The 57,671-nt window shown below is 31.0% G+C and carries 62 protein-coding genes, 2 pseudogenes and 1 riboswitch (1 of these 65 only partly in view); of the genes and pseudogenes, 56 read left to right on the top strand and 8 right to left on the bottom strand.

Going from position 1 to position 57,671, the window contains the following annotated elements:
- From dnaG to gcvPB, 28 genes and pseudogenes are all read left to right on the top strand, one after another.
- Positions 1–432, top strand: the end of a protein-coding gene (gene dnaG / locus HMPREF2737_RS05055; protein ID WP_037550652.1) for a DNA primase. Its footprint begins 1,374 nt before the window's first position; only the last 432 of its 1,806 coding nucleotides appear in the window; its start codon lies off the left edge, out of view; the stop codon is at positions 430–432.
- Between the two features lie 301 nt (positions 433–733).
- Positions 734–1,840: an RNA polymerase sigma factor RpoD gene (gene rpoD, locus HMPREF2737_RS05060; RefSeq protein WP_011275651.1), complete on the top strand. Its 1,107-nt coding sequence runs from the start codon at positions 734–736 to the stop codon at positions 1,838–1,840.
- Between the two features lie 241 nt (positions 1,841–2,081).
- On the top strand, positions 2,082–2,771 hold the full coding sequence (locus HMPREF2737_RS05065) for a tRNA (adenine(22)-N(1))-methyltransferase (RefSeq protein ID WP_037550650.1): 690 nt from the start codon (positions 2,082–2,084) through the stop codon (positions 2,769–2,771).
- Positions 2,761–3,861 carry a Nif3-like dinuclear metal center hexameric protein gene (locus tag HMPREF2737_RS05070; RefSeq protein WP_037550648.1) on the top strand — a complete coding sequence of 367 codons (1,101 nt, stop codon included), beginning with the start codon at positions 2,761–2,763 and terminating at the stop codon, positions 3,859–3,861. Before HMPREF2737_RS05065 ends, HMPREF2737_RS05070 begins: the two co-directional genes overlap by 11 nt.
- A gap of 46 nt (positions 3,862–3,907) precedes the next feature.
- A complete protein-coding gene (locus HMPREF2737_RS05075) occupies positions 3,908–5,254 on the top strand; it encodes a DEAD/DEAH box helicase (RefSeq protein ID WP_037550646.1) in 1,347 nt (448 codons plus the stop codon).
- Between the two features lie 9 nt (positions 5,255–5,263).
- Complete coding sequence (locus HMPREF2737_RS05080) at positions 5,264–6,154, top strand: deoxyribonuclease IV (protein WP_037550644.1); 891 nt, start codon at positions 5,264–5,266, stop codon at positions 6,152–6,154.
- A 248-nt stretch (positions 6,155–6,402) separates the two neighbouring features.
- The gene (locus tag HMPREF2737_RS05085) at positions 6,403–7,179 is read left to right on the top strand and encodes a metal ABC transporter ATP-binding protein (RefSeq protein ID WP_037536591.1); all 777 of its coding nucleotides are present in this window, start codon (positions 6,403–6,405) and stop codon (positions 7,177–7,179) included.
- 62 nt (positions 7,180–7,241) lie between these two features.
- Positions 7,242–8,104, top strand: a pseudogene (locus HMPREF2737_RS05090) (metal ABC transporter permease).
- Complete coding sequence (locus tag HMPREF2737_RS05095; protein WP_011275658.1) at positions 8,091–8,513, top strand: Fur family transcriptional regulator; 423 nt, start codon at positions 8,091–8,093, stop codon at positions 8,511–8,513. Before HMPREF2737_RS05090 ends, HMPREF2737_RS05095 begins: the two are co-directional and overlap by 14 nt.
- 456 nt (positions 8,514–8,969) lie before the next feature.
- Complete coding sequence (locus HMPREF2737_RS05100) at positions 8,970–9,569, top strand: superoxide dismutase (protein ID WP_037550640.1); 600 nt, start codon at positions 8,970–8,972, stop codon at positions 9,567–9,569.
- A 127-nt stretch (positions 9,570–9,696) separates the two neighbouring features.
- Positions 9,697–11,742: a peptidoglycan D,D-transpeptidase FtsI family protein gene (locus HMPREF2737_RS05105; protein WP_037550638.1), complete on the top strand. Its 2,046-nt coding sequence runs from the start codon at positions 9,697–9,699 to the stop codon at positions 11,740–11,742.
- Positions 11,743–11,859: 117 nt separating this feature from the next.
- Positions 11,860–12,009, top strand: a complete 150-nt coding sequence (gene rpmG / locus HMPREF2737_RS05110; RefSeq protein WP_011275661.1) for a 50S ribosomal protein L33 — start codon at positions 11,860–11,862, stop codon at positions 12,007–12,009.
- Between the two features lie 237 nt (positions 12,010–12,246).
- Entirely contained in the window at positions 12,247–12,783 is a 537-nt protein-coding gene (locus HMPREF2737_RS05115) for a 5-formyltetrahydrofolate cyclo-ligase (protein ID WP_037550637.1), read from the top strand.
- Between the two features lie 15 nt (positions 12,784–12,798).
- On the top strand, positions 12,799–14,256 hold the full coding sequence (locus tag HMPREF2737_RS05120) for a rhomboid family protein (protein WP_037550635.1): 1,458 nt from the start codon (positions 12,799–12,801) through the stop codon (positions 14,254–14,256).
- Complete coding sequence (locus tag HMPREF2737_RS05125) at positions 14,240–14,443, top strand: YqgQ family protein (protein ID WP_037550632.1); 204 nt, start codon at positions 14,240–14,242, stop codon at positions 14,441–14,443. The genes HMPREF2737_RS05120 and HMPREF2737_RS05125 overlap by 17 nt, the downstream gene beginning before the upstream one ends.
- Entirely contained in the window at positions 14,440–15,426 is a 987-nt protein-coding gene (locus HMPREF2737_RS05130; protein ID WP_037550630.1) for an ROK family glucokinase, read from the top strand. The genes HMPREF2737_RS05125 and HMPREF2737_RS05130 overlap by 4 nt, the downstream gene beginning before the upstream one ends.
- Entirely contained in the window at positions 15,426–15,749 is a 324-nt protein-coding gene (locus HMPREF2737_RS05135; RefSeq protein ID WP_011275666.1) for an MTH1187 family thiamine-binding protein, read from the top strand. The genes HMPREF2737_RS05130 and HMPREF2737_RS05135 overlap by 1 nt, the downstream gene beginning before the upstream one ends.
- Position 15,750: 1 nt before the next feature.
- Positions 15,751–16,377 carry an MBL fold metallo-hydrolase gene (locus HMPREF2737_RS05140; protein WP_037550628.1) on the top strand — a complete coding sequence of 209 codons (627 nt, stop codon included), beginning with the start codon at positions 15,751–15,753 and terminating at the stop codon, positions 16,375–16,377.
- A 51-nt stretch (positions 16,378–16,428) separates the two neighbouring features.
- Positions 16,429–17,403: a competence type IV pilus ATPase ComGA gene (gene comGA / locus HMPREF2737_RS05145; protein WP_037550626.1), complete on the top strand. Its 975-nt coding sequence runs from the start codon at positions 16,429–16,431 to the stop codon at positions 17,401–17,403.
- Positions 17,375–18,439, top strand: a complete 1,065-nt coding sequence (comGB, locus tag HMPREF2737_RS05150) for a competence type IV pilus assembly protein ComGB (RefSeq protein ID WP_070650047.1) — start codon at positions 17,375–17,377, stop codon at positions 18,437–18,439. Before comGA ends, comGB begins: the two co-directional genes overlap by 29 nt.
- Before the next feature lie 13 nt (positions 18,440–18,452).
- Positions 18,453–18,773, top strand: a complete 321-nt coding sequence (gene comGC, locus HMPREF2737_RS05155) for a competence type IV pilus major pilin ComGC (protein ID WP_011275670.1) — start codon at positions 18,453–18,455, stop codon at positions 18,771–18,773.
- Positions 18,754–19,206, top strand: coding sequence for a competence type IV pilus minor pilin ComGD (comGD, locus tag HMPREF2737_RS05160; RefSeq protein ID WP_226956186.1), 453 nt, complete (start codon positions 18,754–18,756; stop codon positions 19,204–19,206). Before comGC ends, comGD begins: the two co-directional genes overlap by 20 nt.
- The gene (locus HMPREF2737_RS05165; RefSeq protein ID WP_037550618.1) at positions 19,187–19,486 is read left to right on the top strand and encodes a hypothetical protein; all 300 of its coding nucleotides are present in this window, start codon (positions 19,187–19,189) and stop codon (positions 19,484–19,486) included. Before comGD ends, HMPREF2737_RS05165 begins: the two co-directional genes overlap by 20 nt.
- Positions 19,404–19,895, top strand: coding sequence for a prepilin-type N-terminal cleavage/methylation domain-containing protein (locus HMPREF2737_RS12000; protein ID WP_037550614.1), 492 nt, complete (start codon positions 19,404–19,406; stop codon positions 19,893–19,895). Before HMPREF2737_RS05165 ends, HMPREF2737_RS12000 begins: the two co-directional genes overlap by 83 nt.
- 159 nt (positions 19,896–20,054) lie before the next feature.
- Positions 20,055–20,573 (top strand): shikimate kinase, encoded by a 519-nt coding sequence (locus HMPREF2737_RS05175; protein ID WP_037550611.1) that lies wholly within the window; start codon positions 20,055–20,057, stop codon positions 20,571–20,573.
- Positions 20,570–20,685, top strand: a riboswitch (glycine riboswitch). Its footprint overlaps the gene before it by 4 nt.
- A gap of 76 nt (positions 20,686–20,761) precedes the next feature.
- A complete protein-coding gene (gene gcvT, locus HMPREF2737_RS05180) occupies positions 20,762–21,853 on the top strand; it encodes a glycine cleavage system aminomethyltransferase GcvT (RefSeq protein WP_037550608.1) in 1,092 nt (363 codons plus the stop codon).
- Positions 21,854–21,869: 16 nt separating this feature from the next.
- On the top strand, positions 21,870–23,222 hold the full coding sequence (gene gcvPA, locus HMPREF2737_RS05185; protein WP_037550606.1) for an aminomethyl-transferring glycine dehydrogenase subunit GcvPA: 1,353 nt from the start codon (positions 21,870–21,872) through the stop codon (positions 23,220–23,222).
- Positions 23,209–24,687 carry an aminomethyl-transferring glycine dehydrogenase subunit GcvPB gene (gene gcvPB / locus HMPREF2737_RS05190; RefSeq protein ID WP_037550603.1) on the top strand — a complete coding sequence of 493 codons (1,479 nt, stop codon included), beginning with the start codon at positions 23,209–23,211 and terminating at the stop codon, positions 24,685–24,687. Before gcvPA ends, gcvPB begins: the two co-directional genes overlap by 14 nt.
- A gap of 178 nt (positions 24,688–24,865) precedes the next feature.
- On the opposite strand, the gene HMPREF2737_RS05195 is transcribed toward gcvPB, so the two are convergent.
- Positions 24,866–25,252, bottom strand: coding sequence for a rhodanese-like domain-containing protein (locus tag HMPREF2737_RS05195; RefSeq protein WP_011275678.1), 387 nt, complete (start codon positions 25,250–25,252; stop codon positions 24,866–24,868).
- A gap of 151 nt (positions 25,253–25,403) precedes the next feature.
- Here HMPREF2737_RS05195 and HMPREF2737_RS05200 point away from each other — a divergent pair, with 151 nt between their 5' ends.
- Positions 25,404–26,234: a lipoate--protein ligase family protein gene (locus tag HMPREF2737_RS05200; RefSeq protein WP_037550600.1), complete on the top strand. Its 831-nt coding sequence runs from the start codon at positions 25,404–25,406 to the stop codon at positions 26,232–26,234.
- A 43-nt stretch (positions 26,235–26,277) separates the two neighbouring features.
- Here the strand turns inward: HMPREF2737_RS05200 and HMPREF2737_RS05205 are convergent, their stop codons facing one another.
- Both HMPREF2737_RS05205 and HMPREF2737_RS05210 read right to left on the bottom strand, forming a co-directional pair.
- On the bottom strand, positions 26,278–26,493 hold the full coding sequence (locus tag HMPREF2737_RS05205) for an SA1362 family protein (protein ID WP_011275680.1): 216 nt from the start codon (positions 26,491–26,493) through the stop codon (positions 26,278–26,280).
- A gap of 14 nt (positions 26,494–26,507) precedes the next feature.
- A complete protein-coding gene (locus HMPREF2737_RS05210; RefSeq protein ID WP_037550597.1) occupies positions 26,508–27,089 on the bottom strand; it encodes a putative periplasmic lipoprotein in 582 nt (193 codons plus the stop codon).
- Positions 27,090–27,192: 103 nt separating this feature from the next.
- On the opposite strand from HMPREF2737_RS05210, the gene HMPREF2737_RS05215 reads away from it, so the two are divergent.
- The 18 genes and pseudogenes from HMPREF2737_RS05215 to HMPREF2737_RS11255 form a co-directional block, all read left to right on the top strand.
- Complete coding sequence (locus HMPREF2737_RS05215) at positions 27,193–28,251, top strand: M24 family metallopeptidase (RefSeq protein WP_037550593.1); 1,059 nt, start codon at positions 27,193–27,195, stop codon at positions 28,249–28,251.
- Between the two features lie 27 nt (positions 28,252–28,278).
- Positions 28,279–28,836 carry an elongation factor P gene (efp, locus tag HMPREF2737_RS05220; protein WP_011275683.1) on the top strand — a complete coding sequence of 186 codons (558 nt, stop codon included), beginning with the start codon at positions 28,279–28,281 and terminating at the stop codon, positions 28,834–28,836.
- 216 nt (positions 28,837–29,052) lie between these two features.
- A complete protein-coding gene (accB, locus tag HMPREF2737_RS05225; protein WP_037550590.1) occupies positions 29,053–29,538 on the top strand; it encodes an acetyl-CoA carboxylase biotin carboxyl carrier protein in 486 nt (161 codons plus the stop codon).
- Positions 29,538–30,893 carry an acetyl-CoA carboxylase biotin carboxylase subunit gene (gene accC / locus HMPREF2737_RS05230; RefSeq protein WP_037550587.1) on the top strand — a complete coding sequence of 452 codons (1,356 nt, stop codon included), beginning with the start codon at positions 29,538–29,540 and terminating at the stop codon, positions 30,891–30,893. Before accB ends, accC begins: the two co-directional genes overlap by 1 nt.
- 13 nt (positions 30,894–30,906) lie before the next feature.
- Positions 30,907–31,266, top strand: a complete 360-nt coding sequence (locus HMPREF2737_RS05235) for an Asp23/Gls24 family envelope stress response protein (protein WP_011275686.1) — start codon at positions 30,907–30,909, stop codon at positions 31,264–31,266.
- Between the two features lie 31 nt (positions 31,267–31,297).
- Positions 31,298–31,684 (top strand): transcription antitermination factor NusB, encoded by a 387-nt coding sequence (gene nusB / locus HMPREF2737_RS05240; protein ID WP_011275687.1) that lies wholly within the window; start codon positions 31,298–31,300, stop codon positions 31,682–31,684.
- 18 nt (positions 31,685–31,702) lie between these two features.
- A complete protein-coding gene (gene xseA, locus HMPREF2737_RS05245; RefSeq protein ID WP_037550583.1) occupies positions 31,703–33,040 on the top strand; it encodes an exodeoxyribonuclease VII large subunit in 1,338 nt (445 codons plus the stop codon).
- On the top strand, positions 33,033–33,263 hold the full coding sequence (locus tag HMPREF2737_RS05250) for an exodeoxyribonuclease VII small subunit (RefSeq protein ID WP_037550580.1): 231 nt from the start codon (positions 33,033–33,035) through the stop codon (positions 33,261–33,263). The genes xseA and HMPREF2737_RS05250 overlap by 8 nt, the downstream gene beginning before the upstream one ends.
- Positions 33,241–34,122: a polyprenyl synthetase family protein gene (locus HMPREF2737_RS05255; protein ID WP_037550577.1), complete on the top strand. Its 882-nt coding sequence runs from the start codon at positions 33,241–33,243 to the stop codon at positions 34,120–34,122. Before HMPREF2737_RS05250 ends, HMPREF2737_RS05255 begins: the two co-directional genes overlap by 23 nt.
- Before the next feature lie 296 nt (positions 34,123–34,418).
- Positions 34,419–34,871 carry a transcriptional regulator AhrC/ArgR gene (gene ahrC, locus HMPREF2737_RS05260; protein WP_037550574.1) on the top strand — a complete coding sequence of 151 codons (453 nt, stop codon included), beginning with the start codon at positions 34,419–34,421 and terminating at the stop codon, positions 34,869–34,871.
- 15 nt (positions 34,872–34,886) lie between these two features.
- Positions 34,887–36,572 (top strand): DNA repair protein RecN, encoded by a 1,686-nt coding sequence (gene recN / locus HMPREF2737_RS05265; RefSeq protein ID WP_037550572.1) that lies wholly within the window; start codon positions 34,887–34,889, stop codon positions 36,570–36,572.
- Between the two features lie 176 nt (positions 36,573–36,748).
- A complete protein-coding gene (lpdA, locus tag HMPREF2737_RS05270; RefSeq protein ID WP_037550569.1) occupies positions 36,749–38,173 on the top strand; it encodes a dihydrolipoyl dehydrogenase in 1,425 nt (474 codons plus the stop codon).
- Positions 38,174–38,190: 17 nt separating this feature from the next.
- Positions 38,191–39,192 carry a thiamine pyrophosphate-dependent dehydrogenase E1 component subunit alpha gene (locus HMPREF2737_RS05275; RefSeq protein ID WP_037550566.1) on the top strand — a complete coding sequence of 334 codons (1,002 nt, stop codon included), beginning with the start codon at positions 38,191–38,193 and terminating at the stop codon, positions 39,190–39,192.
- Positions 39,185–40,168, top strand: coding sequence for an alpha-ketoacid dehydrogenase subunit beta (locus HMPREF2737_RS05280; RefSeq protein WP_037550563.1), 984 nt, complete (start codon positions 39,185–39,187; stop codon positions 40,166–40,168). The genes HMPREF2737_RS05275 and HMPREF2737_RS05280 overlap by 8 nt, the downstream gene beginning before the upstream one ends.
- A gap of 12 nt (positions 40,169–40,180) precedes the next feature.
- A complete protein-coding gene (locus HMPREF2737_RS05285) occupies positions 40,181–41,509 on the top strand; it encodes a dihydrolipoamide acetyltransferase family protein (RefSeq protein ID WP_037550560.1) in 1,329 nt (442 codons plus the stop codon).
- Between the two features lie 102 nt (positions 41,510–41,611).
- Entirely contained in the window at positions 41,612–42,049 is a 438-nt protein-coding gene (gene brxB, locus HMPREF2737_RS05290) for a bacilliredoxin BrxB (RefSeq protein WP_011275697.1), read from the top strand.
- A gap of 12 nt (positions 42,050–42,061) precedes the next feature.
- Complete coding sequence (locus HMPREF2737_RS05295; RefSeq protein WP_037550558.1) at positions 42,062–43,039, top strand: aromatic acid exporter family protein; 978 nt, start codon at positions 42,062–42,064, stop codon at positions 43,037–43,039.
- Between the two features lie 410 nt (positions 43,040–43,449).
- A pseudogene (locus HMPREF2737_RS11255) lies at positions 43,450–43,970 on the top strand (transposase); the annotation flags it as partial.
- Here HMPREF2737_RS11255 and prli42 read toward each other — a convergent pair.
- The gene (gene prli42 / locus HMPREF2737_RS11590; RefSeq protein ID WP_011275700.1) at positions 43,967–44,062 is read right to left on the bottom strand and encodes a stressosome-associated protein Prli42; all 96 of its coding nucleotides are present in this window, start codon (positions 44,060–44,062) and stop codon (positions 43,967–43,969) included. The pseudogene HMPREF2737_RS11255 and the gene prli42 overlap by 4 nt on opposite strands.
- A gap of 158 nt (positions 44,063–44,220) precedes the next feature.
- Here prli42 and HMPREF2737_RS05310 point away from each other — a divergent pair, with 158 nt between their 5' ends.
- The 5 genes from HMPREF2737_RS05310 (at position 44,221) to HMPREF2737_RS11460 (ending at position 49,926) form a co-directional block, all read left to right on the top strand.
- A complete protein-coding gene (locus tag HMPREF2737_RS05310; RefSeq protein ID WP_037550549.1) occupies positions 44,221–45,348 on the top strand; it encodes a M20/M25/M40 family metallo-hydrolase in 1,128 nt (375 codons plus the stop codon).
- A 73-nt stretch (positions 45,349–45,421) separates the two neighbouring features.
- Entirely contained in the window at positions 45,422–46,828 is a 1,407-nt protein-coding gene (gene gndA / locus HMPREF2737_RS05315) for an NADP-dependent phosphogluconate dehydrogenase (RefSeq protein WP_037550546.1), read from the top strand.
- 175 nt (positions 46,829–47,003) lie between these two features.
- Positions 47,004–47,999, top strand: a complete 996-nt coding sequence (locus HMPREF2737_RS05320; RefSeq protein ID WP_037550543.1) for a LacI family DNA-binding transcriptional regulator — start codon at positions 47,004–47,006, stop codon at positions 47,997–47,999.
- Positions 48,000–48,011: 12 nt separating this feature from the next.
- Positions 48,012–49,658 (top strand): glycoside hydrolase family 13 protein, encoded by a 1,647-nt coding sequence (locus HMPREF2737_RS05325; RefSeq protein WP_037550541.1) that lies wholly within the window; start codon positions 48,012–48,014, stop codon positions 49,656–49,658.
- Positions 49,659–49,830: 172 nt separating this feature from the next.
- Entirely contained in the window at positions 49,831–49,926 is a 96-nt protein-coding gene (locus HMPREF2737_RS11460) for a type I toxin-antitoxin system Fst family toxin (protein ID WP_107609979.1), read from the top strand.
- A 161-nt stretch (positions 49,927–50,087) separates the two neighbouring features.
- Here HMPREF2737_RS11460 and HMPREF2737_RS05330 read toward each other — a convergent pair whose 3' ends face one another.
- Together HMPREF2737_RS05330 and zwf are read right to left on the bottom strand one after the other, a co-directional pair.
- The gene (locus HMPREF2737_RS05330; protein WP_037550538.1) at positions 50,088–50,951 is read right to left on the bottom strand and encodes an AraC family transcriptional regulator; all 864 of its coding nucleotides are present in this window, start codon (positions 50,949–50,951) and stop codon (positions 50,088–50,090) included.
- A 283-nt stretch (positions 50,952–51,234) separates the two neighbouring features.
- Complete coding sequence (zwf, locus tag HMPREF2737_RS05335; protein ID WP_037550537.1) at positions 51,235–52,719, bottom strand: glucose-6-phosphate dehydrogenase; 1,485 nt, start codon at positions 52,717–52,719, stop codon at positions 51,235–51,237.
- A 235-nt stretch (positions 52,720–52,954) separates the two neighbouring features.
- On the opposite strand from zwf, the gene rnz reads away from it, so the two are divergent.
- Complete coding sequence (gene rnz / locus HMPREF2737_RS05340; protein WP_037550534.1) at positions 52,955–53,875, top strand: ribonuclease Z; 921 nt, start codon at positions 52,955–52,957, stop codon at positions 53,873–53,875.
- 105 nt (positions 53,876–53,980) lie between these two features.
- On the opposite strand, the gene proC is transcribed toward rnz, so the two are convergent.
- Entirely contained in the window at positions 53,981–54,796 is an 816-nt protein-coding gene (proC, locus tag HMPREF2737_RS05345) for a pyrroline-5-carboxylate reductase (protein ID WP_037550529.1), read from the bottom strand.
- Positions 54,797–54,997: 201 nt separating this feature from the next.
- Between proC and HMPREF2737_RS05350 the strand changes: the two genes are divergently transcribed.
- Positions 54,998–55,753 (top strand): SDR family NAD(P)-dependent oxidoreductase, encoded by a 756-nt coding sequence (locus HMPREF2737_RS05350; protein WP_037550526.1) that lies wholly within the window; start codon positions 54,998–55,000, stop codon positions 55,751–55,753.
- 14 nt (positions 55,754–55,767) lie between these two features.
- A complete protein-coding gene (locus HMPREF2737_RS05355; RefSeq protein WP_037537033.1) occupies positions 55,768–56,010 on the top strand; it encodes a hypothetical protein in 243 nt (80 codons plus the stop codon).
- 102 nt (positions 56,011–56,112) lie between these two features.
- Here HMPREF2737_RS05355 and HMPREF2737_RS05360 read toward each other — a convergent pair whose 3' ends face one another.
- Positions 56,113–57,021: an aldo/keto reductase gene (locus tag HMPREF2737_RS05360; protein ID WP_037550524.1), complete on the bottom strand. Its 909-nt coding sequence runs from the start codon at positions 57,019–57,021 to the stop codon at positions 56,113–56,115.
- An 81-nt stretch (positions 57,022–57,102) separates the two neighbouring features.
- Here HMPREF2737_RS05360 and HMPREF2737_RS05365 point away from each other — a divergent pair, with 81 nt between their 5' ends.
- Complete coding sequence (locus HMPREF2737_RS05365) at positions 57,103–57,645, top strand: NUDIX hydrolase (RefSeq protein ID WP_037550521.1); 543 nt, start codon at positions 57,103–57,105, stop codon at positions 57,643–57,645.
- The last annotated feature ends 26 nt before the right edge of the window (positions 57,646–57,671 follow it).

The following is a 57,671-nucleotide window of genomic DNA, read 5'->3' on the forward strand; positions in this document are numbered from 1 at the left end:
AGTCATTTATCAAAACATGAAAGTGCTGAAAGAGCCTTACTTAAACATTTTATGAATGATAAAGACTTATTCTTAAATTATCATAAGCAACTTGAAAGTGATGACTTTGATAATCAATTTTTCAAACGTATATATAGTGTTTTAGAAGATTTTTACGCTGAAAATGACAGTTATACAATTAGCGATATGATACTTTACACAGATAATGATAATTTGAGAGATGCAATAATCGCTTTGGATAATTATGATTTAAATCAAGAGCCTTATGATAGTGAAATAGAAGATTACATGAATGTCATCAATGAATCAAAGTATGGAGATACACTTGAAGAATTAAATCATAAATTACGTGAAGCGTCACGGATAGGCGACGTAGAATTGCAAAAATATTATTTGGAACAAATCGTTAATAAAAATAAAGCTCGTATGTAACTATTATTATAAAAACTGCTATAAAATTGCATACTTTAATAAATCATATAAATAGTATTTCTATTTAATAACCATTATTGTATAATGATTATTATGCGTTTTTAACGGGTAGATATGGAACATAAGTAACATTTAATTAATGTGATGCCGTTTAAATATAATTGATATTAAACATTCAAATATTGAATATGAAATGTTACCATTATTATGAATTTTTATTAATACTTTTCTTATTATATTGAAATATTATATAATTAAATATCTTGTTTCAAAGCATATATTACTATTGGGAGGCCTTTTCATGTCTGATAACCAAGTTAAAATTAAAAAACAAACAATAGATCCGACATTAACATTAGAAGATGTTAAGAAACAATTAATCGATAAAGGTAAAAAGGAAGGTCACCTTAGTCATGAGGAAATAGCCGAAAAATTGCAAAATTTCGATATGGATTCTGATCAAATGGATGATTTCTTTGACCAATTAAATGATAATGATATTAGTTTAGTAAATGAGAAAGATAGCTCAGATACTGATGAAAAATTAAACCCAAATGATTTAAGTGCTCCTCCAGGTGTCAAAATTAATGATCCTGTAAGAATGTACTTAAAAGAAATTGGCCGAGTTAATCTACTAAGTGCTCAAGAAGAAATTGAATTAGCTAAACGAATTGAGCAAGGTGATGAGATTGCTAAGTCTAGATTAGCTGAAGCTAATTTACGACTAGTTGTAAGTATCGCAAAAAGATATGTTGGACGTGGCATGTTATTCCTTGATTTAATTCAAGAGGGCAACATGGGATTAATAAAAGCTGTTGAGAAATTTGATTTTAGTAAAGGTTTTAAATTCTCCACTTATGCAACTTGGTGGATTCGACAAGCAATTACAAGAGCGATTGCCGACCAAGCACGTACAATTAGAATTCCAGTTCACATGGTTGAAACAATTAATAAGTTAATACGTGTTCAAAGACAATTATTACAAGATTTAGGTCGTGATCCTGCACCTGAAGAAATCGGGGAAGAGATGGATTTACCTCCAGAAAAAGTACGTGAAATTCTTAAAATTGCTCAAGAACCAGTATCATTAGAAACGCCAATAGGTGAGGAAGATGATAGTCATTTAGGTGACTTCATTGAAGACCAAGAGGCACAAAGTCCATCTGACCATGCAGCTTACGAACTTTTAAAAGAACAATTAGAAGATGTTTTAGATACGCTTACTGACCGTGAAGAAAATGTTTTACGCTTAAGATTTGGTTTAGACGATGGTCGAACAAGAACACTTGAAGAAGTTGGCAAAGTCTTTGGTGTTACACGTGAAAGAATTCGTCAAATTGAAGCAAAAGCACTAAGAAAACTTAGACACCCAAGTCGAAGTAAGAGATTAAAAGACTTTATGGATTAATTTTAATAATTCGAGTTACAACTTTATTTATTTTCAATGCTCATAGAGTACTTAACGTTTAAAATTTTGAAATATTCATTTCAATTAATTAGTTAATTTGTAGCATTTACTAATTAATGATTCTATTATCTACCATGATAATTCAATTCTATTTTAAACGGTACTATATTGAGCTAAAGAGAATTTTAGGCTGAGACACTTAACTTTGTCCCAGTCTCTTTTTATAGTAAAGGAGATACCTATGATAACTTTAAATCAAAGATTAACTTCTGTTTGCAATTACCTTGTTCCTGGAAAATTGGCTGACATTGGTTCTGACCATGCATATCTTCCAATTTATGCAATTCAAAATAATTTAATCTCTAGTGCTATTGCTGGAGAAGTTATTAAAGGTCCATATGAAGCAGCACGAAAAAATGTATTAGTAAATCAACTTAATGATGTAATTGATGTTCGATTAGGGGATGGATTGAGTGTTATAAGCAAAAGCGAATCAATACAGAATATAACTATTTGTGGTATGGGCGGTCCGTTAATTGCTAAAATATTAAAAGAAGGAAAAGAGCATCTAGTTCAAGGTCCTAGACTAGTTCTACAAAGTAACATTCAGACTGAAGCATTAAGATATACTTTAATGTCTATCAACTATCACATTATTGATGAGATTATTATGGAAGAAAAAGGACATATTTACGAAATAGTTGTAGCTGAATACAATACTACTAGTGAAAATTTGAATAATAAAGAATTAAAATTTGGACCTAAGCTATTACAAAAGAAAAATGAAATATTTTATAAGAAATGGAATCATGAATTAGAAACACTTAAACATATTCGCAATCAATTGAATTCAGAATCACATCATGAGAGACTTAAAGAAATAGAGAATGATATATCATTAATTACTGAGGTGTTAAATTATGAAGATTAAAGAGTTAATGTCTATTGTTGATAATCACGTTCCTCTCAAAACAGCAGAAAGTTGGGACAACGTTGGATTACTTATAGGTAATAATGAATCTGAAATCAATGGTATTTTAACTACTCTGGATTGTACCGACTCAATTGTTAACCAAGCAATAGATAATGGTTACAACACGATTATCGCTCATCATCCACTCATTTTTAAGGGTGTAAAATCAATTATTGATGATGGTTATGGACAATTAATTCAAAAAATTATTCGTCATGATATTAACCTCATTGCTCTACACACGAACCTTGATAACCACGTTAATGGTGTAAACCAAATGCTAGCTAATAAATTAAAGTTAAACAATATACAATTTTTAACACAAGAAAATGAAACCTATTTTAAAGTTCAGACTTATATACCTAAGGAAGATATAGAAACCTTTAAAAATAGCCTTGATCAAGTAGGACTTGCAAAAGAAGGTAATTATGAATATTGTTTTTATGAAACTGAGGGTCGCGGTCAGTTCAAACCTGTGGGTGAAGCTAAACCATATTTAGGTCAAATAAACAATATTGAATACGTGAACGAAGTTAAAATTGAATTTATGATTAAAGATAGTCAATATGAATTAGCTGAAAAAGCAATTATTAGCAACCATCCTTATGAAACGCCAGTTTATGATTTTATTAAAATGACTAAAACTGCTAATTATGGACTTGGTAAAATCGGGAATATGGAAGAAGCAATGCCATTAGCTGAATTTGTGAAATTTGTGAAAAAGCAGCTTGATATACCTAGTGTTAGATATACTGGTGATTCTGATAAACTCATTCGAAATGTAGCAATCATTGGTGGCTCTGGAATTGGATTTGAATCACTTGCCTTTAATAAGGGTGCTGATATCTTTATAACAGGGGACGTTAAACACCATGATGCACTTGATGCACAGACTAACGGCATAACCATTTTAGATATTAATCATTATAGTGAATATGTAATGAGAGAGGGACTGAAAGATTTATTGAAGCATTGGTTAAATACTGAAAATGTAAACTTCCCAATTGAAGCTTCTAATATTAATACAGACCCATTCAAATATAGCTAAAAAAATTTAATCAACATCAATTGAATATTTTAAGGAGGCCTAATCGATGGCAACTCATCCATTTGAGTTATTTAATTTAGACTCAAAACTTATAGAAGCAATTAAAGATTTAAAATTTGAAAAACCAACTGAAATTCAAAATAGAATAATTCCTAGAATTAAAAAAGGAGTTAATTTAATAGGTCAATCTCAAACAGGTACAGGGAAATCGCATGCATTTTTATTACCGTTAATGGATAAAATAGACGTTGAAAATAAAGAACCTCAATCTATCGTGGTGGCACCTACAAGAGAATTAGCACAACAGTTATATCATGCAGCAAGCCATCTAGCTACTTTTAAACAGGGCGTTAAAGTTAGTTTGTTTATTGGTGGTACAGATATTGAAAAAGATAGACAGCGTACAAGTAATCAACCACAATTAGTAATAGGAACACCAACTAGAATTAATGATTTAGCTCAAAGTGGTCATTTACATGCGCACTTAGCATCTTATCTTATAGTGGATGAAGCTGATTTAATGATTGATTTAGGATTAATTGAAGATGTAGATTTAATTGCATCACGCCTTGATGAAAATGCACATATAGCTGTCTTCAGTGCTACTATACCTAAATCCTTACAACCATTTTTAAATAAATATCTTAGTAATCCTGAGTATGTAGAAGTTGATTCTAAATCTCAAAATAAAAAAAATATCGAATTTTATCTAATTCCAACTAAAGGTACTGAAAAAGTAGATAAAACACTTCAATTAATTAATATTTTAAATCCGTACTTATGTATTGTATTTTGTAATAGTAGAGATAATGCGGATGAATTAGCTAATTCATTAAATGCAGCCGGTATTAAAGTTGGCATGATACACGGTGGTTTAACACCTAGAGAACGTAAGCAACAAATGAAACGTATACGTAATTTAGAATTTCAATTTGTTATCGCAAGTGATTTAGCTTCTCGAGGTATAGACATTGAAGGCGTTAGTCATGTTATTAATTTTGACGTACCTAAAGATATTGACTTCTTTACACACCGTGTGGGTAGAACAGGTAGAGGTAATTATAGAGGTGTGGCAATAACACTTTATAGTCCGGATGAAGAACATTTAATCACACTAATTGAAGATAAAGGCTACCATTTTGAAAATGTTGATGTGAAAAATAATGAATTAACACCAATTAAAGCACATAATACTCGACGTAAGCGTGTAAGAAAAGACGATCACTTAACGAACGAAGTAAAACATAAAGTGCGAAGTAAGACTAAAAATAAAGTCAAACCAGGTTATAAAAAGAAATTCAAACAAGAAGTCGAAAGAATGAAGAGACAAGAAAGAAAACAATTTAGTAAAAGACAAAATAGACAACAACGAAAAAATAATAAAAAGGGTTAGGTGAAAGCAATGTTACTTGGGTCACATGTTTCTATGAGTGGTAAAAAGATGTTAGAAGGTTCTGCAGAAGAAGCACACAAATTTGGTGAGTCTACATTTATGATTTATACTGGCGCACCTCAAAATACAAGAAGAAAGAGCATAGAGGATTTAAATATCGAAAAAGGACATGAAGCCATGGATAAATATGGTTTATCTAATTTAGTCGTCCATGCTCCATATATTATAAACATCGCTAACACTACTAAACCGGAAGTCTTTCAATTAGGGGTAGATTTCCTTCAAAATGAAATTGAACGAACACAAGCTTTAGGTGCTAAAGATATTGTTCTACATCCTGGTTCACATGTTGGCGCTGGTGCTGATAAAGGTATTCAACAGATTATTAAAGGATTGAATGAAGTTTTAACTCATGATAATGATGTGCGCATCGCTCTAGAAACTATGGCTGGAAAAGGATCTGAAGTTGGACGAAGTTTTGAGGAAATCGCACAAATTATTGACGGGGTTACTCATAATGATCGACTATCAATTTGTTTCGATACATGTCACACTCATGATGCTGGATATAACATTAAAGAGGATTTCGATGGTGTATTAAATGAATTTGATAAAATTATTGGCTTAGATCGAATAAAAGTGGTTCATGTTAATGATAGTAAAAATGAGCAAGGTGCTCATAAAGATAGACACGAAAATATTGGATTCGGTCACATTGGATTTGACGCATTAAATTATGTAGTACACCATGATGTTTTCAAGGATATACCTAAAATTTTAGAAACACCCTATGTTGGTGAAGATAAAAAAAATAAGAAACCACCTTATAAATTTGAAATAGAGATGTTAAAAGCACAACAATTTGATTCAGAATTAAAATATAAAATTCTTCAGCAATAATTATTATTAATTGGAAGTTGAATCAAATATTAATATTTAAGGCTATGATGTAATAAAACAATAGCGGTATAACCTTAAAAGGCGTTAAACCATAACTCTTCACAGACTTAATAATTTTCTCAGGAGTGATACAATTAATTTTACAATAATTCAGTATCGCTCCATTTTATTATCTATTAAATCAAGTCGTAAACATTACTATTTACAACTTCTAAACTTAACTGTATAGTATTAAACGAGGTGAAATAATGAATCAACCTGTTTTTGAATTAAAAAATATCGATTATCAATTTGATAATAAACAAGTTTTAGAAAATATTAATATACACATAAATAAAGGTGAATTTTTAGCAATTGTGGGTCCCAATGGAGCAGGTAAGTCTACTTTACTAAAAATCATATTAGGGTTGCTTCCGTTGCAAAAGGGCGAAATATATATAGATGGTAAATCATATAAAAAGCAAAATCAATCTGCTTTAAAGATAAGTTACGTATCACAAAAAGCTACAGCTTTTAATGCTGGATTTCCAGCAAGTGTTAAAGAAGTGGTACTTAGTGGTCTTACTAAAACAAAAAAGTTATTTCAAAAGTTTAATAAAAAAGATGAAGCACTTGTCGATGACGTTTTAACTAGATTAAATATCAATCATCTTATCAACAAGAATATTGCAGAACTTTCCGGCGGACAACAACAGCGTGTATTAATTGCGAGAGCTTTAATCTCCAATCCTTCTGTCTTAGTTTTAGATGAACCTACAAATGGTATTGATGCAAAACATGTAAGTGAATTTTATGAAACGCTTGAAAGATTAAAAGATGAAGGTATAACGATTATATTAGTAACACATGACATTGGCGTTGTAGCTGATACAGCAACAAAAGTAGCATGCTTAAATAAACATTTACATTTCCATGGATCAACCGAGGACTTCAAAAAACTAGACGAAGTTGAAATTTCTAAAATTTATGGTCACCCCATTAAATTTGTAGATCATCAACATAATAGAGAATGTTGTGAAGTTTAAAATTTAATATATTAGGAGTAACAAAATGAATGTATTAATTAAACAAGTGAGTGGTGATATCTATGATTGAAGCGTTATTAAATTTCGACTTCATGAGATATTCATTACTTAGTGGTATTTTAATTGGATTTATTGCACCTTTAATTGGTGCTTTTATAGTTGTAAGAAGATTATCTTTGATTGCAGATGCGCTTAGCCATGTTACACTAGGCGGTATCTCATTTGGCATGTTTATACTAACTTTGTCACCCGCACTAACTATTATTAATCCGATGTGGTTTGGTATATTATATGCTATTGTAGGTGCGCTTTTAATTGAAAAGTTAAGAACATCATATTCTAACTATCAAGAGATTGCCATACCAATTATTATGAGCGCAGGGATTGCACTAAGTGCCATTTTTATTTCTCTTGCAGATGGATTTAACCAAGAAATTGTAGGTTTACTATTTGGTTCCATAAGTGCGGTCAGTCTTAGTGATTTATTAACGGTTGTAGTTATAGCAATTGTCGTTGTTTTATTTATTACTTTATTTTATAAAGAATTATTTATACTTTCATTTGACGAAGAATATAGTAGAGTTGTAAATATTCCTAAATGGATTCAATTTTTATTTATAGTTATCGTGGCTATGGTAATTTCTGCTTCAATGAGAGTGGTTGGCATACTTTTAGTCAGTGCATTAATAACATTACCCATTGCTATAGCAATGAGAATAACTAAGGGTTTCAAACAATTAATCATTTTAAGTGTCATAATTGGCGAATTTTCAGTTATAATGGGCCTTGTTTTAGCATTTTATATGAATATTTCACCGGGTGGTGTTATTGTAGTACTATTAGTTTTATTATTAGGACTTACAATGTTATTCCAAAAATCAATTGTAAGACTTAAAAAGGGGCAATAACTTATGAATACAAATGATGCAATTAAAATTTTAAAAGATAATGGTTTGAAATATACTAAGAAACGTGAAGATATGATTAATATTTTTGTTAAAGAAGATAAATACATTAATGCAAAACATATTCAACAACAATTAGACAAAGATTATCCAGGTATTTCTTTCGATACAATTTATCGTAATTTACATTTATTTAAAGACTTAAAAATTATTGAGAGTACTGAATTAGATGGTGAAATGAAATTTAGAATTGCTTGTATGAATCATCACCATCATCACTTTATTTGTGAAAATTGTGGTGATACTAAAGTTATTGATTTTTGTCCAATTGATCAAATAAAGGTGTATCTACCTAATGTAGATATTCACACCCATAAACTAGAAGTTTATGGCGTATGTGAAGAGTGTCAAAAACAAAACTCAAAATAAAATTTTTTGAAATATAAATATCAATTGTTTTTACTAATACACTTAAATAATTTAATAATGAATTATTGTAAGACAAAATTGCAAATATATATTAGCAATCTAAACTGAGAAAGTGTTAATTGTAGCTTTCTCAGTTTTTTTGAGTCAGTCGACTGAAAATTCCATTAAAGAATTAATAGATTAACAAAATAGAAAACAAATCATATTTTAATTCAATTTAACAATCTTAAAATTAAATGTAATTAAAAAATTTTGATATACATAGGTCAAAAGTAGGAATTATTTAAAAATAACCAATTATAGTTTGTAATTATGTTTAAAAGTTATCATTTTGAGTTATATTATAAAAGTAAGTTAATAATAAGCGTATTAATATGAGTTGCAAGCAAATATTTTGTTGCTTAGTTAATAACTTGTTATTATAAATGTAACGAATTTTTAGGAGGATGATTAATTATGGCTTTTGAATTACCAAATTTACCATATGCAGCAGATGCATTAGAACCACACATTGACAAACAAACTATGGAAATCCATCATGACAAACATCACAACACTTATGTTACCAAATTAAATTCTGCAGTTGAGGGAACAGATCTTGAATCTAAATCAATTGAAGAAATTGTTGCTAACTTAGATAGTGTACCTGAAGATATTCAAACAGCTGTTCGTAATAATGGTGGCGGACACTTAAATCACTCATTATTCTGGGAATTATTAACTCCTAATTCTGAAGAAAAAGGTGCTGTTGTTGATAAAATCAAAGAACAATGGGGCTCTTTAGATGAATTTAAAAAAGAATTCGCTGACAAAGCAGCAGCTCGTTTCGGTTCAGGTTGGGCATGGTTAGTTGTTAACAATGGTCAATTAGAAATTGTTACTACACCTAACCAAGATAACCCATTAACTGAAGGTAAAACACCTATCTTAGGTTTAGATGTTTGGGAACACGCTTATTACCTTAAATATCAAAACAAACGTCCAGATTATATTACTGCTTTCTGGAATGTTGTTAACTGGGAAAAAGTTGGCGAATTATACAATGCAACAAAATAATTCTATATTTCCTAATTAATATGTGGCCTCTATGAGAGGCCACTTTTTTTATTAAAATGATGGTAATATGTTTAATTTTCATATATCATTTATGAGTAAACATGTTTAATAATTGAGGTAGGTTATCTTGCTTAAAAGATTAAAGGAAAAGTCTAATGATGAAAAAATAAAGCACACAATGAATAAACGAATAAGTTTTGTGTTTGGTGCTATTGTAGTTATATTTGGAATTATAGTTTTAAGGTTAGGATATTTACAAATTGCGCAAGGCTCCCATTATAGCCAACTAGTAAAAAACGATGAAAACATAACTGTAAATGAATCTGTTCCTAGGGGAAGAATTCTTGATAGGAATGGAAAAGTATTAGTAGATAATGCTTCTAAACTAACGATTACATACACAAGATCTAGGAAAACAAGTCAAAAAGATATGCTCGATACTGCAAAAAAATTGTCATCTCTTATTACTATGAAAACTGACAAAATTACTGAAAGAGATAAACAAGATTTTTGGATTCAAAAAAATCAAGATGAAGTAGACAAATTAATGAAAAAAGAAACTTCAATGTTAAATGAAGGTAGTATTACCCAAGATCAATATGATAAACAATTATATAAAAAAGTTGGAGACAAACAAATTAATAGTTTATCAAAAAAAGACTTGCAAGTTTTAGCAATTTATCGTGAAATGTCTGCTGGTTCTACCATGAACCCGCAAACAATTAAGAATGAGGATGTAAGTGAAAAAGAATATGCTGCAGTGTCACAGCAACTTGATAGTCTTCCAGGTATAAATACAACTATGGATTGGGACCGACGCTATCCTTATGGAGATACATTAAGAAGTATATTTGGTAGTGTATCTACATCAAGTGAAGGTATTCCTAAAGAATTGACCGAACAATATTTAGCTAAAGGTTATTCTCGAAATGATAGAGTTGGTAAATCTTATTTAGAATATCAATATGAAGATATTTTACGTGGTAAGAAAAAAGAAATGAAATATACTACTGATAAATCTGGAAAAGTCATAAACTCTGAAGTAATCAATCCTGGGTCTAGAGGCGATGATTTACAGTTAACAATTGATATAGACTTACAGAAAAAAGTAGAATCTTTATTAGAAAGTCAAATCAAGACGTTACGCAATCAAGGTGCTAAAGATATGGATAACGCGCTTATTGTAGTGCAAAATCCTAAAAATGGCGATATTTTAGCTATGGCAGGAAAACAAATCGATAAAAATGGTAAGCTAACAGATTATGATTTAGGAAACTTTACTGGTCAATTTGCAGTTGGTTCTTCAGTAAAAGGTGGAACCCTATTAGCTGGATATCAAAATAATGCGATTAAAGTTGGCGAGGAAATGATAGATGAGCCACTTCATTTTAAAGGTGGATTAACAAAACGCTCTTACTTTAATAAAAATGATAAAGTCAGAATTAATGATAAAGAAGCATTAATGCACTCTTCAAACGTATATATGTTTAAAACTGCTCTTAAATTAGCCGGAGATCCTTACTATAGTGGAATGGGCTTACCTACAGATATAAGTGAAGCTGGCCAGAAATTAAGAAAGGGACTTAATCAAGTCGGATTGGGAGTTAAAACAGGTATTGACTTGCCAAATGAAACAATAGGTCAAATTGAACCATTAACAAACAATTCAGGCAATTACCTTGATTTATCAATTGGTCAATATGACACATATAGTCCAATTCAATTATCACAGTACGTTTCTACAATAGCTAATGATGGTTATAGAATTCAACCGCACATTGGATTAGCAATTCATGATGCTACAAATAGTGATGACATAGGACCTGTTAAACAAAAAATCAAAGGTAATGTATTAAACAAAGTAAATAATTCTGAAGATGAAATTAATGAAGTTCAAAAAGGGTTTGAGATGGCATTCAATAAGCAAGATGGAACAGGTTATTCAAGTTTCCACAAAACTAAAGTACCATCTGCAGGAAAAACAGGTACTGCTGAAGTATTCCAAGATGGTGAATCTAGAGTTAATTCAACATATATAGGTTATGCACCTATCAAAAATCCTAAACTATCATTCTCGATTGTATATACAAATCAACCTGTCCCACCACCATGGTTAAATGGTGGAGACCTAGGAAGAGATGTAATTAATTATTACTTTGACGATAAAAAATAACTATTTTACTTTTAATGAATTGAAATTTTTTAGAGCATCAAAAATAATACTTTTCAATTTTTAAACTAAGTGGTATGATTATAAAGTCGTATTTAAAAAAGGTAAGGAGGATTTAACATGCGCGTAAATGTAACATTAGCTTGTACAGAATGTGGAGATAGAAACTACATTTCTACTAAAAACAAAAGAACTAATCCTGAACGTGTTGAAATGAAAAAATATTGTTCACGTGATAATAAACACACTTTACACCGTGAAACTAAATAATAACTCATCTAAAGAGTTTGTTTCAAAAATAATATTATAAGACTACATTGCTAATTTGCAGTAGCCGACTTGAGCCGAAAAACGCTAAAATTGCGTTTTTCGGCTCAAGTCATCCTTACAGGGGCAAGACTATGAATCCATAATGGATTCTGTCTAGCTCCTTTTTTTATTTCATATAAATGACATCATCTTTTAATAACGTTATAATATATATAGTGTCTAGAGAGTGGGGATGTTATGAGTAAAAAAGAGATTAGAAAAGAAATATTATCTCAAATGAAACAATTAGAAAAAGAACACAAACTTCGTGCAGACGCATGGTTGAAGAATCAATTAATCAATAATACTGAATATAAAAACGCGAAAAGAATAGGTATTGTTTTATCTATGCCTCATGAAGTAGATACTTATCCCATCATCGATACGATGTTATCTGATGATAAAAAAGTCTTTGTTCCTAATACAAACTACAAATTGAAAGAAATGAATTTTAAACAGTTACTATCTTTAAACCAACTTGAAAAGGATGAAAAAGGCTTATTATATGTTAATGATGACACTGAAATTACTGATCAATTAGATTTAATTGTTGTTCCTGGAGTTGCTTTTAGAGATGATGGTTATCGAATAGGTTATGGTGGAGGATATTATGATCGCTTCTTAAGTGATTCAAATGCCAATACTATTAGTTTAATTTATGACCTACAATTAACACAGTTTGATATCGAATCACATGATCAACCTGTTGAAAAATTAATAATTTTCAATACTTAAATTTTGGAGGAGTTAATGGATACAGAAAAATACTTCTGGAAGTCTATCTATTATTTTATAAAATATTACAATTATCACATTGTAAATATTGATAAAAATGATAGTGAAATTTGGCTTATACATAAAAAGAAAAACAAGCTAGTGATATTTAGGAAAGATATCGCTTCTAACCAAGAAATTCAGTTTGATAAAGCTAAAATGTTGGATAATTATCAACAATATGAGGATGACCTCAATTTTAAATTAAAAAGCGTTAAATATTATTATTTCACAGATCAAATATTTGATAATATCAAATCCGCTGACTCTAGTCCCATTAAAATAGAAAGCATGAGTATTTTAAATAACAATGATTTACATAAATTGATTCATAATAATATATTAACTAAATTAATGTTTAGACAAGATAACAAACTATCAAATTACTATAAGCGACGTTTATTGTCACAAAACCCAATTGATAAACATATTTTGCGTTTTACACCTATGACATATGGGTTAATCATAATTAACGTTTTGATATGGCTAATAATGATTCTTTATCTTAATCATTTTTCCGATGTTAAATTGTTAGATTTAGGTGGATTAGTGCACTTTAACGTCGTTCATGGCGAATGGTATCGTCTTATAACATCCATGTTTCTACACTTTAATTTTGAGCACATTTTAATGAATATGCTATCATTATTTATTTTCGGTAAGATAGTCGAATCTATAGTCGGCCCATTAAGAATGTTAGGGATTTATGTAATTTCTGGTTTACTCGGAAATTTTATTTCACTATCATTTAATCTTCATACTGTATCTGTAGGTGCTAGCGGAGCTATTTTCGGGCTAATAGGCTCAATTTTTGCAATGATGTTTGTAAGTAAGACCTATTCTAGAAAAACAATTGGTCAAATGTTAATCGCATTATTAGTGCTAATTGTTTTATCATTATTTATGTCTAATATTAATATTATGGCTCATCTAGGAGGATTTATTGGTGGTGTTTTAATTACTTTAATTGGTTATTATTTCACACACAATCGTAATTTATTTTGGATTTTCTTAATTATATTGCTTGTTTTGTTTGTTGCATTACAGGTAAGAATTTTTACTATTAAAGAAGAAAATATTTATGATAAATTAATTGAGGATGCTATATTAGACTATAATTATAAAGAGGCAAGTTCAATTGTAAACCATACAATTGACAAAGGTTATGATGACGATCGAACCTATTATTTAAAGGGGCTTATAACAGCAACTACAAGTTCTAGAGCAGAGGGCATGGCGGATTGGGAACGCGGTTTAAAAAACCATCCAAATTCTGGTCTTTTGAACTATGAACTTGCAATTGCTAATAGAGCACTTGATGATAATGAAAAAGCACTCAAATATGTAAAAAAAGCTTTAACTATTAATTCTGACAATAATGATTATAAAAATTTAAAAAAAGAGTTGGATCAATCAAATGAATCGAGAAATTAAAAATTTCTATGATGTATTACAGCTTTTAAAGCGTTATGGATTTATTATCTATTTTAAAAATCCAAACGATATGTATGAAATGATGCTACAAGAAATAAAATCATTATATCATTACGAACTATTATCTAAAGATGAATACCTAAAATGTATTTTAATAATTAACCAAAGAAGGAATGAGCATAAATGAAAGATATTATTTTAGCAGCAGATATTGGTGGGACAACTTGTAAACTTGGAATATTCAATGGCGAACTCGAACAACTACACAAATGGTCTATTAAAACAGATACGTCTGACCACACGGGCAAAACATTATTAAAGAATATCTATGATTCATTTAACGAAACACTCTCAACTCACCAATTAAAAATTGATGATGTCATTGGTGTTGGAATTGGTGTACCAGGGCCTGTTGATTTTGAAACTGGCATTGTTAATGGGGCAGTTAATTTGCATTGGCCAGGTAGTGTAAATGTTCGACAAATGTTTAGTGAATTTATTAACTGTCCTGTTTATGTTGATAATGATGCTAATGTAGCGGCATTAGGAGAAAAACATAAAGGTGCAGGTCAAGGTGCTGACGATGTAGTTGCTATAACATTAGGTACCGGTTTAGGCGGAGGTATTATCTCTAATGGTGAACTTGTTCATGGTCATAATGGATCAGGTGCAGAAATAGGTCACATCAGAACTGATTTTGATCAACGCTTTAATTGTAATTGTGGTAAATCAGGTTGTATAGAAACTGTTGCTTCTGCTACTGGTGTCGTTAATTTGGTTAATTTTTATTATCCAAAATTAACGTTTAAATCATCAATATTACCGTTAATAAAAGACAATAAAGTTACAGCTAAAGCCGTATTTGATGCCGCTAAAGCAGGTGATCAATTCTGTATCTTTATTACTGAAAAAGTGGCAAACCACATCGCTTATTTATGTAGTATTATTAGCGCAACAAGCAACCCCAAATACATCGTTTTAGGTGGAGGTATGTCAACAGCTGGTTTGATTTTAATCGAAAATATTAAAACTGAGTACCACAACTTAACATTCACTCCCGCTCAAAAAGATACTGAAATTGTTCAAGCTCAACTAGGTAATGATGCAGGAATAACTGGTGCAGCAGGGCTAATTAAAACATATATATTAGAAAAGGGTGGTGTTAAATAATGGCAATTGTTGATGTAGTTATTATTCCAGTTGGAACTGAAGGACCAAGTGTTAGTAAATATATTGCAGAGATACAAATGAAATTAGAAAGTTTTAAACAAGAAGGAAAAATTGATTATCAATTAACCCCAATGAATACTCTAATCGAAGGGGATTTAAAAGACTTATTCGAAGTAGTACAAGCAATCCATGAATTGCCGTTTAATAAAGGTATTGATAGAGTTTGTACAAACTTACGTATAGATGATAGACGCGATAAATCTCGTAAAATGAATGATAAACTAAAATCAGTTCAAAAACATATCGATAATCAAGGAGAATAATATGAAAATCTCAAGCTTAACTTTAGGATTGGTAGATACTAATGCATATTTTATTGAAAATGAAGAAAGTGTTATATTAATCGATCCTGCTGGTGAATCAGATAAGATTTTTAAAAAATTAAATCAAATTAACAAACCATTAAAAGCAATTTTATTAACACATGCGCACTTTGATCATATTGGTGCATTAGACGATGTCGTTAATAAATATGAAGTACCTTTATACATGAATAAAGAGGAGTTTAGTTTTCTAAAGGATCCTGATAAAAATGGTTCTGCTAAGTTTAAGCAATATGGTATGCCTTTAATTACTAGTGACGTCAAACCAAACCAATTAGATGAAGGTGAGTCCAATATTGAAGGATTTAAATTCAATGTACTGCATACTCCTGGTCATTCTCCTGGAAGTTTGACGTATGTATTTGAGGATTTCGCAGTAGTCGGTGACACGTTATTTAACAATGGTATAGGTCGTACTGACTTATATCGCGGTGATTATGAAACATTGGTTGATTCTATTAAAGATAAATTATTTGAATTAGAAGGCGATTTACCATTATTCCCTGGCCATGGTCCATATACAACAGTCGATGATGAGCAATTAAATCCATTTTTAGATGGCCAATAAAATAAAGTAATTTCTTCACCTCTTACGTTTATATATGTAGGAGGTGTTTTTTTGAAACTATTATTCAGAGAGATAGTTAATAAAGCTATTTCAAAAAATGCGAGCGACATACATTTTATCCCTTCAGTTGATGAAGTTCATATTAAATTTAGAATTAATGATTATCTTGAACTTTATGAAATATTCAACTTAGATGTATATCAAAAATTATTAGTTTTTATGAAGTTCAAATCAGGTTTGGACGTTTCATCTCAACAATCCGCTCAAAGTGGTCGTTATACTTATCAATCTAAATCTACTTTTTATTTACGGATTTCAACATTACCTTTGTCTTTAGGTGTAGAAAGTTGTGTAATTAGGATAATTCCTCAATATTTTCAAGCAAAAAAAGAATATAAAGAATTTAACGATTTTAAACACTTAGTAAATAAAAAACAGGGATTAATTCTATTAACTGGACCCACAGGATCCGGAAAAAGTACTCTGATGTATCAAATGGTTCTACATGCATATAAAGAATTAAATCTTAATGTTATCACTATCGAAAACCCAGTTGAGCAATTACTAAAAGGCATTACCCAAATATCAATAAATAAAAAGGCAGGTATAGACTACATAAGTTCATTTAAAGCTATATTAAGATGTGATCCTGATATTATTTTAATAGGTGAAATAAGAGACGCAGAAGTTGCTAAATGTGTTATTCAAGCTAGTTTGAGTGGACACCTTGTATTATCAACCATGCATTCTACTAATTGTAGAGGTGCATTACTTCGATTACTTGAGATGGGAATTTCAATTCAAGAATTAACTCAATCTATCAATATCATTTCTAATCAAAGATTAATAACGACTACTCAGAATGAGCGTCGGTTAATTTGTGAAACAATAGATAAAAAGCAGATACAATATTTCTTCGAGCATGAACAAACAATGCCACTTAATTTTAATAATTTAGAACAGCAATTAAATTTATTATCTAAAGAAGGAACAATTTGTGAAGATACTGCAAGTAAATATTTTTAAATTGTCATCTAAGAATTTAACGAGTGCACAAATGATTCACTTACTTGAAACACTGTCAAACTTATTAAAAAGTGGCTTCACACTTTTAGAGAGTTTTGAGTTCATCAACCTATATTTCAAATACAGAGATAAAGAATTAAAAAATAAAATCATAGCATCTATTAAATCAGGTGAAACATGTTATGAAGTATTAAATTTGATAGGTTATCCAAATTCAATTACAACTCAAATCTATTTTTCACAAAAATATGGAAATTTAGAAGACGCTTTAGAGGAGTCCATCAAATATTTAAAGACAAATTTATCTGCAAAGCAGCAAGTAATTAAAGCTGTTCAATATCCACTCTTATTATGCTGTATTTTTATGTGTATGGTAGTAGGGTTAAACTATACTGTCATTCCGCAATTTGAACAACTATACATTTCTATGGATGTAAATTTATCATTTTACCAGAAATTCTTAACCTCAATGATTACTTCTCTTCCTGCTTTTATTATCTTTTTCATTACTATTTTAATTTTAATCTTTGTAATTTTAACCATAGTATTATTACGAATAGAAACTTCTAAAAAAATAATTATTTTATCATCAATACCTTTGTTTAATAGCTATTATAAAATTTTTAAAACTTATCAAATATCTAATGATTTAAGTCTATTTTATAAAAATGGCGTAAGTTTACAGGACATTGTTACAACATATATTAAACAAAATGATAATGAATATTTAAGGTTTCTAGGGGGGTTTTTAATGGATAAAACTAATAGTGGTGAAACTTTAGCAAATAGTTTAGCTATGATGCCGTGTTTTCAAAAAGACTTAATTAAATTTATAAAGCAGGGAGAAAAAAGTGCCAAATTAGATATAGAACTTAAAATTTACTCAAGTATTTTAATTAATAGATTTAAAGAAAAATCACTTCTTCATACAAAAATCATTCAACCAATTATTTTTCTGTTTCTAGGCTTGTTCATTGTTAGTTTGTATTTAGTAATTATGTTACCAATGTTTCAGTTAATGCAAAATATTAAATGATAAGGAGTTTAATATGAAAAATCACTTTGAAAATTTAAAAAAATTAAAAGCTTTTACTCTAATAGAAATGTTATTAGTATTACTAATTATCAGCGTATTACTAATATTAATTATTCCAAACATTGCAAAACAAACAGCACATATCCAGTCCACAGGTTGTGAAGCTCAAGTCAAAATGATAAATAGTCAAATAGAAGCATATACATTAAAACATAATCGTACACCTTCTAATATAAATGATCTTATCAATGATGGCCTTATAAAAGAAGGACAAAAGCAATGCAGATCAGGAGAAACTATTACAATATCTAATGGTGAGGCTATTGCGAACTAGTCAATTTACTGCGTTTACTCTTCTTGAAACATTGCTTACCTTATTAATTTTAATAATTATTATTATGATTTCCCCAAGCATTTATACTAAAACTAAATTAGATTTAATCGAAAGTGAATTAAAAGTAAAAAATATCATCACCCAATTAGAGTATATAAAATCAAAAGCAATTGCTGAGAACCAATCAATTACAATTGTGTTTAGCAAACAAGCCACAGAAATGAATATTATTGAACAAAATGGAAATAAATACAAATTAGGATTATTTGGCACTAAAATTATTTCAGTTGCAAAAGTACACACCATAACATTCAATAATGAAGGTAAAATTAATCATTTTGGATCAATCATTTTGAAAGCTAAAGAGAATATTTACAGAGTAATTTTTAACATTGATAAAGGAAGGATAAGATTTGTTAAATTATCAAATTAGGGGAAGTTTATTAATTGATAGTTTATTAGGTTTTTTGATTCTAACTTTTATTACTTTAATATTCTTACCTCTATTAGAACAATTAAATTTCAATCTACGTAATCAATACGAAATTTTAGATATGAAAAGTGCTATTATCACAAGCCAAAAACATTATAATATTAAAGAATTAAAGAAGGGGATTACTATAGGAAAATATGAAATTAAAATTTATAAAAATACGATATGCAATAATAATAATTTATCTAAGAATAAGGTCTGTGTTCAGCTCAGTAACTAAAGGATTTACTTTTATAGAAATGCTAATATCCTTATTAATTACTATAATCATTTTAACTATAATACCCCATCTATTTCGTTTGACTGATACATACTTAAGTGCGGCCTATGAATTTGACCAATTAGAATATTCATTTTTTCAATTGGACCTTAATAAAATGACCAATTCTAAAGCAATTTCTTTAAAATTAATTGATGAACATTCAATTTTACTTAAACAACAGAATCAAAATAGTTTCATTAAATATCAAAATCAAAAAATTATTTTTATAAGTAATAATAGAGGGAATATTACACTACTAAATAATGTTTTAAATGCGAGGTTCATTTCTAATCATAAAGGAATTATAGAAGTGTTTTTAAGGATTGGAAGTAGGGAGAATTTCTATGACAAAACACTTTATTTATAACTATAAAGGTTTCATAAGCATCTATACTATGCTCATATTTATCATATATTTATCAATCATCTCTTTTTATACAACTCAATATAGTTTAAAATTGAAGACAATTCATAACATTAGTAGTTATTATGATTTGAAGATAAATCAACTATTTTAAAAAGGGTGATGCAATTGAATAAAAAAAAATCACCAATAATTCTTATCGGCTTTATGGGCACAGGTAAAAGTACTATTGGAGAATACTTATCATTAGAAAATCAATTAAGTTTTATAGATTTAGATGTATACATAGAAATAAAAGAAAATAAAAAAATACCAGATATCTTTGAAGAAGTTGGAGAAATCGGTTTTAGGAAAATTGAATATAACTACTTAATTGAATGTACAAAAAAATACGATGTTATTGCAACAGGTGGTGGTGTTATCGAATATAATGAATCACTAAATCATTTGAAACAGTATAAATACATTTTTTGGCTAGATTGTGACATAGATGTTATCTTCAAGAGAGTAATAAACGATAATCATAGACCAAATGCAATTGATAAATCCAAAAAACAGTTAAATAACTTGTATTTATCAAGGATTTCAAGATATAATGAAATCGCATTCATGAAAGTGAATAGTGATAAAACAATCAGAGAAATTTATAATGAGATTATAAATCATCTTACTTGCGGTTGATCAGTATTAGAGAGAATAAAAATATATTACTTAAATTTAAGTATAATAATTTTTATCGCCGAAGGTGCAAGTTAACTACTAAACTCTCAGGCAAAAGGATAATACTGCTACGCATTCCTGGATTAAGTGTATAAACAGGGTAGCTATCTGCTACTCTGTTTTTTATAAAAAATATAGGGGGTTTTCTAATGACAAGCGAATTTAAAAAAACACCATTGTATCAAAATTATGTTGACAGTGGTGCAAAAATAGTAGAGTTCGGTGGATGGGCAATGCCTGTTCAATTTACAAGTATCAAAGAAGAACATAATGCAGTTAGATATGAAGTAGGTATGTTCGATGTAAGCCATATGGGAGAAATCTCTATAAAAGGCAATGATGCTAGTAAATTTGTCCAATACTTACTTTCAAACGATACTAACAACCTTACTGATACTAAAGCTCAATATACTGCTTTATGTAACGAAGAAGGCGGTATTATTGATGACTTAGTAACATACAAAATCGGCGACAATGATTATCTACTAATTGTTAACGCTGCAAATACAGATAAAGATTTTGCTTGGGTACAAAAACATGCACCTAAATTTGATGTTGAAGTATCAAATGTATCTGATCAATTCGGTCAGTTAGCTGTTCAAGGTCCTAAAGCAAGAGATTTGGTAAGCGAGTTAGTTGATATAAATGTAAGTGAAATGAAACCATTTGATTTCCAACAAAACGTTACTCTATTTGGAAAAAATGTTATCTTATCTCAATCTGGTTATACAGGTGAAGACGGATTTGAAATCTATTGTGAAGCAAAAGACACAGTAGACATTTGGAACGGCTTCATTGAATATAATGTAGTTCCATGCGGTCTCGGTGCACGTGATACATTAAGATTAGAAGCTGGCCTTCCATTACATGGTCAAGATTTAACAGAATCTATCACACCATATGAAGGTGGAATTGCTTTTGCTGCTAAACCACTTATTGAAGAAGACTTCATCGGTAAATCAGTGTTAAAAGACCAAAAAGAAAATGGTTCAGAACGTAGAACTGTTGGCTTAGTGTTACTTGATAAAGGTATTGCAAGAACTGGTTATCCTGTTTTAGACCTTGATGGTAACGAAATTGGGGAAGTTACTTCAGGAACACAAGCACCATCTTCAGGTAAATCAATCGCTATGGCAATTATTAAGCGAGATGAATTTGAAATGGGACGAGAATTATTAGTTCAAGTACGTAAAAGACAGCTTAAAGCTAAAATTGTTAAGAAAAACCAAATTGAAAAATAATTAAGGGGTGTGTATTGTGAGTCATCGTTATATACCATTAACTGAAAAAGATAAAAAAGAAATGCTTGATAAAATTGGAGCAAGTTCAATTAATGAATTGTTCGGAGATGTGCCGAAAGATATTTTACTAAATAGAGATTTAAATATTTCTAGTGGTGAAGCTGAAACTTCTTTATTAAGAAGACTTAATACAGTTGCAAATAAAAACGTAACTAAAGAAACTCATGCGTCTTTCCTAGGTGCTGGCGTTTATGACCATTATGCTCCAGCTGTTGTAGATGCAATGATTTCACGTTCTGAATTCTATACAGCATATACACCATATCAACCAGAAATTTCACAAGGTGAATTACAAGCGATTTTTGAATTCCAAACATTAATTTGTGAATTAACAGATATGGATGTAGCTAACTCATCTATGTATGATGGTATCACTAGTTTTGCTGAAGCTTGTATCTTAGCATTTAATCATACTAAGAAAAATAAAATTGTAGTATCTAAAGGTCTTCATTATCAAGCACTTCAAGTGTTAAAAACTTACGTTAAAGTTAGAGAAGAATTTGAAATTGTTGAAGTTGATTTAGATGGAACAATTACTGACTTAGAAAAATTAGAACAGGCTGTAGACGATGAAACTGCTGCAGTAGCAGTTCAATATCCAAACTTCTATGGTTCAGTGGAAGACTTAGAAAAAATTCAATCATTTATTGAAGGCAAAAAAGCATTATTTATCGTTTATGCTAATCCATTAGCTTTAGGCCTATTGACACCTCCAGGTTCATTTGGTGCTGATATTGTAGTAGGAGACACACAACCATTTGGTATACCAACACAATTTGGTGGACCACACTGTGGTTATTTCGCAACTACAAAAAAATTAATGCGTAAAGTGCCTGGTAGATTAGTAGGACAAACACAAGATGATGAAGGTAACCGTGGATTCGTTCTAACTTTACAAGCCCGTGAACAACATATTCGTCGTGATAAAGCCACTTCTAATATCTGTTCAAACCAAGCATTAAACGCACTTGCATCATCAATTGCTATGTCAGCTCTTGGTAAACAAGGTATTTACGACATTGCAGTTCAAAACTTAGAACACGCAAATTATGCTAAAAATCAATTTAAAGACAATGGTTTTGAAGTGCTTGATGGTACTTCATTCAATGAATTTGTTGTCAAATTCGATCAACCAATCAAAGATGTAAATAAAAAATTAGCAGAACATGGTTTCATTGGAGGCTTTGATTTAGGTGAAGCCTCAGCAGATTTTGAAAATCATATGTTAATTGCTGTTACTGAATTAAGAACTAAAGATGAAATTGATACATTTGTTAAGAAAGCTGGTGAGCTAAATGGTAGTAAGTAAATCAAGTCCATTAATTTTTGAAAGATCTAGAGAAGGTAGATATGCATACTCATTACCTCAAAGCGATATAAAAACAGATTCAGTTGAAAGTATTCTTGATGATAAATTTATTCGTAAAAATAAAGCAGAGTTTCCTGAAGTTGCAGAATTAGATTTAGTTCGTCATTATACTGAATTATCAAATAAAAACTTTGGTGTAGATTCAGGTTTTTATCCACTTGGATCATGTACTATGAAATATAATCCTAAAATCAATGAAAAAATTGCTCGCATACCTGGATTTGCAGAGTCACATCCTTTACAAGAAGAAGAGCAAGTTCAAGGTTCTTTAGAAATTGTGTATAGTTTGCAAGAAGAACTTAAAGAAATTACTGGTATGGATGAAGTTACATTACAACCAGCTGCAGGTGCTCATGGTGAGTGGACTGCTTTAATGATTTTCAAAGCGTATCATTTAGATAATGGTGAAGGTCATCGTGATGAAGTTATTGTTCCTGACTCAGCTCATGGTACAAACCCTGCATCTGCGTCGTTTGCTGGTTTTAAAGCTGTTACAGTTAAATCAAATGAACGTGGTGAAGTTGATATCGAAGACTTAAAACGCGTTGTTAATGAAAATACTGCTGCAATTATGTTAACTAATCCTAACACTTTAGGTATTTTCGAGAAAAACATCATGGAAATCCGTGAAATTGTACATGAAGCAGGCGGATTATTATACTATGACGGTGCAAACTTAAATGCCATTATGGATAAAGTACGTCCTGGAGATATGGGATTTGATGCGGTACATTTAAACTTACACAAAACTTTCACTGGTCCTCACGGTGGCGGTGGTCCAGGTTCAGGTCCAGTTGGTGTAAAAAAAGAATTAGCTAGTTATTTACCAAAACCAATGGTAATCAAAGATGGAGATACTTTTAAATACGATAATGATATTAAAAACTCAATTGGACGTGTAAAACCATTCTACGGTAACTTTGGTATTTACTTAAGAGCATACACATATATCAGAACTATGGGTGCTGAAGGTTTAAGAGAGGTTTCTGAAGCAGCAGTTCTTAATGCTAACTATATTAAAGCTAGCTTAAAAGACCACTATGAAATACCATATGAACAATATTGTAAACATGAATTCGTATTAAGTGGTTCTAAACAAAAAGAACATGGTGTCCGTACATTAGACATGGCAAAACGTTTATTAGACTTTGGTGTTCATCCACCAACAATCTACTTCCCACTTAACGTTGAGGAAGGTATGATGATTGAACCAACTGAAACAGAATCTAAAGAAACGTTAGATTACTTTATCGATGCTATGATTCAAATTGCTGAAGAAGCTAAAAATGATCCAGATAAAGTATTAGAAGCACCACATAGTACAATAATTGATAGATTAGATGAAACTACAGCTGCGCGTAAGCCTGTTTTAAAATTTGATAATCTACATGAAGAAAAAGAATAATATTTAAAACTTTGACCCTGTAACCAATTTAATTGATTATAGGGTCTTCCTTATTTTAATTTTATGTGAAATATTTTATGTTTATTCTATATTTAGATAACGTTTCTAAATGATTTTCACATAAATAATAAAAAAACTCTTAAAGAACATCTTTAAGAGTTAGTAAGCAAACAAGAGATTATTTTTTAGTTTTAATCTTGCCTGTCCATTTTTTGTATCCACCTTTTAACATATAAATATCTTTATAGCCATTTTTTTTAAGGATACGTGCTGCACGATACCCTGCAACACCGTTTGCATCACAAAGATAAATAGGTTGATCTTTACGTAAACCTTGATATCTTTGACTAAACATTGATATTGGAATGTTACGAGCGCCGTTAATATGTCCGTAATCATAGTCTACTTTCTCACGAACATCAATCACTTGAGCTTTTCTTAAACCTTTGTGAAATTCATTCTGCTCAAGTTCAGTGACTGCTCGTTTATTCATAAACCAATTTCCAAGCATATATAAAATAATTATGACTATAATAGCTAAAGCTATAATCAAAGATACATTCATATTGCATCCTCCCTAATTAACCGATATTATAATTATAAGGCTGTTAGCTAAATTTATCAAAATTTTTTATTGGCTATTTTTATCAAAGATTTATATGTAAAATTTAATATTTTTCTATAGATAATTATATGTTATGATTGGAGATTATTTTATGACAGAGACATGGAATTTTATAAATACAGGAAGCCATGATCCATATTATAATATGGCAATGGATGAAGCACTCTTAAACTTCGTATCAAGAGGGGAAATTGACCCTGTTGTCAGATTTTACACTTGGAATCCTGCAACGTTATCTGTAGGGTATTTTCAAAGATTAAAGAAAGAAATTGACATTGATAAAGTTAATGAAAAAGGATTTGGATTAGTAAGAAGACAAACTGGTGGTAGAGGGGTTCTTCATGATAAAGAATTAACATATAGTGTTATTGTTTCGGAAGAACATCCTAATATGCCTTCTACCGTAACTGAAGCATATCGTGTCATTTCTGAAGGATTACTTGAAGGATTTAAATTGTTAGGTTTTGAAGCATATTTTGCGATTCCACGTTCCAAAGAAGAACGAGAAAAATTAAAACAACCTCGAAGTGCTGTTTGTTTTGATGCACCTAGTTGGTATGAATTAGTTGTTGAAGGCAGAAAAATTGCAGGAAGCGCTCAAACTAGACAAAAAGGCGTTATACTACAACATGGTTCCTTATTACAAGATGTTAACGTTGATGAGCTTTTCGATATGTTCATTTTCAAAAATGATCGTCTAAAAGATAAGATGAAAAAAGCCTTTGTTGATAAAGCTGTAGCGATTAATGATATTGCTGATAGACATATATCAATTGAAGAGATGGAAAAAGCATTTGAAGAAGGATTTAAAAAGGGGTTAAACATAGAATTTAAACCACTTACTTTAACAGATGACCAAATAAAAGAAGTAAAAGAATTAGAAGAAAAATATCGTTCTGATGAATGGTTATATAAAAAATAAAAAATCATAGGATGGCTAATAATTGGTCATCCTATGATTATTTTTATTTTCTATTTCTCTTTTTATATTTTCTTGCTGCTCTCCTGTATTTACGTTGATCTTCAGTTAAGAAAAAGAAATAGTATATTAAATAAATAATTAACGCAATGATTAAAAAGGTGAAAATCGTTTTAGCAAAAGACATCATGAATACATTTAAATTCAAAATCAAGCCAATTGCAGCGATTAAAATTACTAAATAAAACAATATATTTTTCAAATCAAAAACTCCTATTATGAATTGTTAGACATGTTCACTTGAGATAGTTTAGTCTTACCTTTATTCAATTTATTCGTATTATTATTTTCATATCCGCTCTTAATATCTTTAAATGCTGATTGTAACTCTTTGTTAATTTGTCTAATATTTTTATCTTCATTTTTATTTGCACTAGATAAGTCTTTTTTAGTTACGGAACCCTTATATTTACCATAAGCATCATCAATACCATTAGCAATAGTATTTAATTTTTCAAGATTTTGCTTTTTGTCTTCTTTCTTATTTTTTGACAAATCCAACTGATTATAATTACTAATAACTTTAGTAATATCTTGATAATATTTAGACGAAGCATCTAAAAATTTAGCTTCTTTATTATTATCAACTGTTTTGGAAACATTTTTTTTATCTTTATTAAGAGCCTCAACCTGTGCTTTTTGATTACTTATATCTTGATTTAGCTGTTGAATATCTAACTTCAAGTTATGGTTTTGATCTCTTAATTTGGTTGTCTTATCTTCCAATGGTCCTAAATTTTGAGAGCCACAACCAACCAATAAACATGAAGCTCCAATTATAACGATTAATTTTTTCATTAAAATCTCCCTAAACCAAAATCTCTTTATTTCTAAAATAATTATGCTATTATTTTAATGTAAATAGAGCAAATGTACAAACGTTATACTAGGAGTGATTTGTATGAATAAATTAGCAAAAGTTAAAGACTTACTAGATGTTCAACAATTAGATGCTTTAGTTATTTTATCAGATTATAATCGTAGATATTTATCAGGTTTCACTGGTACAAGTGGTGCATTAATAATTTCAAAAAATAACTATCAATTAATTACTGATTTTCGATATATTGAACAAGCAACTAATCAAGCAACTGAATTTAACATCATCAATCGCAGTGGTGGTTTAATTGAAGCAATTGTAGAAATTATTAATAATGAACAATTTGATCATGTTGGTTTTGAAGGACACTTAGTGAGTTACGATACATACCAATCATTAGATCAATCGAAAGCTAAATTAATCTCTATTGGCAATGAGATTGAAAAAATCAGGGAAATAAAGACACCCGAAGAGATAGAAAAGATCAAATACGCTGCTAAAATAGTTGATGATACATATAACTATGTATTAGATATTGCAAAGGTTGGAATGACTGAAAGAGAATTAAAAGCTAAATTAGAAGCTAAAATGTTAGAATTAGGAGCAGATGGCCCTTCATTTGACACGATTGTAGCATCTGGCTATAGAGGCGCTTTACCTCATGGTGTAGCAAGCGACAAAGTCATAGAGCAAGGCGATATGATTACGCTTGATTTTGGGGCATACTACAGAGGATATTGCTCTGATATAACAAGAACATTTGCTATTGGGGAACCTGACCCCAAGATGAGAGATATTTATAACATCGTTCTCAATTCCCAAATTAAAGCAATAAACGAAATCAAAGCTGGAATGACTGTAGCTGAGGCTGACGCGTTATCAAGAGACTATATTGAATCTCACGGTTATGGAGATGCATTTGGCCACTCTCTTGGACATGGTATTGGTTTAGACATACATGAGGGACCATTATTATCTAAAAATGCAATCGGTATAATACAAGTAAATAATTGTGTTACTATTGAACCAGGTATTTATGTTGATGGTCTTGGTGGTGTACGCATAGAAGATGACATTTTAATAACTGAAAATGGTTGTGAAGTCTTTACTAAATGTACAAAAGACCTTATTATTTTATAGAAAGCGCATATTTGAGGAGGAAACTGAATGATTTCGGTTAATGATTTTAAAACAGGTTTAACAATTTCAGTAGATAATGGCATTTGGAAAGTTATCGATTTCCAACATGTAAAACCAGGTAAAGGTTCTGCATTTGTACGTTCTAAATTACGTAATTTAAGAACAGGTGCAATTCAAGAAAAGACATTTAGAGCTGGGGAAAAAGTTGAACAAGCGATGATTGAAAATCGTCGTATGCAATATTTATATGCTGATGGAGATAATCATGTATTCATGGACAATGAGACGTTTGATCAAACTGAATTATCAGCTGATTATTTAAAAGATGAATTAAAATATTTAAAAGCTAACATGGAAGTTCAAATCCAATCATATGAAGGTGAAACAATCGGAGTTGAACTACCTAAAACTGTTGAATTAGAAGTTACTGAAACTGAGCCAGGTATCAAAGGTGATACTGCCACTGGAGCAACTAAATCAGCTACAGTTGAAACAGGTTATACTCTAAATGTACCTTTATTCGTTAATGAAGGTGATGTATTAGTTATTAACACTAGCGACGGAAGCTATATCTCAAGAGCTTAGTTAATAGTAGCTAAAGTCTTTCTAATTACTAATTGGAAAGACTTTTTTTAATATCTAAATCATTATTTTATATAAATTACAAAAGTCTATTTATCAATAATAGTAAGCATTAAATATTAAGATGTAATTCCCTAAAATGACACATGCTTGAATTGGCAAGTACAGTCAAGTAAAATAGATTGGTAGATGAAAACTAATTCAAGGAGTCAGTAACTTATGAATTTTAAAGAAATAAAAGAATTAATCGAAATTCTTGATCAATCAAGTTTAACTGAAATAAATATTGAAGATAACAAAGGTAGTGTAGTCAACCTAAAAAAACAGAAAGAGACAGAAATAATTACACCGCAGTATACACAACAAGCACCATTAGCACCAGCAGCATCAACGATGGCAACACCAAATCAAAGTGCAACAGAATCACTTATTCCACAAAATAATGATCAAATCGATACAGATGATTCATCATACCAAACAATCAATGCCCCTATGGTGGGTACATTTTATAAATCGCCATCGCCAGAAGAAGATGCATATGTTCAAGTCGGAGATAAAGTTACCAATGAATCTACAGTGTGCATCTTAGAAGCAATGAAATTATTTAACGAAATACAAGCTGAAGTTTCTGGAGAAATAGTTGAAATATTAGTAGAAGACGGACAAATGGTAGAGTATGGCCAACCGTTATTTAAGGTGAAATAATGAGAAAAATCTTAATCGCTAATCGTGGAGAAATTGCGGTTAGAATCATTAGAGCTTGTCATGATTTAGGCATACAAACTGTTGCCATTTATTCTGAGGGTGACAAAGACGCGTTACATACTCAAATTGCTGATGAAGCATATTGCGTTGGTCCAACTCAGTCTAAAGATTCTTATTTGAACATTCCAAATATATTATCAATTGCGACTTCAACCGGTTGTGATGGTATTCACCCAGGATATGGCTTTTTAGCTGAGAATGGTGACTTTGCAGAGTTGTGTGAAGCATGCCAATTGAAATTTATCGGTCCTAGCTATGAGTCTATCCAAAAAATGGGCATCAAAGACGTTGCAAAAGCAGAAATGATTGCAGCTAATGTCCCAGTTGTTCCAGGTAGTGATGGGTTAGTTACAACCATTTCGGATGCAAAACAAATTGCTAAAGAAATTGGATATCCAGTAATTATTAAAGCTACTGCAGGTGGTGGTGGAAAAGGTATACGAGTGGCTAGAACAGAGGAAGAGCTTGAGAATGGCTATCGTATGACTCAACAAGAAGCAGAAACTGCTTTTGGTAATGGCGGTCTTTACCTTGAAAAATTTATTGAGAACTTCCGTCACATTGAAATTCAAATTATTGGAGATCAACATGGAAATGTCATTCATCTCGGAGAGAGAGATTGTACGATTCAAAGACGCATGCAAAAGTTAGTCGAAGAATCTCCATCGCCTATTTTATCTGATGAACAACGTGAAGAGATGGGTAATGCAGCTATAAGAGCCGCAAAAGCAGTTAATTATGAAAATGCAGGTACTATTGAATTTATATATGATTTAAATGATAATCAATTTTATTTTATGGAAATGAATACACGTATTCAAGTTGAACATCCTGTCACTGAAATGGTTACTGGCATTGATTTAGTAAAATTACAACTAAAAGTTGCGATGGGTGAAGCACTGCCATACACTCAAGAAGATATTACCATCAATGGTCATGCAATAGAATATCGTATAAATGCTGAAAATCCATATAAGAACTTCATGCCATCTCCTGGTAAAATCACACAATACCTAGCTCCAGGCGGATATGGTGTTAGAATCGAATCAGCTTGTTATACAAATTATACAATTCCTCCATATTATGATTCTATGGTAGCTAAACTCATTGTTCATGAACCAACGCGTGATGAAGCAATTATGACTGGTATTAGAGCATTAAGTGAGTATTTAATTTTAGGAATTGATACAACAATTCCTTTCCATTTAAAACTTATGAATAATGATATATTTAGAAGTGGATCTTTTAATACTAACTTCTTAGAACAATATAATATTATGGATGACGAGGAGTAGGAGGTTAAACCAAATGGTTAAAGTAGCAGATTATTCAAATTCAAACTTAGGTAAAATTGAAATTGCACCTGAAGTTATTTCTGTAGTTGCAAGTATAGCTGTTTCAGAGGTAGAAGGGGTAACTGGACATTTTTCAGAATTGAAAAATAGTAACATTGAAAAAATAAGTCGTAAAAACCTCAATAGAAATTTAAAAATTGATGTTAAAGAAGATGGCATTCAAATTGATGTATATTGCTCTATTAAGCACGGTATAAATATTTCAAAGTTTGCAAGTAAAATTCAAACATCTATTTTTAACTCAATTAAAACGATGACTGCTATTGAGCCAAAAGAAATTAACGTTCACATCATGCATATTACTGTCGAATAATATATAGATTACATTTAACAAGGAGTTATTTATGAGTCGTAAAGAATCAAGAATGCAAGCATTTCAAACTTTGTTTCAGTTAGAAATGAAAGACACAGAATTAACAATCAATGAAGCCATTAATTTCATAAAAGATGATGAGCCTGAATTAGACTTTGATTTTATACACTGGTTAGTAACAGGTGTTAAAGATCATGAGCCAGTTCTAGATGATACTATTAAGCCTCATCTTAAAGATTGGTCACTTCAACGTTTATTAAAAACAGACCGAATAATATTACGAATGGCTACATTTGAATTATTGCATAGTGATACACCACCAAAAGTAATCATTAATGAAGCTGTAGAATTAGCAAAACAATTTAGCGACGATGAGCATTATAAATTTATAAATGGTGTGTTGAGTAACATAAAATAAATAATTTGAGTGATGACAATGTCTGAATACTTAAGCGTTACAACTTTAACGAAATATATTAAATATAAATTTGATCAGGACCCACATTTGCAATCTATCTTACTAAAAGGTGAACTATCTAACTTTAAAAAACATTCAAGTGGACACCTTTATTTCAACGTTAAAGATAAGGATAGTGTGATAAGTGCAATGATGTTTAAAGGTAATGCGAATCAGCTTACTTTTGAGCCAAAAGAAGGTGATGAAGTTCTTTTAGAAGCACGTGTTTCAGTATATGAGCGACGTGGAAATTATCAAATTTATGTGAATAAAATGGAATTAGATGGTATAGGGAACTTGTATCAAAAGTTAGAACAATTAAAACAAAAATTAAAAAAAGAAGGCTTTTTTAATAATGAACATAAAAAGCCTATTCCTCGATTCCCTAAGAAAATCGCAATCTTAACTGCTAGTACTGGTGCCGCAATTAGAGATATTCAATCTACAATAAATAGTAGATATCCTTTGGCCGATAAAATCCAAATAAGTACTTTAGTACAAGGTACACAAGCCAAAGAGGATATTATAAAAAATATTAAGTATGCTGATTCACTTGGCGTTGATACTATTATAGTAGGCCGTGGTGGTGGATCTATAGAAGATTTATGGAACTTTAATGAAGAAGATGTTGTTAGAGCGATTTTTGAGTGTCAAACACCCATTATTTCAGCTGTTGGACATGAAACCGATTTTACACTCAGTGATTTCGTAGCAGATGTCAGAGCAGCAACACCAACACAAGCTGCAGTTATGGCGACTCCAGATCAGTACGAATTGATACAACAAATTAAGCAATACCAATTTTCATTATCAAGGTATATTAAACAATATCTTGAAAAACAACATAAACAACTAGATTATTTAACATCTTATTATAAGTTTAAACAACCCTCATTATTATACGATCAACAGATACAACGCAAAGATGATTTAGAAAGACAACTAACTCAATTATTATTATCCAAAATTGAGAAAAAAAAATATCAATTAAAAGTTCTTCATCAGAATTTTAATGTAAAAACATTAAATCAAACTATATTACAAAATAATAAGCAACTAATGAATGTAAAAAATCGTTTATCAAATCTAACAATTAAAAACATTCATAATAATAAATTAGAGCTCAAAAATAAAGTTGAACTATTAAATAATTTAAGTCCTACTAATACTATGTTGAGAGGCTATTCTATTATTAATAAAGATGATAAAGTCATTACAAGTACACAGGATTTAAGTAAAGATGATGAAATTACATTAGCAATGAAAGATGGTAGTGTAGATGCCATCGTTAAAAAGGTTAGGTGTGAACATGAGTAAAGATCAACAAAGTTTTGAAGAAATGATGCAAGAATTAGAAAATATCGTTCAAAAGTTAGATAATGAGACTGTATCATTAGAAGAATCATTAGAGTTATATCAACGTGGTATAAAACTTTCTGCAACATGTGATGCAACACTTAAAGATGCTGAAAAGAAAGTAAATGAACTTATTAAAGATGAAGCAGAGGATGAAGAAAATGGCAAAGAAGTCAATGAATGAATTAATTGATCAAATTAATATTGCTCTTGACAGTGTAATCGAAACTTCACTACTAAATACTAATCTAGAAGAAAGTATGCAATATTCTCTCAATGCAGGTGGTAAAAGAATAAGACCACTTCTTGTATTTTTAACATTAGATGTATTAAATCAAGATTATAAAAAAGGTAAAAAAACTGCATTGGCATTGGAAATGATTCACACGTATTCTTTAATTCATGATGATCTTCCTGCGATGGATAATGATGATTACCGTCGTGGTAAACTTACCAATCACAAAGTCTATGGTGAATGGAAAGCTATTCTAGCTGGTGATGCACTACTAACTAAGGCATTTGAAATCATTGCTGATGATGAATTATTAGAATCTGACGTCAAAGTTAAAATACTTTCCAGATTAGCGCATAACAGTGGTCACTTAGGCATGGTCGGAGGCCAAACATTAGACATGCAAAGTGAAGATAAACCTGTTGATTTGGATACACTTGAACAGATACATAAAGCTAAAACAGGAGCATTACTTCAGTTCGCGGTATTAAGTGCAGCTGATATTGCTAAAGTAGATAAGTCTACATCACAATTTCTTGAAGATTTTAGTAATCATATGGGTTTGATGTTCCAAATTAAAGATGATTTGCTCGACGTATATGGTGATGAATCTAAATTAGGAAAAAAAGTTGGTAGTGACATCGAAAATCACAAAAGTACGTATGTTTCTTTATTAGGTAAAGATGGTGCTGAAAATAAATTAAATTTCCATAAAGATGCTGCCATAGAATCAATAGAACAACTTTCTTCTCACTATGATATTAAACCTCTATTAGATATCGTTGAGCTTTTCTACACACGTGATCATTAATTATCATTAATATTAACCCTTCAAAGCTACTGATTAAAAACTGGCTTTGAAGGGTGTTTTAGTACACTATTTTAAATTGTGGCATTACATTTATATCCTAATTTTAGTTTACATATTTATTTATTCGTTTATACATTTTTTCAATACAAATTAACTAATTGTACCTATTAGTATTTAAATAAAATAATTTACGATTATTGAGTTATCAGTTAAGTATGCATAATAACAATAGTAGTAGTTAAAAAAATGATGTGTTAAAATCATTGTATAATTATTCGAAAATAGGAGTGTTCATAATGGCAAAAAAATCTGTGAGACACATAAAGATTAGAGAAATTATCTCAAGCGAACAAATAGAAACTCAAGACGAACTAGTAAAACGTCTTAATGAATACGACCTTAATGTTACGCAAGCTACCGTATCACGTGATATTAAAGAATTACAGTTAATCAAAGTTCCTGCAACATCAGGTCAATATGTATATAGCTTGCCTAATGATCGAAAATACCATCCATTAGAAAAATTGGGTCGTTATCTTATGGACTCATTTGTGAATATAGAAGGTACAGGTAATCTACTCGTCTTAAAAACCTTACCTGGTAACGCTCAATCTATTGGCGCTATATTAGACCAAATCGATTGGGATGAAGTTCTCGGTACTATATGTGGTGATGATACTTGCCTTTTAATTTGTAAAGATGAAGACGCAAGTAATACAATTAAAACAAGAATTTTCAATTTATTATAAGGATGCGATGAATTCATGTTACAAACCTTATCAATAAAACAATTTGCAATTATTGATGAATTAGAAATTCATTTTTCAGATGGATTAACAGTTCTAAGTGGTGAAACGGGTTCAGGTAAATCAATCATCATAGATGCGATTGGCCAGTTAATTGGAATGCGTGCATCATCAGATTATGTTCGACATGGTGAAAAGAAAGCAATTATTGAAGGCATATTTGATATAGATGAAAATAAAGATGTTATTCATATACTTCATAATCTTGATATAGAAATCGACGAGGACTTCTTATTAGTAAAAAGAGAAATATTTAGCACTGGTAAAAGTATTTGTAGATTGAATAATCAAATTGTTACGCTTCAAGATTTGCGAAAAGTTATGCAAGAACTATTAGATATTCATGGTCAACATGAAACACAGACACTTCTTAAACAGAAGTATCATTTAAAATTATTAGATGATTATGCAGAAGACAAGTATTTATCAACTAAAGAAAAATATCAAAATGTGTTTAATCAATATAAAAGTAAAACAAAGGAATTAGAAGAATTAGAGTCTGCCGACCAAGCGTTACTTCAACGTTTGGATTTAATGAAATTTCAATATGAAGAATTAGAAGAAGCTTCTTTAAAAGAGGGAGAAATTGAGCAATTAGAAGTCGATATACGTAGAATTCAAAATTCCGAAAAACTAAGCATGGCGCTTAATAATGCGCATGTCACTTTGACTGATGAGCATGCAATTACAGATAGACTATATGAATTAAGTAATCATTTACAATCTATAGATGATATTTTGCCTGATAAATTTAGTAAATTAAAAGAGGATATTGATCAATTTTATTACACGCTTGAAGATGCTAAGCACGATTTATATGATGAAATGTCAAACACTGAATTTGATGAGCAAATGCTTAATGAGCTAGAATTACGAATGAATTTATTAAACAATCTTAAAAGGAAATATGGCAAAGACATTTATGAATTAATTACATACAAAGATAAGCTTCAAAATGAAATAGCCAAAATCGAAAATTATGAAGAAAGTACATCACAATTACGTGAGGAAATTAGTCAATTATATGATGAAGTGATGTTAAAAGGCAAAGTGTTATCTAGAGAGCGTCGCACAGTAGCTCGAACATTAAGAGATCATATCGTTTCTGAAATACAAAATTTACAAATGAAAGATGCTAATTTAGAAATCTCATTCCAATTATTAGATAAACCAACAATTGATGGTATAGAATTTGTAGAGTTTTTAATCAGTCCTAATAAAGGGGAACCACTCAAAAGTTTAAATAAAATTGCATCTGGCGGTGAGTTGTCTCGTATTATGCTAGCCCTAAAAAGTATTTTTGTACAATCAAGGGGACAAACTGCAATTTTATTTGATGAGGTAGATTCAGGAGTGTCAGGACAAGCTGCTCAAAAAATGGCTGAAAAAATGAGAGATATAGCTGAATATATTCAAGTAATATGTATTTCGCACTTACCACAAGTTGCATCTATGAGTGATCATCATTTATTAATTAGTAAAGCATCCAATGATGATCGTACAACAACTCAAGTTAAAGAATTAGAAAATGATGATAAAATTGATGAAATCGCACGAATGATTTCTGGTGCTAGTGTTACTGAATTAACTAGAGAAAATGCAAAAGAAATGATTAGCCAAAATCAAAGAAAAAGTAGTAAGTAATTCATTGAATTTATTTATATTTATTTTTGCTGTAAAATAAATATTAACATTATAAAATGAATATTTTAATTTTATATGTAACCTACTCATTGAGTTACTAAATTCATTTAAAATTTAAAGTCACTTACACATTAACGTTATTAAATCCAATCGCAAAGCAAGTTAGGAGTAAAATTATGAATGAAAAGCAATATGACCTAGTCATCTTAGGTGGAGGAACCGCTGGATATGTAGCGGCAATTCGAGCATCACAATTGGGTAAAAAAGTAGCTATAGTAGAGAAATCTTTGTTGGGTGGCACTTGTCTTCACAAAGGATGTATTCCTACAAAAGCTTTATTAAAATCTGCTGAAATTTTAAGAACAGTTAAAGATTCAGTTCATTTCGGAGTGAATGTTGGTCAATATTCATTTGACTTAAAATCTATGATGAAACGTAAAGACAAAATTGTTAAGCAAATGCATCAAGGTATTGAAAGTTTAATGCAGAAAAATCACATAGATATATTTAATGGCACAGGTAGAATTATGGGGACATCTATTTTCTCACCTCAAAGTGGTACCATTTCAGTTGAATATGATAATGGAGAATCTGAATTATTACCTAATCAGAATGTATTGATAGCTACAGGTTCACTACCAACTCAATTACCATTCTTGCCTTTAAATCACAATACAGTTCTATCTAGTAATGACATATTGCAATTCACTGATTTACCTACAAGCATAGCAATCATTGGCGGTGGAGTGATAGGTCTTGAATTTGCTTCTTTATTAATTGACTTAGGTGTAAATGTTAGTGTGATAGAGGCTGGTGAACGAATCTTGCCTAATGAGAGTGCTCAAATTGCAAATTTTCTAAAAACATCACTTATAGCAAGAGGAGTAACGTTCTATGAAAATTGCGCTTTAAATGAATCTGCAGTTACAGTCAACTCTAATTTTGTAACTATACAAGTAAATAAAGATAAAACTATAGAAGTAGAAAAAGTTTTAGTATCAATTGGTCGCAAGCCTAATACTGATGATATAGGATTAAATAATACTGAAATTAAAACTGATGATAACGGTAATATACTTGTTAATGACTTTTTACAAACCGAAGATAAGCATATTTATGCTGCAGGTGATTGCATAGGTAAGCTTCAATTAGCACATGTATCTTCTAAAGAGGCAATACTTGCTGTTGAACACATGTTTAATGGCAATGGCCTACCTATAAATTATGACAAGATGCCGAAATGCATATATACACACCCAGAAGTTGCTTCAATTGGTTACAATAAAGAATCAGCCGAAGCCAAAAACATTAAAACCAAATCATTTAAAGTAAGCTTTAATGCAATTGGTAAAGCAGTAATAGAGGAAACTACTAATGACAGAGGATTTTGTGAAATGATAATTAATGATGAAACTAATGAAATTATCGGTATTAATATGATAGGTCCTCAGGTTACTGAATTAATCAACGAAGCCTCTTTATTGCAATTTATGAATGGTTCAGCAATTGAGTTAGGTCTGACAACACATGCACATCCTTCTATATCAGAAGTACTTATGGAATTGGGATTGAAAGTAGAAAATAGAGCAATACACATTTAACAGGAGGAACATAAAAGATGATTGATTATAAATCTGTCGGACTTTCAGAAGAAGACCTTAAAGAAATCTATAAATGGATGGATTTAGGTAGAAAAGTAGATGAACGATTATGGTTATTAAACCGCGCAGGTAAAATTCCATTTGTTGTTAGTGGACAAGGACAAGAGGCTACACAAATAGGAATGGCATACGCTATGAAAGAAGGAGATATATCATCTCCATATTATAGAGATTTAGCATTTGTTACTTTTATGGGGATTTCTGCATATGATACAATGCTAGCTTCATTTGGAAAAAAAGATGATATTAATTCTGGAGGAAAACAAATGCCCTCCCACTTTAGTCATCGTGAAAAGGGCATATTATCACAAAGTTCTCCAGTTGCTACACAAATACCACATTCAGTTGGAGCTGCATTAGCTTTAAAAATGGATAAAAAACCAAATATTGCTACGGCAACTGTCGGTGAGGGAAGTTCAAATCAAGGAGATTTTCATGAGGGTTTAAACTTTGCAGGCGTTCATAAATTACCATTTGTTTGTGTCATCATCAATAATAAATATGCGATATCTGTGCCTAATACATTACAATACGCCGCAGAAAAACTTTCTGATAGAGCCTTAGGATATGGCATATATGGTGAGACAGTAGATGGGGATGATCCGATAGCAATGTATAAAGCTATGAAAGATGCTAGAGAACGTGCACTAAATGGTGAGGGTGCCACTCTAATTGAAGCTGTAACACATCGTATGACGCCACATTCTTCAGATGATGATGATACATATCGTACGAAAGAAGAAAGAGAAGCATTAAAAACTTATGATTGTAACCTTAAATTTAAAGATTATTTATTAGAAAAAGAGATTATTAATCAAGAATGGTTAGACAATATAGAGCAAGAGCATAAAGAAATTATTAATAAAGCCACTAAAGATGCAGAAAAAGCGCCATATCCATCTGTAAAAGAAACATATCAATTTGTTTATGACCCAGAAGGAGGTATGGGCAATGAGTAAAATGAGTTATATTGAAGCAATACAACAAGCGCAAGACCTAGCCATGGAACATGATAATAACGTATTTATATTAGGTGAAGATGTAGGACGTAAAGGTGGCGTTTTTGGTGCAACTAGAAGTCTTCAAGACAAATACGGTGTTGAAAGAGTAATAGATACACCTTTGGCTGAATCTAATATTGTAGGGACTGCTATTGGAGCAGCAATGATTGGTAAACGACCAATTGCAGAAATTCAATTCGCAGATTTTATACTTCCAGCAGTTAATCAAATTATTAGTGAAGCAGCTAAAATGCGTTATCGTTCAAATAATGACTGGCAATGTCCTATCACAATCAGAGCACCCTTTGGTGGTGGGGTACATGGTGGTTTATATCATTCTCAAAGTATCGAGAGCATCTTTGCGTCTACACCGGGGCTAACTATTGTCATACCTTCATCTCCTTATGATGCTAAAGGATTATTATTATCCTCTATTGAGTCAAACGACCCAGTATTATTCTTTGAACATAAAAAAGCATATCGCTTCTTGAAAGAAGAAGTGCCAGAAGATTATTATACAGTTCCTCTTGGAAAAGCTGATGTAAAACGTGAAGGGAATGACATAACTGTATTTACATATGGTTTGTGTGTAAATTATTGTATGCAAGCTGCTGATATTTTAGCAGCAGATGGTATTAGTGTTGAAATAGTTGATTTGAGAACTGTTTATCCTCTAGATAAAGAAACAATTATTGAACGTGCTAAAATGAATGGCAAGATTTTATTAGTAACAGAAGATAATCTTGAGGGCAGTGTCATGTCAGAAGTCTCTGCAATCATAGCTGAAAACTGTTTATTTGAACTTGATGCACCTATAATGAGATTAGCTGGACCAGATGTTCCTTCAATGCCATTTTCTCCTAATCTTGAAAATGAAGTTATGATGAATCCTGATAAAATCTTAGAAAAAATGCGAGAACTTGCACAATTTTAAGGAGGAAAAGTTATGGATATAAAAATGCCAAAACTAGGCGAAAGTGTTCATGAAGGTACTATTGAACAATGGCTTATTTCAGTGGGTGACTATGTTGATGAATATGAACCCTTATGTGAGGTAATTACTGATAAAGTAACTGCTGAAGTACCTTCAACTATATCTGGTACTATCACTGAAATTTTAGTTTCAGAAGGTGAAACAGTTCAAATAGATCACGTTATTTGTAAAATTGAAACTTCTGAAACAGATAATTCTACCAACACTAAAAATATCGATATTGAAACCGTTAAGGATTCAACAAATTTAAATATAAATGGTAATGATACTTTAACAGTCGAAACGTCAGCATCGGCTTCAAAAAATACTTCTGATAAAGAAGTAAATCATTCTGTTAAAACAAATGCACATACACAAGCATCATTACTTAATAACGGTCGATATTCACCAGTAGTTTTTAAAATTGCATCTGAAAATGATATTGATTTATCATTAGTTCCTGGCACAGGTTTCGAAGGACGTGTGACTAAAAAAGATATTGAAAATTATATTAATTCAAGTCATCAGGAACCTGAAATAAATAACAATTTACAATCTAGTTTTGAACATACGAAATCCAACGTGGATTCTAATCAGAGTCAAATTGGTCAATCTATACCAGTCAAAGGTGTTCGTAAAGCAATAGCTCAAAACATGGTGACAAGTGTTACTGAAATCCCTCATGGTTGGATGATGCTTGAAGTTGATGCAACTAACTTAGTTAAAACTAGAAATCATCATAAAAATTCGTTCAAAGAGAACGAAGGTTATAATTTAACTTTCTTTGCATTCTTTGTAAAAGCTGTTGCAGAAGCATTAAAATCAAACCCACTATTAAATAGTAGCTGGGATGGAGAAGAAATTATTCTTCATAAAGATATTAATATTTCAATTGCTGTAGCAGATGAAGATAAATTATATGTTCCTGTTATTAAACACGCTGATGAAAAATCAATCAAAGGTATTGCTAGAGAGATAAATGAACTAGCACTTAAAGCAAGAAATAAACAATTATCACAAGAAGATATGTCTGGTGGAACCTTTACCGTTAATAATACCGGTACATTTGGATCCGTTTCATCAATGGGAATTATAAATCATCCACAAGCAGCGATTTTACAAGTAGAATCTATTGTAAAAAAACCAGTCGTTATTGATGATATGATTGCAATTAGAAGCATGGTTAATTTGTGTATTTCGATTGATCATAGAATACTTGATGGTGTTCAAACAGGACGCTTCATGTCTCAAGTTAAAGAACGTATTGAACAATTCACAATAGAAAATACAAGTATTTACTAGTTTAAAATGATATATCATATTCCCTGGACAAGCTGTTTGAACTCTAACACTTATATTTAGTAGAATAGCATTGAATAAATAAAAGATTGAAAGGTGATTAAAATGGATTTAAATTTTGATTTATATATGAATGGCGTGGTTGAACAAGCTCGTAATGAAATTGAAAATGCGGGATATGAACAATTAACAACTGCAGATGAAGTTGACAAAGTATTACAACAAAATGGTACTTCATTAGTAATGGTTAATTCAGTTTGTGGATGTGCGGGGGGAATTGCACGTCCAGCAGCATCACATGCATTACACTATGATAAACTACCTGATAGACTTGTTACAGTATTTGCTGGACAAGATAAAGAGGCTACGCAACAAGCTAGAGACTATTTTGAGGGTTATGCACCTTCAAGTCCATCATTTGCATTAATTAAAGATGGTAAAATCACTGAAATGATTGAACGTCATCAAATTGAAGGCCATGATGTAATGGATGTTATTAATCAGTTACAAGGCCTATTTGATAAATATTGCGACGAAAGATAAGAGGATTTACTAATGTTAAAGTTAAATCCTTATAAGATTGGATTAAGAACGCTTAAAACAGCAGTAGGTATCACATTAGGTGTTATTTTAGCTAAATGGATGGGGCTTGATAATTATGCATCAAGTGCTATCCTCATTGTATTATGTATTAAACATACTAAAGTTCACTCAGTACAAGCTATCGTATCAAGATTTGTATCTTGTATACTAATTCTACTGTTTGGTTCATTGGTTTTTAGCTTATTAGGCCAGAATGCGCTTGTTTTGGGATTAATTGTATTATTATTTATTCCGATAACTGTTATGTTGAAAGTTCAAGAGGGTGTTGTAACTAGTTGTGTTATATTATTACATGTTTTCAATGCAACCACGATTAATTTACATTTAATCATTAATGAATTACTCTTATTAACTATTGGACTAGGAATCGCATTCATTATGAATTTAATTATGCCAAGTTTAGACAAAACATTAGTTTCTTTTAAGAAAGATATAGAAAAAGGCTTCAAAGAAATCTTTATGACATATAGCGAAGCTTGCTCAAATTATAATAATGATCTTACTTTATCTTTCGAAAAACTCCAATTAGACATTCGAAAGGCCAAATCTATCGCATTTAGAGATGTTAAAAATCATTTTATTAGAAATGAAAATTCATATTATCACTATTTTGATATGAGACAAGAACAACTTGAATTATTGCGTAGAATTAAACCGTTATTAAATCAAGTCACTGTCGATGACCCATTACTGACTGATGTATCTCATTTAATGTCAGAAATTGGTAATAACGTAAATAGTAATGATTATACTGCTTTACGATTACATTCACTGTATGAAATCCGTTTATCACTAGACGAATTACCACTTCCTAAATCTCATCAATCTTTAAAATCACGTTCAAGTATGATGCAAATATTAAATGAACTAGAAAAGTATTTAAACATTAAATCTCAATTTGGATCACTACGGTTACATAATGAAATATAATTAGTGATTAAATAAAAAAGGCTGGTACATAATTCCTAGCAAAATAGCCAGTAAATGAGTTTTTATAAATTCATTTACTGGCTTCTTTATTTACAATACTTCGTATTCTTGGCTCGCTTTCTTAAGGGACAGCTTCAGCCTGTAGTCTTCAGCTTGTCCTGTTCCCTCAAGAGTCTCGCCAAAATACTTTTTATCTATATGTAATTTTACATTCAAATACTTAAAAAAATAAGGCACTTTCGTATAATTTAATAAACTTCATTAAACTAAATTAACGAGGTGCCTTATGTATAGGGACTATAAACATTACTCAACTTACTCTACCAATGGAAACTTCAGTTCTTATCCCAACAAATTGTATTTCAAGACATGTAAATGATATTGTTGAAACAATCCCTAAGACCGAATTCGATGCATTAATTTGTCCGAACAATAAAAGAATAGGATTCAAAAGATATGTCTATCGCCATGATAAGAATGGTTTTAAACGAGCCTTTAAATTATATGAATGTGATGATTGTTCAGAATGTCCGCTGAAACAACAATGTATGAACTTCAATTCAAAAGCAAATAAAAAAATAATGAGAAATTATAATTGGGAATATTTTAAAGCACAAATTAATAAAAAGCATTCAGAACCAAAAACAAAACCAACTACATTCAAAGAAAAATTGATGTGGATCCTGTTTTTGGATTTATGAAAGCTATTTTGGGTTTCCCTCGAGTGTCCGTTCGAGGGATAAATAAAGACAAAAGAGAACTAGGATTTGTGCTAATGGCACTTAATATAAGAAAAGTAACAGCTCAACGAGCTGAAAGTAATCAAAAACATTATAAAAAAGACAATTTCTATATTATTTCAATAGAAATTGTCTTTATTTACTTATCCTGGAACTTTATGTCCCGGACTCTTTTTTATTGCGAAGATTAATGCATTAGTGGCACTAAACTTGTGAGTAGTAATGCTGCCACAATTGCAATCAACATTACAATTATTATAATTCTTAACACTTTATTATTCACTATTTGACGCTCCTTATTTAAAAACACTTACATAATACACTTTACTTAATATATAAATTAACCATAAATGATTTTTATACAAATGGCAATCAATTTATTTTTGATATTGTAGAAAATTAGTTAAAATGGAAATCAAATGAGAAAGGGGTTTTGTCATAATGATAAACAGTCAACGATTACTTGAAACATTTTTAGAATTAGTCCAAATAAATTCTGAAACAGGACATGAGGAAGTCATTCAACCCATTTTAAAAAAGAAATTTGAAGAACTAGGTTTAAATGTAATTGAAGATCATGCATCAGAAAAGTCATGGTTAGGTGCTAACAATCTTATATGTACTTTACCAGCCACTAGTGCGAAAGAAGATGTGTCTAAAATTTACTTCACTAGTCACATGGATACTGTTGTACCTGGAATAAATATTAAACCTCAAATTAAAGAGGATGGATATATTTATTCTGATGGTAGTACCATTCTAGGTGCTGATGATAAGGCGGGATTAGCAGCATTAATTGAAACCATTCAATATCTTAATGAAAATGAAATTCCACATGGCCAAATCCAATTTATTATTACTGTTGGTGAGGAATCTGGTCTTAAAGGTGCTAAAGATCTAGATTCAACATACATTGACGCTGAGTTTGGTTATGCAGTTGATGCTAGTCAACCCGTTGGCACAACAGTAGTAGGAGCACCAACTCAAATGGTAATAAACACGACTATTTTAGGAAAAACTGCTCATGCTAGTACACCTTCAGAAGGAATTAGTGCAATAAACATTGCTGCAAAAGCTATTAGTCGCATGAAGCTAGGACAAATTGATGACTATACTACTGCTAATATAGGTAAATTTCATGGTGGCTCTGCTACAAATATCGTTGCTGATGAAGTAGTTTTAGATGCTGAGGCACGCTCTCATGACAATCAAAGTATTGAACAACAAGTCGCTCATATGAAGGAAACATTCGAAACTACCGCACAAGAATTAGGTGGTGAAGCAAAAGTTATCATTGAGAAGAGCTACCCTGGTTTTAAATTAGAAAATGATGACAAAGTAACTCAATTTGCTACTAATAGTGCTAGAGAAATTGGATTAGCTGGGGATACTGTTATTGCTGGAGGCGGATCAGATGGCAGTATTATTAATACATTTGGAATCCCTACAGTCATTTTAGGTGTGGGCTATGAACATATTCATACAACATCTGAACGTATTTCAGTGAATTCACTTAATCAATTAGCAAAACAAATTGTCAAAATTATTGAGTTAGTAGCTAAATCGTAATTTAGTTTAGTGAAGTACTTTCAAGTTTTATGATACAATACTATTGAAAAATTGAATGAGAGAGGTAAGTAATATGACTCAACAAATAGGTGTAGTAGGTTTAGCAGTAATGGGTAAAAATCTCGCTTGGAACATTGAATCACGTGGTTATAGCGTTTCTGTATATAACCGTTCAAGCGAAAAAACAGATGAAATGGTTAATGAATCTAAAGGTAAACAAATCCACCCAACATATTCTTTGGAAGAATTTGTTAATTCATTAGAAAAGCCACGTAAAATTTTATTAATGGTTAAAGCAGGTCCTGCAACAGATGCAACAATTGACAGTTTACTTCCATTATTAGATGATGATGACATTTTAATTGATGGTGGTAACACTAATTATCAAGATACAATCCGTCGTAATAAAGCCTTAGCTGAAAGTGGTATTAACTTTATTGGCATGGGTGTATCTGGTGGTGAAGTAGGTGCACTTACTGGTCCTTCATTAATGCCAGGTGGTCAAGAAGCAGCTTATAATAAAGTGAGTGATATACTAGATGCAATTGCTGCAAAAGCTAAGGATGGTGCATCATGTGTAGAATATATTGGACCAAATGGTGCCGGCCACTATGTTAAGATGGTTCATAATGGTATTGAATATGCAGATATGCAACTTATAGCGGAGAGCTATGCGATGATGAAAGATTTATTAGGTATGTCACATGAAGACATCTCTAAGACATTTAAAGAATGGAATACTGGTGAATTAGAAAGTTATTTAATCGAAATCACTGGTGATATCTTCACTAAATTAGATGATGACAATGAAGCACTTGTCGAAAAGATCTTAGACACTGCGGGTCAAAAAGGTACAGGTAAATGGACTTCTATCAATGCCTTAGAATTAGGTATTCCTTTAACGATTATTACTGAATCAGTATTTGCTCGTTTCATTTCATCAATTAAACAAGAACGTGTGAATGCTTCTAAGGAATTAAACGGTCCTAAAGCAGAATTTATTGGTAATAAAGATGAATTCTTAGAAAAAATCCGTAAAGCTTTATATATGAGTAAAATTTGTTCATACGCACAAGGATTTGCGCAAATGCGTAAAGCTAGTGAAGAAAATGAATGGAATTTAAAATTAGGCGATTTAGCAATGATATGGCGTGAAGGTTGTATTATTCGTGCTCAATTCTTACAAAAAATTAAAGACGCATATGATAACAACTCAGAATTACAAAACCTTTTATTAGATCCTTATTTCAAAGGTATTGTCACAGAATATCAAGATGCATTGAGAGATGTAGTAGCAACAGGTGTACGTAACGGCGTACCAACACCTGGATTCTCTGCCAGCGTAAACTACTATGATAGTTATCGCTCTGAAAATTTACCAGCAAACTTAATTCAAGCACAACGTGACTATTTCGGTGCACATACGTATGAACGTAAAGATAAAGAAGGTATCTTCCATACTCAATGGGTTGAAGAGTAATCACATACTAGTTACAGAAGTAAACCAATTCAATGGTTTACTTCTTTTTTAAAAATTATGCAAACGATTGCACAAAATGATTGACTTCCTAATACGAATTCTATACCATGAAAATATAAGATGATTGAAAGCGTTTACTAAAGTTTGAAGATTGAGGTGATATACAACGGTTACAATTAAAGATGTTGCCAAAGAGGCTAATGTAGCTACATCTACAGTATCGAGGGTGATACGGAACAATGCGAAAATTAGTGAGGCAACTTCAAATAAAGTCAAAGCGGCTATGTCCAAATTAGGATACATACCCAATCAAGCGGCAAGAACATTAATAACAAATAAAACAATGACCATTGGATTAATACAGAAAAGTTCCACTCCTGAAATACGTCAAAATCCATTTAATAGTGACGTTCTTAATGGTATTAATCAGGCATGTAATGTAAGAGGCTATTCAACTAGAATGACTGTGTCGGAAAATAGCAGGGACTTATATCATGAAGTAAAAACAATGATTCAATCTAAAAGTGCGGATGGATTTATTCTTTTATATTCATTGAAAGATGATCCTATTGAGCACCTACTTTATGAGTTTAAAGTTCCTTATCTTATAATTGGGAAATCTTTGAACTACGAAAATATAATACATATTGATAATAATAATATCGATGCAGCTTATCAATTAACACAATATTTATATCATTTAGGACACCGCCATATATTATTTTTACAAGAATCTGGACATTATGCAGTTACAGAAGACAGAACAGTAGGATTTAAACAATACTGTGACAACGTTAAACTTTCAAATGACTGTATCGTAATAAAGTCCATGAATGATTTACGTGATTGTATAAAGCAATATTGTATTGATGCTAGTCATACGCCTTCAGTGATTATAACGTCTGATGCTATGTTAAATATGCAATTATTAAATGTGCTTTATGAATATCAACTACGCATTCCAGAGGATGTACAAACTGCCACGTTTAATACATCTTTTCTCACTGAAAATGCAACACCATCTCAAACAAGCGTAAACATTAACCCAGATGTATTAGGCCTCACAGCAGGCAATACAATCATTGATGTATTAAGAAATGAAACTATTTCTTTTAGAGAAAAATTGATTTCAACTCAAATAATTGAAAGGGTATCAACTACAAAAATATAAAGGAGCATAATTATGAATAAAAATTGGTGGAAAGAAGCAGTAGCGTATCAAGTTTATCCAAGAAGTTTTAATGATACTAACAATGATGGTATTGGTGATTTACCAGGTGTAATCGAAAAATTAGACTATCTTAAAGACTTAGGTATTGATGTTATATGGCTAAGTCCAATGTATAAATCACCTAATGATGATAATGGATATGATATCAGTGATTATCAAGATATTATGGATGAATTTGGTACAATGGAAGATTTTGATCGTCTATTAAAAGGTGTACATGACCGTGGTATGAAACTAATATTAGATTTAGTCGTTAACCATACATCTGATGAGCATCCTTGGTTTATTGAATCAAAATCTAGTAAAGAGAACCCTAAAAGAGACTGGTACATATGGGCAGACCCTAAAGATGATGGTTCTGAACCAAATAATTGGGAGAGCATTTTTAATGGTTCAACATGGCAATTTGATGAAACAACTAATCAATATTACTTCCATTTATTTAGTAAAAAACAACCAGATTTAAATTGGGATAATCCAGAAGTACGTGAATCAGTATTCAACATGATGAATTGGTGGTTTGAAAAGGGTATTGATGGATTCCGTGTCGATGCTATTACACATATCAAGAAAACATTTGAAGCTGGTGACTTACCTGTACCAGAAGGAAAAAAATATGCTCCAGCCTTTGATGTAGATATGAATCAACCTGGTATTCACAATTGGCTACAAGAAATGAAAGATGAGTCACTAAGCCAATATGATATTATGACTGTTGGAGAAGCCAACGGTGTAAATCCAGATAATGCAGAAGAGTGGGTTGGAGAAGATAAAGGTAAATTCAATATGATCTTCCAATTTGAACATTTAGGTTTATGGAGTACTGGTGATTCTCAATTTGACGTTAAATCATATAAAGAGGTGTTAAATCGCTGGCAAAAGAGACTAGAAGGAATTGGTTGGAATGCACTTTTCATAGAAAACCATGATCAACCTCGTCGTGTATCAACTTGGGGTAACGATAAAGATTACTGGTTTGAATCTGCTACAAGCCATGCCGTTGTGTATTTCTTACAGCAAGGTACACCTTTTATCTATCAAGGACAAGAAATTGGTATGACCAATTATCCTTTTGAAAGTATTGAAACGTTTAATGATGTTGCGGTTAGAAATGAATATAAAATTGTAAAAGAACAAGGTGGAGACGTTGATCAATTATTAGATAAGTATAGAATGGAAAATCGTGATAATTCTCGTACACCTATGCAATGGAATGATTCTACAAATGGTGGCTTCACAGAGGGAAAACCTTGGTTCCCTGTTAATCCAAATTATAGAGATATTAATGTAGCTCATCAATTAGAAGACGAGCATTCTGTACTTAATTTTTACAAAAAATTGATTCAATTAAAGAAATCTCATGAAATTTATACGTACGGACAGTTTGATTTAATTGATGCAGAAAATGAAAATGTGTTCGCTTATACTAGGCAATTAGAAGGCAAAACTGTAGTGGTTGCAGGTAACTTAACTGATAAACAAAGTTCATTAACATTACCTTTTGATATCGATGAGGATGCAATCAAATTACATAATTACAATAGTCAATTAGATTCAAAATCACTTAAGCCATTCGAAGCATTTGTAGCAGAAATTTAATTCATAAGCAATGTTAGGACATACTTATTTTGTCCTAACCTCTTTTTCTTTTGAAAAATAAAAAATCATTTTACGGCCGTAAATAATACATGACTGATATATTAGAGATGATATAATAAATAAGTCGCCTATCTCTCAGGCGTTTATCTATACGCAGAGAGGGGGTGCTAAAATGGCAGATATTCTTGTGCACATCGTAGCCACAGTAACAAGTGGTTGTATTGTTGCGTTATTTTCGTATTGGCTTCGAAACCGTAACAATAAGTAAATAGGCGACAAGCTACACCAAAAAAATCCCCTCACTACTGACATAGTGAGGGGATTGGTGCATAAAATGCAGATATTCTTGTTAGTTAGATTATAACACTTATCGTTATAGATTTGCAAAAAGATATGGTGCTTTGATTAGAGAATGTATTTCCTTGATATTTACAAATCATAATTTTCTTGTTCAATTGGCAACCATAATTGAATTTTAGTGAATGGGTCCTCAAATGAGACATCAAAGGGATATATTTCAACATATAAGCTATCTTTTTCATAAGGTAAAGTAAGTTGTAAACTTGATTCGATATAATACCAAGCTTCATTAACCGCATAGTCTATTTCTCCTTGGAGATTAAATTTCGCATAATGTCTCCCAGGTAATATTCTACTTTCTAAATGAGATGGATATCTATCACTTGGAACACCAATAAATAATTCCAATCCATTATCTAATGGACAAGTGATTACAAATAACTCATATGGACTTATATTATTATACCTTTTTAAATCTTTTATTTTACCATCAAGAATTAAATCTTCTAAAAAATCAGGAACTTTATAAGGATTAGATAAATTATTTGCTTCAATATAACGTACATAACCTACTAATGCTATATCTTCCGTGGTATCTAGTCTATATGGATAAGGTGCTCGTTCAGTAGTTGTCAACTTTATATATAAACGTTCTTGTAATTTTAATTCATCTTTTTTTGTAGATGCTTGAATTGGTGAAATCCCATGAAAATCACTAAAATCATTCGCAAAATCATTTGAACTATGATAGTTATACTTTTTTGCGACATCTACTAACCTCGAAGAACTTTGAACCATTTCTTTAGCAGCTGCAGTCATTTTTCTTGCGTGTGCGTAGTGTTCAGGTGATTGTCCAACAATCATTTTAAATGATTGATCAAGATGGTAAGGAGAAAGACCAACGTAATCACTCAAATCTTGCAAATTAAACGGCTCTAATAAACGATCTTCGATAAATACAATTGCCTGTTGTATCTGCTTGATAACGTCCAAAACTCTCACTCCAATAAATTTACAATCATTAACTTTTATTTTACCTTATTTTTAGAAAATATACATCTTAACATGTGTCATATTGAAAATTTTTTAATAGAAAAGGGTGGTAGGACAGAATTTAAAATCAATTCATTGTCCCACCACCAAAAGAATGACTATAGTTGAAAGAGGCTGGCTATGAGCACATGTTCAATTTAGGTAGCTACTATTAAAATAATACTTGAACTCAAAATATTACTTTAGTCCAGAAGGCTTCACTATAGGCTTATCAATTGACTATTTATTGAATATCATCCCACCAATGATTACCATCTCTACTTAATAATAAATCACTTTCTAATGGTCCATTTGTACCTGACTCATAGTTAGGGAAGTTAGGTTCATTCATTGTCCATTCATCTTGTATAACATCAACAAACTTCCATGTAGATTTTAATTCTTCCCAATGTGTAAAGTTTGTAGCATCACCTTTTAAACAATCGAATAATAAATTTTCATAGGCATCCACAGTGTTCATCTTATCTTGAGCACTCATTGCATATGATAATTGAACGGGTTCTGTATCAATACCTTGGATGTTCTTTTTCGCGTTTAAATGAAGTGATATACCTTCATTAGGTTGAATATTAATAACTAATAAGTTTGAATCCAACAATTTATCGGTCTGATAGTATAAGTTCATTGGTACTTCTTTGAACTCAACTACAACTTGAATTGATTTAGATTTCATACGTTTTCCCGTTCTAATATAGAAAGGTACACCAGCCCAACGGAAGTTATCAATTGTTAGTCGGCCTGATACAAAAGTTGGAGTATTTGAATCTTCGGCTACTCGATCTTCATCTCGATAGGCAATGACTTTTTCACCATCAATAAATCCTTCATCATACTGTCCACGTACAAAATTTTGTTTTACTTCTTGAGGATCAAGCTGTCTAAGTGATTTCAATACTTTAACTTTCTCAGCACGTATATCTTCACTATTTAAGCTAATTGGCGCTTCCATAGCTAAAAGGGCCACCATTTGTAACATATGATTTTGTACCATATCTTTTAATGCGCCACTAGATTCATAATAACCTCCACGGTCCTCAACACCTAATACTTCTGAGGATGTTACTTGAATGTTTGAAATGTATTTATTATTCCATAATGGTTCAAACATCGCATTTGAAAAGCGCAAGACTTCTATATTTTGAACCATATCTTTACCTAAATAATGATCAATTCTGTATATTTCTTCTTCTTTAAATGAGCGTCTTAATTGATTGTTTAATTGCTCAGCCGATTTTAAATCACTGCCAAATGGTTTTTCAATAACTAATCGTTTAAAACCAGTAGTATCGGTTAAACCAGACGATTTTAAGTAATCCGAAATAATACCAAAGAATTGAGGTGCCATTGCTAAATAAAATAAGCGATTTCCTTTTAACTGATATTGTGAATCTAATTCATTTGAAAAACTCAATAATGAATAATAACTTTGTTCATCACTTACATCATGTTTAAAATAATAGACATGTTCCATAAATGCATCAATTTGATCCGTATCTTTGACATGCTTTTGGATAGAACTTTTAACTTGTTCACGAAAGACTTCGTTCGTGTAATCTCTACGTCCAATTCCAATTATTGCAATATGTTCATCTAAATTATCTTGTTGAAACAAGTGGAATAGTGATGGAAATAATTTTCTATGACTTAAATCTCCGGTAGCACCGAAAATAGTAATTAAACAAGGAATATGTTTAGAATGTTTACTCAAGTTCAAAACCTCAATTCTATTAATACTATGATTGTATTATTATAAATTATATTTGCACCGCTTCAAACTGATTTGCCTAATATTTATTATTTTGCTAGGGCACTTATATAATAGAATGATGCACAATTTAATATCATTATAACTCAAAATGTATCTAATGTATTTATTTTATGTCTTTTTATAGCAAAAATAACCACATATGATAAAATATAATGAAGGAAAAGGAGGCATATGCATGGAAGTTACATTCTTCGGAACAAGCGCTGGGTTACCTACTAAAGAGAGAAATACTCAAGCTATAGCTTTGAACCTTGAGCCTTTTTCGAATAGTATATGGCTATTTGATGTCGGAGAGGGCACACAACATCAAATATTACATCATTCAATTAAGCTAGGAAAAGTTGACCATATTTTTATAACGCATATGCACGGAGATCATATTTTCGGATTGCCTGGACTACTTACAAGCCGTTCTTTTCAAGGTGGAGAAGACAAACCACTGACAGTTATTGGTCCTAGAGGTTTACAGCAATTTATTGAGACTACACTAAGATTATCTGAATCTCATCTAAACTATCCGATTACTTATATAGAAATTGATAATCATTTCACATATCATCATAAAGGATTCTCAATTAGTGCACATTTGTTAAATCATGGTATCCCTTCTTATGGTTATCGCATTGAATCTCCGACGACACCAGGAACAATTGATGTTGAGGCACTTAAATCAATTGGTTTATATCCTGGACCAAAATATCAAGAAGTAAAATCTTATGATAATTTTGAACATGAAGGACAAGTATATAATTCGGAAAATTTCAAAGGGCCAGCTAAACCCGGACCAATTATATCCATCTTTGGTGATACAAAACCATGTCAGTCGGAATTAAGCATTGCTAAAGATTCTGATGTAATGATTCATGAAGCTACATACATTGAAGGCGAAAAAACATTAGCAAATAATTATCACCATAGTCATATTGAAGATGTTTTTGAATTAATAAAACAAGCTAATGTAAAAAGAAGCTTAATCACACATTTAAGTAATCGCTATAATCACGAGAATATTCAACTTATTAAACAACAATTAAAGACACATGAAGATGTTCCAAATTTTGAATTTGTTAAAGATTTTGATACGTTTAAAATTTAAATACTACTAATTCTTTAAAGTAAGTATAATTAAAATTACAAAGTAAGAGACTAGGATAATGAAGTCACAGATAAATCATTATCCTAGTCTCTTTTACAGTAAAATTTAATTATCTTCATTTTTAGATAATTCAACGCTACGATGAACTGCTGCATTCAAACAATCCTTAAAGATTGCTTCAATATCATGTTGAGCTAATGCATTTAAACCCGCTTGAGTTGTTCCACCTTTAGAAGTAATATTTTTACGCAACTGTTCCATACTTAAATCTGATCTTTCAATCATCTTACTTGTACCAATAATTAAATTTTTAATTGATTCTTCAACTTGATCTTTCTCAAGACCTAAATCTGTACCTGCTTTAACATATTGTTCAAAGACATGATATAAAAATGCAGGACCGCTTCCTGTAATCGCAGTTACTTGATGTAAGTGGTCTTCATCCACCTCAATTACTGAACCAAAAGCATTTACTAAATCGATAACCTCTTCCTTTGATTTAGGTCCAAAATTTCCTGAAAAGCTGATACCTGTTACAGAATGACCAACTTGTGCATTTGTATTAGGCATAATTCGAGCGATAGGATTTTCAACATGTAATTGTTCCTGAATATAATTGATAGGTAAACCAGCCATAATAGAAATAAAGCGATTGTTTTCATTGATATATGGTTGAATTCTTTGTGCTACTTTTTCGAAATCATAAGGTTTAGAACCTAAGAAGACATAATCTGCGTCTTGTAATAAGCTTTCATCATCGTAGCTGTATTCAACACCTAATTCCTCAGCGAAATTTTTTAACGCTTCTTCATTCGATTTATTTGTTAAGTAAATATCATGTGACTTTAATTTTTTTGAATTAATTATACCTTTGAAGATTGCTTGTGCCATATTTCCTGCACCATAAAATACTAATTTCATTGACAACATCATCCTCACTCTTTAATTTATAAAACCATAGTAACATATTAGTAGCACTTTTTTTATAAAAGTTAGTGCTACTATACGCACGAGCTTCAGCTCAGGTGATCCCAGGGCACTTCTTTTTATATAATAGATAACTTTATGTATGAAATGATTTAGGTTATTATAATCTTAATCATAATTAAAGAGGGTATTACTATGTTAGGTAAACATTATATCGTTACTGGAGGCACTAGTGGATTGGGGCTTGAAATCACTAGGCAACTTATCAAAAAAGGGGCTCATGTTTCAATTCTTGCTAGGAACAAAGAAAAATATAAACAAATCAATTTCAAACCATTTGAAAAAAGAGTACAAATGCTAACTTGTGATTTGCAAGATAAAAATGCTATTAGCATGTTACCACAATATATCGATACTCAAATTGACGGTATCATATATAGTGCTGGGCTTGGATATTTTAAATCGATAAGTCAACATTCCACTAATGAAATGTTAGAAACTTACGAAGTTAATATCATCGGTTTTAATTTATTACTGCATGCCTTACTGCCATATTTATCCAAACATGCGAGTATTGTAGGGATTTCGAGTCAAGCAGCATTCATCTCACAAGCAAATGCGGCTCATTATGGTGCATCTAAAGCGGCTTTTAATGCAGTTCTAAATGCACTTCGTTTAGAACAGCCATCTTACCATGTCATGTTAGTTCATCCCGGACCTGTTCGAACGCCTTTTCACGAAAAAGCAGATCCAAGTCTCGCATATGCACATAAGTATGACGCAATGATGTTAGATCCAACACTATTAGCTAAAGATATTATTGACGGTATTATTAAACGTAAATGTGAAATCAATCAACCTAAATGGATGCACTCCGCTTTAAAATTTTATCAATTATGCCCTAGATTTCTTGAATCGCTTTTTCCATTTTTATTTAAAAACAAACAGTAAATAGGAGTGATTGCATGTTATGTTGTGTGAACCGAGACGTCAAACAATGTATTGAGAATGTGAATACACTATCACCACAATCAATTTTTACTATTACAGATTTATTAGGACAAGACTATTATGATTCATTAGATTCTGCCGAACAATCATTTATAGATTTCAAATTTCATGAGCTAATATTAAGAGGGGAAATCATGAATGTAGTCATTAAAGAAGAAAGTGAACATGATAAACATAGGTATTTAAAGCAATATTAAATTAAATCAATTTAAATTGAAACAAAAGGTGTTTAGGACAAGTTTTTAATTTATTGTCCCTAACACCTAAGTGATTATTTAAAAATTAATTAAGCATGTTATCTATTTTAAATGTTGAGTATATTCTAAGTTCTTCACTCTTTCTCGAGCTGCTTTCACTTGATCAAGACTTACTTTTTTATTGTAATTATTAACGTTTTCTTCTAATTGTTGTGGCGAACTAGCGCCAACGATAATTGCGCCAAGTGCATCATGAGATTTTAAATATTCAAAAGATAAAGCACTAAGATTACTTTCTATTTCTTTAACAGAAGCAATCGTTTCTCCTAAATCATGATGTGTATAATCAAATATGCCCTTACTAAATTTATGATCTAAAGCATCAATACTATCGGAAGTTAACAACCCTTTAAATACGGGTCCGCGTGCTAACACTTTAACGCCTTTCGCATGGATGTCACTCAATAATTGTTCTGGACGATTATCAATTAAATTAAATTGCGACATAATTGTCTCGATTTCACTATGTTTTAAATAATAATCAATAACATTTGGGCGTATTGAAGAAATACCATATGCCTTAATGATTCCTTCTTGCTTTAATTCATTAAATGCACTAATCGTTTCATCCAATGGATCATCTATTGTACCACCATGTAATTGATATAGATCTATATGATCTAGTCCTAATCGTTTTAATGATCCCTTTACACTTTCTTTAATATATTTCTTAGAAGGGTCCCATGTTGTACCTCCATCTTCAGTAGGGCGATTTCCAACTTTTGTTCCAATTACAATATCATCACGATTTTGATATTTTTTTAAAGCTTTGCCCACAATTTCTTCATTAGTCCCTCTATCATAAATATCAGCAGTATCAAAATAAGTGATACCACTTTCGATTGCTTTTTCAATGATAGGTTCAGCATTAGCATACTCTGTACCTAAACTCATACAACCTAACCCTAATTCTGAAATTTCGATGCCACTCTTTAAAATATTCTTTTGCATGTCCAATCTCCTTTCGATACACTTTAGGTAACGCATTCATCTTACCAATTTATATAATGAATTAAAAGGGACGTGAATTTAATGGAATTTAATGAAAAGACGTTTGATAGAACAGTAATTTATAATGGCAAAATTATAGATTTAGAAATTCATGATGTGGAGTTGCCTGATGGCAATACATCTAGAAGGGAATTAGTCTACCATAACGGTGCAGTGGCAGTCTGTGCAATAACGCCTAATGATGAAGTATTACTTGTTAAGCAATTTCGTAAACCAGTTGAAAAAACTTTGTTAGAAATACCTGCTGGAAAATTAGAACAAGATGAAGTTCGTGAAGAGGCTGCCAAACGAGAATTAGAAGAAGAAACAGGTTATGTGACCAATAATTTAGAATTTATAACAGACATGTATGGTTGTCCTGGATTCACTAATGAAAAACTCACTATATACTTCAGCAATAATCTAAGCGAAGGGCAACTTAACCTAGATGAAGATGAGTTTGTTGAATTGCATAAAGTACCGATTTCAGATATAAAAGCATTGCTTGATAATCATGAAATAGAAGATGCTAAAACAATAATTGGTTTACAATATATATTATTAAATTATAATCATTCTAATTAAGTGCTGTAAATTTCTTGCATTTAACT

It is taken from the genome of Staphylococcus sp. HMSC069D12 (assembly GCF_001810405.1).
Lineage (GTDB): Bacteria > Bacillota > Bacilli > Staphylococcales > Staphylococcaceae > Staphylococcus > Staphylococcus haemolyticus.

Bases quoted from the DNA above. Each gene is read 5' to 3' on its own strand.
- HMPREF2737_RS05070 (WP_037550648.1), top strand. From the start codon at position 2,761: ATGAAGATTAAAGAGTTAATGTCTATTGTTGATAATCACGTTCCTCTC.
- HMPREF2737_RS05325 (WP_037550541.1), top strand. From the start codon at position 48,012: ATGAATAAAAATTGGTGGAAAGAAGCAGTAGCGTATCAAGTTTATCCA.
- HMPREF2737_RS12000 (WP_037550614.1), top strand. From the start codon at position 19,404: ATGAAATTAAAATTTATAAAAATACGATATGCAATAATAATAATTTAT.
- gcvPB (WP_037550603.1), top strand. From the start codon at position 23,209: ATGGTAGTAAGTAAATCAAGTCCATTAATTTTTGAAAGATCTAGAGAA.
- HMPREF2737_RS05280 (WP_037550563.1), top strand. From the start codon at position 39,185: ATGAGTAAAATGAGTTATATTGAAGCAATACAACAAGCGCAAGACCTA.
- HMPREF2737_RS05210 (WP_037550597.1), bottom strand. From the start codon at position 27,089: ATGAAAAAATTAATCGTTATAATTGGAGCTTCATGTTTATTGGTTGGT.
- HMPREF2737_RS05140 (WP_037550628.1), top strand. From the start codon at position 15,751: ATGAAAATCTCAAGCTTAACTTTAGGATTGGTAGATACTAATGCATAT.
- gndA (WP_037550546.1), top strand. From the start codon at position 45,422: ATGACTCAACAAATAGGTGTAGTAGGTTTAGCAGTAATGGGTAAAAAT.
- HMPREF2737_RS05200 (WP_037550600.1), top strand. From the start codon at position 25,404: ATGACAGAGACATGGAATTTTATAAATACAGGAAGCCATGATCCATAT.
- HMPREF2737_RS05125 (WP_037550632.1), top strand. From the start codon at position 14,240: ATGAATCGAGAAATTAAAAATTTCTATGATGTATTACAGCTTTTAAAG.
- HMPREF2737_RS05115 (WP_037550637.1), top strand. From the start codon at position 12,247: ATGAGTAAAAAAGAGATTAGAAAAGAAATATTATCTCAAATGAAACAA.
- HMPREF2737_RS05360 (WP_037550524.1), bottom strand. From the start codon at position 57,021: ATGCAAAAGAATATTTTAAAGAGTGGCATCGAAATTTCAGAATTAGGG.
- nusB (WP_011275687.1), top strand. From the start codon at position 31,298: ATGAGTCGTAAAGAATCAAGAATGCAAGCATTTCAAACTTTGTTTCAG.
- ahrC (WP_037550574.1), top strand. From the start codon at position 34,419: ATGGCAAAAAAATCTGTGAGACACATAAAGATTAGAGAAATTATCTCA.
- HMPREF2737_RS05275 (WP_037550566.1), top strand. From the start codon at position 38,191: ATGATTGATTATAAATCTGTCGGACTTTCAGAAGAAGACCTTAAAGAA.
- HMPREF2737_RS05355 (WP_037537033.1), top strand. From the start codon at position 55,768: ATGTTATGTTGTGTGAACCGAGACGTCAAACAATGTATTGAGAATGTG.
- comGC (WP_011275670.1), top strand. From the start codon at position 18,453: ATGAAAAATCACTTTGAAAATTTAAAAAAATTAAAAGCTTTTACTCTA.
- brxB (WP_011275697.1), top strand. From the start codon at position 41,612: ATGGATTTAAATTTTGATTTATATATGAATGGCGTGGTTGAACAAGCT.
- HMPREF2737_RS05310 (WP_037550549.1), top strand. From the start codon at position 44,221: ATGATAAACAGTCAACGATTACTTGAAACATTTTTAGAATTAGTCCAA.
- HMPREF2737_RS05080 (WP_037550644.1), top strand. From the start codon at position 5,264: ATGTTACTTGGGTCACATGTTTCTATGAGTGGTAAAAAGATGTTAGAA.
- HMPREF2737_RS05130 (WP_037550630.1), top strand. From the start codon at position 14,440: ATGAAAGATATTATTTTAGCAGCAGATATTGGTGGGACAACTTGTAAA.
- HMPREF2737_RS05175 (WP_037550611.1), top strand. From the start codon at position 20,055: ATGCAATTGAATAAAAAAAAATCACCAATAATTCTTATCGGCTTTATG.
- gcvT (WP_037550608.1), top strand. From the start codon at position 20,762: ATGACAAGCGAATTTAAAAAAACACCATTGTATCAAAATTATGTTGAC.
- accB (WP_037550590.1), top strand. From the start codon at position 29,053: ATGAATTTTAAAGAAATAAAAGAATTAATCGAAATTCTTGATCAATCA.
- rpoD (WP_011275651.1), top strand. From the start codon at position 734: ATGTCTGATAACCAAGTTAAAATTAAAAAACAAACAATAGATCCGACA.
- HMPREF2737_RS05285 (WP_037550560.1), top strand. From the start codon at position 40,181: ATGGATATAAAAATGCCAAAACTAGGCGAAAGTGTTCATGAAGGTACT.
- proC (WP_037550529.1), bottom strand. From the start codon at position 54,796: ATGAAATTAGTATTTTATGGTGCAGGAAATATGGCACAAGCAATCTTC.
- HMPREF2737_RS05255 (WP_037550577.1), top strand. From the start codon at position 33,241: ATGGCAAAGAAGTCAATGAATGAATTAATTGATCAAATTAATATTGCT.
- recN (WP_037550572.1), top strand. From the start codon at position 34,887: ATGTTACAAACCTTATCAATAAAACAATTTGCAATTATTGATGAATTA.
- HMPREF2737_RS05195 (WP_011275678.1), bottom strand. From the start codon at position 25,252: ATGAATGTATCTTTGATTATAGCTTTAGCTATTATAGTCATAATTATT.
- rpmG (WP_011275661.1), top strand. From the start codon at position 11,860: ATGCGCGTAAATGTAACATTAGCTTGTACAGAATGTGGAGATAGAAAC.
- HMPREF2737_RS05250 (WP_037550580.1), top strand. From the start codon at position 33,033: ATGAGTAAAGATCAACAAAGTTTTGAAGAAATGATGCAAGAATTAGAA.
- HMPREF2737_RS05365 (WP_037550521.1), top strand. From the start codon at position 57,103: ATGGAATTTAATGAAAAGACGTTTGATAGAACAGTAATTTATAATGGC.
- HMPREF2737_RS05065 (WP_037550650.1), top strand. From the start codon at position 2,082: ATGATAACTTTAAATCAAAGATTAACTTCTGTTTGCAATTACCTTGTT.
- HMPREF2737_RS05120 (WP_037550635.1), top strand. From the start codon at position 12,799: ATGGATACAGAAAAATACTTCTGGAAGTCTATCTATTATTTTATAAAA.
- HMPREF2737_RS05350 (WP_037550526.1), top strand. From the start codon at position 54,998: ATGTTAGGTAAACATTATATCGTTACTGGAGGCACTAGTGGATTGGGG.
- xseA (WP_037550583.1), top strand. From the start codon at position 31,703: ATGTCTGAATACTTAAGCGTTACAACTTTAACGAAATATATTAAATAT.
- HMPREF2737_RS05295 (WP_037550558.1), top strand. From the start codon at position 42,062: ATGTTAAAGTTAAATCCTTATAAGATTGGATTAAGAACGCTTAAAACA.
- HMPREF2737_RS05085 (WP_037536591.1), top strand. From the start codon at position 6,403: ATGAATCAACCTGTTTTTGAATTAAAAAATATCGATTATCAATTTGAT.
- HMPREF2737_RS05235 (WP_011275686.1), top strand. From the start codon at position 30,907: ATGGTTAAAGTAGCAGATTATTCAAATTCAAACTTAGGTAAAATTGAA.
- HMPREF2737_RS05135 (WP_011275666.1), top strand. From the start codon at position 15,426: ATGGCAATTGTTGATGTAGTTATTATTCCAGTTGGAACTGAAGGACCA.
- HMPREF2737_RS05215 (WP_037550593.1), top strand. From the start codon at position 27,193: ATGAATAAATTAGCAAAAGTTAAAGACTTACTAGATGTTCAACAATTA.
- HMPREF2737_RS05095 (WP_011275658.1), top strand. From the start codon at position 8,091: ATGAATACAAATGATGCAATTAAAATTTTAAAAGATAATGGTTTGAAA.
- lpdA (WP_037550569.1), top strand. From the start codon at position 36,749: ATGAATGAAAAGCAATATGACCTAGTCATCTTAGGTGGAGGAACCGCT.
- HMPREF2737_RS11460 (WP_107609979.1), top strand. From the start codon at position 49,831: ATGGCAGATATTCTTGTGCACATCGTAGCCACAGTAACAAGTGGTTGT.
- accC (WP_037550587.1), top strand. From the start codon at position 29,538: ATGAGAAAAATCTTAATCGCTAATCGTGGAGAAATTGCGGTTAGAATC.
- HMPREF2737_RS05100 (WP_037550640.1), top strand. From the start codon at position 8,970: ATGGCTTTTGAATTACCAAATTTACCATATGCAGCAGATGCATTAGAA.
- HMPREF2737_RS05075 (WP_037550646.1), top strand. From the start codon at position 3,908: ATGGCAACTCATCCATTTGAGTTATTTAATTTAGACTCAAAACTTATA.
- efp (WP_011275683.1), top strand. From the start codon at position 28,279: ATGATTTCGGTTAATGATTTTAAAACAGGTTTAACAATTTCAGTAGAT.
- rnz (WP_037550534.1), top strand. From the start codon at position 52,955: ATGGAAGTTACATTCTTCGGAACAAGCGCTGGGTTACCTACTAAAGAG.